45 protein-coding genes and 1 tRNA gene (1 of these 46 running past the window's edge) are annotated in these 57,671 nt (G+C 46.7%); 33 read left to right on the top strand and 13 right to left on the bottom strand.

All coding sequences use genetic code 11. From position 1 onward, the window contains the following. The 5 genes from B4W65_RS02645 to B4W65_RS02625 all read right to left on the bottom strand — a co-directional run. Positions 1-821, bottom strand: the 5' portion of a protein-coding gene (locus B4W65_RS02645; protein ID WP_088653578.1) for a Gfo/Idh/MocA family protein. Its footprint begins 172 nt before the window's first position; 821 of the gene's 993 nt are visible here — the first part of the coding sequence; its start codon is at positions 819-821; its stop codon lies off the left edge, out of view. Between the two features lie 43 nt (positions 822-864). Further along, positions 865-3,573 carry a DUF3352 domain-containing protein gene (locus B4W65_RS02640; RefSeq protein ID WP_088653577.1) on the bottom strand — a complete coding sequence of 903 codons (2,709 nt, stop codon included), beginning with the start codon at positions 3,571-3,573 and terminating at the stop codon, positions 865-867. Positions 3,574-3,593: 20 nt separating this feature from the next. Then, on the bottom strand, positions 3,594-5,975 hold the full coding sequence (porZ, locus tag B4W65_RS02635; RefSeq protein ID WP_088653576.1) for a type IX secretion system anionic LPS delivery protein PorZ: 2,382 nt from the start codon (positions 5,973-5,975) through the stop codon (positions 3,594-3,596). Then, positions 5,959-6,549, bottom strand: coding sequence for an RdgB/HAM1 family non-canonical purine NTP pyrophosphatase (rdgB, locus tag B4W65_RS02630; protein WP_088653575.1), 591 nt, complete (start codon positions 6,547-6,549; stop codon positions 5,959-5,961). The genes porZ and rdgB overlap by 17 nt, the downstream gene beginning before the upstream one ends. Before the next feature lie 141 nt (positions 6,550-6,690). Further along, complete coding sequence (locus tag B4W65_RS02625) at positions 6,691-7,527, bottom strand: universal stress protein (RefSeq protein WP_088653574.1); 837 nt, start codon at positions 7,525-7,527, stop codon at positions 6,691-6,693. A gap of 207 nt (positions 7,528-7,734) precedes the next feature. On the opposite strand from B4W65_RS02625, the gene B4W65_RS02620 reads away from it, so the two are divergent. The 8 genes from B4W65_RS02620 to atpG all read left to right on the top strand — a co-directional run bounded on the left by B4W65_RS02620 (position 7,735) and on the right by atpG (position 14,693). Beyond that, on the top strand, positions 7,735-9,228 hold the full coding sequence (locus B4W65_RS02620; protein WP_240509455.1) for an adenylate/guanylate cyclase domain-containing protein: 1,494 nt from the start codon (positions 7,735-7,737) through the stop codon (positions 9,226-9,228). Between the two features lie 62 nt (positions 9,229-9,290). Beyond that, positions 9,291-9,689, top strand: a complete 399-nt coding sequence (locus B4W65_RS02615; RefSeq protein ID WP_088653573.1) for a bactofilin family protein — start codon at positions 9,291-9,293, stop codon at positions 9,687-9,689. Positions 9,690-9,804: 115 nt separating this feature from the next. Continuing rightward, a complete protein-coding gene (gene atpB, locus B4W65_RS02610; protein WP_088653572.1) occupies positions 9,805-10,884 on the top strand; it encodes a F0F1 ATP synthase subunit A in 1,080 nt (359 codons plus the stop codon). A gap of 18 nt (positions 10,885-10,902) precedes the next feature. Then, the gene (gene atpE / locus B4W65_RS02605) at positions 10,903-11,112 is read left to right on the top strand and encodes an ATP synthase F0 subunit C (protein ID WP_088653571.1); all 210 of its coding nucleotides are present in this window, start codon (positions 10,903-10,905) and stop codon (positions 11,110-11,112) included. Between the two features lie 34 nt (positions 11,113-11,146). Then, a complete protein-coding gene (atpF, locus tag B4W65_RS02600; RefSeq protein ID WP_088653570.1) occupies positions 11,147-11,641 on the top strand; it encodes a F0F1 ATP synthase subunit B in 495 nt (164 codons plus the stop codon). A gap of 9 nt (positions 11,642-11,650) precedes the next feature. Then, complete coding sequence (gene atpH / locus B4W65_RS02595; RefSeq protein ID WP_088653569.1) at positions 11,651-12,196, top strand: ATP synthase F1 subunit delta; 546 nt, start codon at positions 11,651-11,653, stop codon at positions 12,194-12,196. A gap of 7 nt (positions 12,197-12,203) precedes the next feature. After that, positions 12,204-13,793, top strand: a complete 1,590-nt coding sequence (gene atpA / locus B4W65_RS02590; RefSeq protein WP_088653568.1) for a F0F1 ATP synthase subunit alpha — start codon at positions 12,204-12,206, stop codon at positions 13,791-13,793. 15 nt (positions 13,794-13,808) lie between these two features. Next, the gene (atpG, locus tag B4W65_RS02585; RefSeq protein WP_088653567.1) at positions 13,809-14,693 is read left to right on the top strand and encodes an ATP synthase F1 subunit gamma; all 885 of its coding nucleotides are present in this window, start codon (positions 13,809-13,811) and stop codon (positions 14,691-14,693) included. A 24-nt stretch (positions 14,694-14,717) separates the two neighbouring features. On the opposite strand, the gene B4W65_RS02580 is transcribed toward atpG, so the two are convergent. Continuing rightward, on the bottom strand, positions 14,718-16,016 hold the full coding sequence (locus B4W65_RS02580; RefSeq protein WP_088653566.1) for an O-acetylhomoserine aminocarboxypropyltransferase/cysteine synthase family protein: 1,299 nt from the start codon (positions 16,014-16,016) through the stop codon (positions 14,718-14,720). Positions 16,017-16,150: 134 nt separating this feature from the next. Here B4W65_RS02580 and B4W65_RS02575 point away from each other — a divergent pair, with 134 nt between their 5' ends. The 4 genes from B4W65_RS02575 to B4W65_RS02560 are packed head-to-tail and all read left to right on the top strand — an operon-like array spanning position 16,151 to position 18,015. Beyond that, entirely contained in the window at positions 16,151-16,561 is a 411-nt protein-coding gene (locus B4W65_RS02575; RefSeq protein ID WP_088653565.1) for a hypothetical protein, read from the top strand. Between the two features lie 54 nt (positions 16,562-16,615). Next, a complete protein-coding gene (locus B4W65_RS02570) occupies positions 16,616-17,176 on the top strand; it encodes an RNA polymerase sigma factor (protein ID WP_088653564.1) in 561 nt (186 codons plus the stop codon). Further along, entirely contained in the window at positions 17,163-17,495 is a 333-nt protein-coding gene (locus tag B4W65_RS02565) for a hypothetical protein (protein ID WP_088653563.1), read from the top strand. Before B4W65_RS02570 ends, B4W65_RS02565 begins: the two co-directional genes overlap by 14 nt. Beyond that, positions 17,482-18,015 (top strand): periplasmic heavy metal sensor, encoded by a 534-nt coding sequence (locus B4W65_RS02560; protein ID WP_088653562.1) that lies wholly within the window; start codon positions 17,482-17,484, stop codon positions 18,013-18,015. Before B4W65_RS02565 ends, B4W65_RS02560 begins: the two co-directional genes overlap by 14 nt. A 3-nt stretch (positions 18,016-18,018) precedes the next feature. Here B4W65_RS02560 and B4W65_RS02555 read toward each other — a convergent pair whose 3' ends face one another. Both B4W65_RS02555 and B4W65_RS02550 read right to left on the bottom strand, forming a co-directional pair. After that, the gene (locus B4W65_RS02555; RefSeq protein ID WP_088653561.1) at positions 18,019-18,993 is read right to left on the bottom strand and encodes a hypothetical protein; all 975 of its coding nucleotides are present in this window, start codon (positions 18,991-18,993) and stop codon (positions 18,019-18,021) included. Positions 18,994-19,172: 179 nt separating this feature from the next. Further along, positions 19,173-20,894, bottom strand: coding sequence for a Na/Pi cotransporter family protein (locus B4W65_RS02550; protein WP_088653560.1), 1,722 nt, complete (start codon positions 20,892-20,894; stop codon positions 19,173-19,175). A 247-nt stretch (positions 20,895-21,141) separates the two neighbouring features. Here B4W65_RS02550 and B4W65_RS02545 point away from each other — a divergent pair, with 247 nt between their 5' ends. The 8 genes from B4W65_RS02545 (at position 21,142) to B4W65_RS02510 (ending at position 42,460) form a co-directional block, all read left to right on the top strand. Beyond that, entirely contained in the window at positions 21,142-22,788 is a 1,647-nt protein-coding gene (locus B4W65_RS02545; protein WP_088653559.1) for a SulP family inorganic anion transporter, read from the top strand. Positions 22,789-23,077: 289 nt separating this feature from the next. Then, positions 23,078-26,101 (top strand): ligand-binding sensor domain-containing protein, encoded by a 3,024-nt coding sequence (locus tag B4W65_RS02540; RefSeq protein ID WP_088653558.1) that lies wholly within the window; start codon positions 23,078-23,080, stop codon positions 26,099-26,101. 492 nt (positions 26,102-26,593) lie between these two features. Continuing rightward, positions 26,594-28,969: a cellulase family glycosylhydrolase gene (locus B4W65_RS02535; protein ID WP_088653557.1), complete on the top strand. Its 2,376-nt coding sequence runs from the start codon at positions 26,594-26,596 to the stop codon at positions 28,967-28,969. A 75-nt stretch (positions 28,970-29,044) separates the two neighbouring features. Further along, the gene (locus B4W65_RS02530; RefSeq protein WP_088653556.1) at positions 29,045-31,837 is read left to right on the top strand and encodes a glycoside hydrolase family 48 protein; all 2,793 of its coding nucleotides are present in this window, start codon (positions 29,045-29,047) and stop codon (positions 31,835-31,837) included. A gap of 73 nt (positions 31,838-31,910) precedes the next feature. Continuing rightward, positions 31,911-34,853 carry a glycoside hydrolase family 9 protein gene (locus B4W65_RS02525; protein ID WP_088653555.1) on the top strand — a complete coding sequence of 981 codons (2,943 nt, stop codon included), beginning with the start codon at positions 31,911-31,913 and terminating at the stop codon, positions 34,851-34,853. A 154-nt stretch (positions 34,854-35,007) separates the two neighbouring features. Beyond that, the gene (locus tag B4W65_RS02520; protein WP_088653554.1) at positions 35,008-38,265 is read left to right on the top strand and encodes an InlB B-repeat-containing protein; all 3,258 of its coding nucleotides are present in this window, start codon (positions 35,008-35,010) and stop codon (positions 38,263-38,265) included. 22 nt (positions 38,266-38,287) lie between these two features. Continuing rightward, entirely contained in the window at positions 38,288-40,150 is a 1,863-nt protein-coding gene (locus tag B4W65_RS02515) for an InlB B-repeat-containing protein (protein ID WP_146697689.1), read from the top strand. A 147-nt stretch (positions 40,151-40,297) separates the two neighbouring features. Next, positions 40,298-42,460: an amino acid permease gene (locus tag B4W65_RS02510; RefSeq protein WP_088653552.1), complete on the top strand. Its 2,163-nt coding sequence runs from the start codon at positions 40,298-40,300 to the stop codon at positions 42,458-42,460. Positions 42,461-42,478: 18 nt separating this feature from the next. Here the strand turns inward: B4W65_RS02510 and B4W65_RS17270 are convergent. After that, positions 42,479-42,585 (bottom strand) — tRNA-OTHER (locus tag B4W65_RS17270). Between the two features lie 164 nt (positions 42,586-42,749). Here B4W65_RS17270 and B4W65_RS02505 point away from each other — a divergent pair. Further along, positions 42,750-43,991, top strand: a complete 1,242-nt coding sequence (locus B4W65_RS02505; protein ID WP_088653551.1) for a tyrosine-type recombinase/integrase — start codon at positions 42,750-42,752, stop codon at positions 43,989-43,991. A 454-nt stretch (positions 43,992-44,445) separates the two neighbouring features. On the opposite strand, the gene B4W65_RS02500 is transcribed toward B4W65_RS02505, so the two are convergent. From B4W65_RS02500 to B4W65_RS02490, 3 genes are read right to left on the bottom strand one after another with little or no spacing between them, the layout of a single operon-like run. Further along, positions 44,446-44,928 carry a DUF7689 domain-containing protein gene (locus B4W65_RS02500; protein ID WP_088653550.1) on the bottom strand — a complete coding sequence of 161 codons (483 nt, stop codon included), beginning with the start codon at positions 44,926-44,928 and terminating at the stop codon, positions 44,446-44,448. Then, entirely contained in the window at positions 44,904-45,359 is a 456-nt protein-coding gene (locus B4W65_RS02495) for a hypothetical protein (RefSeq protein WP_088653549.1), read from the bottom strand. The genes B4W65_RS02500 and B4W65_RS02495 overlap by 25 nt, the downstream gene beginning before the upstream one ends. Next, on the bottom strand, positions 45,350-46,099 hold the full coding sequence (locus B4W65_RS02490; protein WP_088653548.1) for a TIGR04255 family protein: 750 nt from the start codon (positions 46,097-46,099) through the stop codon (positions 45,350-45,352). Before B4W65_RS02490 ends, B4W65_RS02495 begins: the two co-directional genes overlap by 10 nt. Positions 46,100-46,409: 310 nt before the next feature. Between B4W65_RS02490 and B4W65_RS17710 the strand changes: the two genes are divergently transcribed. The 4 genes from B4W65_RS17710 (at position 46,410) to B4W65_RS02470 (ending at position 49,267) form a co-directional block, all read left to right on the top strand. Further along, complete coding sequence (locus B4W65_RS17710) at positions 46,410-46,646, top strand: metallophosphoesterase (RefSeq protein WP_088653547.1); 237 nt, start codon at positions 46,410-46,412, stop codon at positions 46,644-46,646. Between the two features lie 41 nt (positions 46,647-46,687). Next, positions 46,688-47,170, top strand: coding sequence for a metallophosphoesterase (locus B4W65_RS17630; protein WP_158522756.1), 483 nt, complete (start codon positions 46,688-46,690; stop codon positions 47,168-47,170). 174 nt (positions 47,171-47,344) lie between these two features. After that, positions 47,345-48,109, top strand: a complete 765-nt coding sequence (locus tag B4W65_RS02475; RefSeq protein WP_088653545.1) for a metallophosphoesterase — start codon at positions 47,345-47,347, stop codon at positions 48,107-48,109. Between the two features lie 198 nt (positions 48,110-48,307). After that, a complete protein-coding gene (locus tag B4W65_RS02470; RefSeq protein WP_146697688.1) occupies positions 48,308-49,267 on the top strand; it encodes a hypothetical protein in 960 nt (319 codons plus the stop codon). Positions 49,268-49,355: 88 nt separating this feature from the next. On the opposite strand, the gene B4W65_RS02465 is transcribed toward B4W65_RS02470, so the two are convergent. Next, the gene (locus B4W65_RS02465; protein ID WP_088653543.1) at positions 49,356-49,610 is read right to left on the bottom strand and encodes a hypothetical protein; all 255 of its coding nucleotides are present in this window, start codon (positions 49,608-49,610) and stop codon (positions 49,356-49,358) included. A 65-nt stretch (positions 49,611-49,675) separates the two neighbouring features. Between B4W65_RS02465 and B4W65_RS02460 the strand changes: the two genes are divergently transcribed. The 8 genes from B4W65_RS02460 to B4W65_RS02420 form a co-directional block, all read left to right on the top strand. Continuing rightward, entirely contained in the window at positions 49,676-49,927 is a 252-nt protein-coding gene (locus tag B4W65_RS02460; RefSeq protein WP_088653542.1) for a hypothetical protein, read from the top strand. Positions 49,928-49,952: 25 nt separating this feature from the next. Further along, positions 49,953-50,192, top strand: coding sequence for a hypothetical protein (locus B4W65_RS02455; protein WP_088653541.1), 240 nt, complete (start codon positions 49,953-49,955; stop codon positions 50,190-50,192). A 4-nt stretch (positions 50,193-50,196) separates the two neighbouring features. Continuing rightward, a complete protein-coding gene (locus tag B4W65_RS02450; RefSeq protein WP_088653540.1) occupies positions 50,197-50,898 on the top strand; it encodes a Fic family protein in 702 nt (233 codons plus the stop codon). A gap of 1,151 nt (positions 50,899-52,049) precedes the next feature. Next, positions 52,050-55,223 (top strand): type ISP restriction/modification enzyme, encoded by a 3,174-nt coding sequence (locus B4W65_RS02440; protein ID WP_088653538.1) that lies wholly within the window; start codon positions 52,050-52,052, stop codon positions 55,221-55,223. Positions 55,224-55,346: 123 nt separating this feature from the next. Then, positions 55,347-55,889: a hypothetical protein gene (locus B4W65_RS02435; protein WP_088653537.1), complete on the top strand. Its 543-nt coding sequence runs from the start codon at positions 55,347-55,349 to the stop codon at positions 55,887-55,889. A 437-nt stretch (positions 55,890-56,326) separates the two neighbouring features. Further along, a complete protein-coding gene (locus B4W65_RS02430) occupies positions 56,327-56,629 on the top strand; it encodes a type II toxin-antitoxin system HigB family toxin (RefSeq protein WP_088653536.1) in 303 nt (100 codons plus the stop codon). A 124-nt stretch (positions 56,630-56,753) separates the two neighbouring features. After that, a complete protein-coding gene (locus B4W65_RS02425) occupies positions 56,754-57,122 on the top strand; it encodes a helix-turn-helix domain-containing protein (protein ID WP_088653535.1) in 369 nt (122 codons plus the stop codon). Positions 57,123-57,280: 158 nt separating this feature from the next. Then, on the top strand, positions 57,281-57,671 hold a 391-nt coding region (locus B4W65_RS02420; protein WP_205741202.1), incomplete at its 3' end, for a transposase.

Here is a 57,671-nt window from a genome sequence, read left to right as displayed (position 1 = left end):
ACTTCCCTGCTGCCCTGGGGGGTTGCAATGCTTATCGTTGCGGGGGTATCCACATAGGTGTTAAAGGGAATGTGCACGGTAATGGCTCCACCAGTTCCCACAATGTCGACTTTTTGAAAAGGCTGTGATGAGGTGGATACATGAAAACTTGCCCGGAAGGAGCCAAAATCCATCAGGGCAGACTGGTGTTGGTCGGTATTGAAGTCGGGATGCCGATCGGCCAGGGCCAGTACGCGTTGTGGCTCCTTGTCCGACAAGAATCGGGGTACCGAAATGGCGTAACACCCTATGTCCATTAGCGCGCCTCCGCCGTATTCTTCAATGTTGCGGATGTTAGACGGGTCGGGATTGTTGTACGAAAAAGCCGTATGGATGTAGGTGAGACTACCAATTTGACGGGTGCGGATGAGGTTGTGTACGTGCTGCCACAGGGGGTGAAAGCGGTACATAAAGGCTTCCATCAATGGGGTTCCGGTGGATTGCGCTGTTTCGACCATCAGTTCGGCCTGGGCCGTATTCATCGCCAGCGGTTTTTCGCACAAAACAGGTTTGCCTGCTTTCAGGGCCTTGATGGTCCAGTCGGCATGCATGTGGTTGGGCAGCGGAATGTATATGGCATCCACATCCGGGGCATAAATCAGGGCCTCATAATCGTCGGAAGTCACCGGAATGTCAAAGGCCAGGGCCGCTTCTTCTGCCTTGGGCAGTTCGCGGGAGGCAATGGCATAGGACAAGGCATTGCGACTGGCTTGCAAGGGCAATACAATGCGTTTTAAAAAATGGTTGGAAACACCTAAAATTCCGATTTTGAGCTTTTGCATAATAAGTTCGTTTCTGTTTTGTTTATTTTCTGAGGCCCGATCGCTATTCTACCCGATAATTGTAGAGATAGTTGTAAGGGCCACCGGTAATCAGGTTAAAGCGATAGGCTGAACTTTTCAGGAAGCCTATGCTGAAGCGGCTGGTGCCCTTCAGTGGGAAGCCCTGATAGTGGGAGCCGTCACTGTTGATCAGGTGAATTTTTCCACCTTCCTGTTCCACCACACCAAATTTGGTGTCGCTGGCCGAAAAGCGATACACATCGGCCAGGGGCTGGATCTTATTTTCAAAAGTAACATTAAAAAGGCTTTTATGTTCCTGATCAATGAGTCTGAGTTGATTTTCGGTGGTCAGCAGATAGCGGGGACGGGGCGATGCTGCGTCCACCAGGGCCAGACTGTGCTTGCCCCGAAGGCCTTCGATGTCCTGTAAAACGGTCTGACCAGAAGGCAGTGCAATGGTAGCCAGTTGGCCCAGCTCCGTGGTGCTGACCAATGCCGCCCGATCGCTGTCTTCTCCTTGCAAAAAGAAGGGTGAGTCCGGATTACGCACAAAAGTTCGGTCGGGCCGCACCCGAATATCTCCCCTACGGTCGAGAATATAGGAGCGGTAGGTATCGCTGAAAACCAAATAATCTCTGCCCTGACTCACAAAATGTTGCACCGGGGTAGTCACCGCACCTTCCGTCTGAGGGCGGTTCCAGCCCGTTACGCTGTTGCCCGTCTTGTCGAAAAGATGTACTTGCCGGTCGTCCAGCGCCACAAAGATGCGGTAGTCCTTATTATTGTCGTAATCAAAAACTGCCAGTCCGTTGGTGGCCTTTGCCGACAAATTGAGGGGATAGCGCGCCACATGGTTGCCGTTGCGGTCGAGCAGATAAATGCGATCTGCCGTGTTGAAGAGGTATTGTAGTTTGTTGTTTCGGTAATAATCTATCTGGTAGACTTCACTGAGGATGGGTCCCTCCAGATTTCTTTTCCAAAGAATCCGGCCTTTGTTGTTGAGCAGGTATAAGGTGTTTCCGGCATCCTGCACCAATATTTCCTTCTCGTTGTTGTTGTGGTTGTCGACGAGGGCCGGCTTCATGGTCAGACTGGAATCGAGGCGGCTCTGCCAAATGGTTCTGGGCTCCTTGTCGCGATGTGGCGTATGCTGCGTAAAAAGCGAGGTGTACACCAGGTCTGCGGCCGACGAAAACTGCAGGCCCAGCCCGTAGAAGTTCGATAAGGCTTTGTTTTGTTCGGTGGTGCTGTGGAACACCGCCGGGTTCAGGACCTTTTGGGCCAAGGGCAGAATGTGCCCGGGTTCAGCAAAGAGAAAGAGGTTTTCGCGATAGGAAAAGTTCTCGGCAAAGGAGTTGAAATAGGGATGGGTGGCAAGCGTTCTTTGCAGCAGATTGGCGTAAAAGAAGTGCTCCAAAACGGCCGGGTCATCGGCAAATACCAGGTAATTTCGGTAAAAGGAAAAGTAGCGGACGGGCGTCTCGGGCAGGATGGGCTGCCAGTAGGCGCTGAAACAATCGGCTTCGGGTGTGCGGTACACCGGATAGCGGGTCTGGCTGTCTATTTGTAGCCATTGAACGGGTTCAGCTGCCGGACTGTTGGGGCGGCTCAGTCCCTCCAGTAATTCCAGGCTGCGCGCTTGTCCCACGGTGTTGAATACCAGTAGGGCTTGATATGCAGTTGTTTTATCGCTTTGTACGTAAGCCAGGGTGGCTTCTTCCTGGATGTACGAAAACACATGCGCATCAAACTCTTGCTGATGGCTGCGCTTAAAGGCCTGCAGTTGCTCTTCTCTTTTTTTATCGGCAGGACGAGCAGCCATCAACGCTCTAAAGTTATCGCGAAAGCGGGAGCCGGAGCCCAGACTGTAAGCCATCATAAAGCGGGTCTCGGCAGGCAGAATGGCCGGCAGCTCGGGGCGCTGCGGTTCTATGTGACGAAAGAGATGAAGCAACAAACTGTCGCCCTTCCCACCCGAGAAACCATTCATCATTAAACTGTTGTTGCGCAGGTTCAGATCCAGCTCGGTCCATGTGCCAAAAAAATCAAAGACCGGATGGCGGATGGCGTCCTGACTCAGCTGCGTCAATTGCTCAAAATTGAGCCATAGACTGGCCGATCGGGGCCTTTTGTCGCTGCTTTGCCAATGTGTAAAATTATTGTGCATCAGCAGTCCGTTCTTCCTGTCTAAAGCCTGGAGGCTGAGAAGGAGGAGCGAGCGGGAGGGACTGATCAACACATAGGGCTCCTTCAGTGCCAGGAAGCTCTCCTGCGGCAACAGCTGGCCCGCCTCGGAATGATAAATGCGCTTGTCTTCGCGATCGGGAAGAAAAGGAGGACCCTGTTTAAGCAGGCGCTTAAGCGCAGCTTGTTCGGTTCGGTTATTCAGCTGGGTGGCCAACAACCAGCCGGGTAGCGAATCGTTTACCCAGGCCAAGGCCATTGGTCGCCTGGCCAGGAGACCAGGCACCTCTTTTTGAAAAACGGCGGCAGAATCGAGGTGGCGGACAGCTTTATCAAAGGCCTGATATAAGGCAAAGTTGCTCAGCTCCTGTTGGTAATCGCTGTTTGTTAGTTGGCTGTGAAATTCGGCCGGATGGGCAATGTTTAAAACCAGGGCGGTCTCCATAGGCAGTGCCAGGGCCGGATTGCTGTCGCTGTATTTTTGGTGTCTGTAGAAGTACAAAAAAGCGGCAACAATTATGGCGCAGAGCAGTACTATTACCGAAATGGTCAAGTATTTCCTGGTCATATACTGAGTTTTTCAGGTTATCATCTGACTATAGCAATTTTGGTTGCGGCCGACTGACTGCCGTCTTCTGTGGCAACAAAAATGAGGTAAACGCCCGATTTAACTTGCTGACCCCAAAGGTTGCGACCATCCCAGAAGGCCTGAGCGCCTATCGAATTGGTTTCGAAGACCAGCTTGCCCGAAACGTCTGTTATTTTTACTGTCGTTTTATTCATCAGTCCCGCAATGGTAATGTTCCCCGTAAACCCGGGTCGCACGGGGTTCGGGTAGGCGTACAGCGCATCGAAAGAGGTTTCAGCCTTGGTGGCATTTCCTTTATATACCACAATTCCTTCACCGGTTGCGATGTACAATTCGCCGCTTGCCTCATCGATGCTCAGGTCGTTGATGTAGTTAGAGGGTAAGGGACTGTTTTCGGTATTGAAATGTGCCAACTGGCGCATGCCGTTGGCAGATACCAGGTAGAGTCCATAGCCCTGGGTTCCCAACCACTTGCGGTTTCCCGGGTCTGTCAAAATACTTGAAACAACCTGTCCGTCAAGCAGGTAGTCTCCCGTCCCAGAGCCGTCGTTTCGGGGAATCAGAATGCGTGAAAAAATTGGTCTTTCCTGGGAGAAGATACTGCCGGGCTGATATTGAACAACTACCCCCAGGTCGGTCCCCAGCCAAATATGCCCGTCGGCATCCTCCTCCAGGGCCAAAATATTGTTGGTCAGCTCCTGTCCTTCATCATTCCAAAGTAAAATTTGCCCCATGTTGCGGCGGTCGCTGTCCGCACTTTTGGGAACGGCACTTCGGTAGTAGTCGTCGCTTTGGCTTTCGGGCGTTCCGTTGTCGTTCCAGATAAAAAGACCCTTGGCATCGCCCCGGTAAACCGACAGCCACATGTCGCCATAGGAGGTGGCGAGCATAGGTGCCATCCCCTGATTGTCAGACAGTGCACCATAGGAATAGCGTTGCCAGCGGTCTTCTTCCGGAAAATAGGCCACCAGGGACGAAGCTACCTCTGAGTTGGTCATCCACAGCATCCCCTTATTGTCAAAGGCTGAGGTGGCTACCCGGACATAACGCGAGTTGTTCTCAAATATGTTTACGAGTCCGTTTTCCGGCGTTAGAAAATGACGGCTGACTTCAGCTTCCGAACCGTCCGCCTCTACTTCAAACAAACCGCTGCCCCAGGAGCTGATGTAAACTTGATCAGGGTTTTTCGGATGGGGAGTGATGCTTAATAAATCCTTTGAGTTTTGCAGCAGGGGACTGTTTTGGGTATGGAGTGCCTTCCAGCCATCGGGCATGAGAACCGAAATGCTGGAGGCTGTATTGGCGTTGTTCCAGGCACTGGTCAATCCCCCGGGAACCACCCAGAGCTTGTCTCCGCTGAACCGGAGACTGTGTGCCTTATTGCTGAAAGGGCCGTCGGGCAACAGCTGTATCCAGGCTTCATCTTTATAAACCAGGAGCCCGTTGTTGAAGTCGGCCACCCAAATATTGCCCTCAGAGTCGACATAAGCCGAACGGAAGGCCGGCATAAGCGGGTGATTGGCAGGTAGGCCCAGTTGGCCTGTCCTTTGTCCCTGATCGTTGTAGTAATAGAGGGCCGTACTGGTAACTGCCAAAAAGCTGTCGCCTGCCTTTGTCCACTCACTAAAGGCCGAAGAGCTCCCCAGGTTTGTGTTTTGCGTGTCGTTAAGCAGCCATAAGGTGTTGCTGCTACCCTTTTCTCCTTCGCTTGCGACAACATGGCCCGAGCGTACTTCAAGGGACGAATAGTTGTTGGTGTTGGTCGATATGGTTTCCCAGGCGCTGTAAATCGGAAGGTCCGGAGCCGTTTTTCTGGCTCTTTTGACGCCCTGTCCGGTGGCCGCATAAAGATAATCGGCATCTGCGGTCATTTGGTTTACTTTAAGGTCCGCAGCCTGGTCGCCTATGTAATAAGTGCTTTCTATTTCCCGGCGCTGTAAATTTACAACCAATATCCCAAAATCGGTCGACAGGTAGGCCCGGGTGCCTTCGGGAAGAATGTGGTTGATGGCTTTGGAGCCGCTCAGCTGTTTTATTTTCAGGTCGTTAATGTTGTAGATCTTTTCCTGCGTAAGCAAGTCGATGTTGCCGTTTTCGTAAGCAATGATAAGGGTGTTTTGCTCCTGGCTGTAGGCCAGACTGCTGATGCCGTAATCGGAGAGTCCGTTGATTTTATTGAGGGTGGTCAAAGCCTGGTCGGCCTTGTTGTAAACCACCAAGCCCAGGCGGGTGGCTGCATAAATTGCCGCGGGTGTTTCCGCCAGGGCAAAACTTTGCCTGTTAGAAAAATGGTCTTGCCAGCCATTGGCTTTCAGGTCCGGGCTCAGCCACCCGGTAAAAAGCAGTCCGAAGAGAAGCAGGCTGTTAACGAATTTGCTCATAAGTGCTGTTTAAAAATTCCAGCAGGCGATTTACTGCACGACCGCGGTGACTGATGCGATTTTTTTCTTCGGCACTCATTTGCGCAAAACTCAGCTGCTGTCCTTCAGGAATAAAAACCGGGTCGTAACCGAAGCCTTCTGTGCCGGTGGGCTGCCTGCTGATCTGTCCCGCTACACTGCCTTCAAAAAGGTATTCTTTGTCGTTTAAAATCAGGGCAATTACGGTTCTGAAACGAGCCTCTCTTTGACTCTGGCCTTCGAGTTGCTTTAAGATTTTTTGCACATTCGCACGGGCGTCGCATTCGGGACCAGCCCAGCGGGCCGAATGTACGCCGGGAGCTCCTCCCAGTGCCGCAATTTCAAGTCCGGTATCGTCGGCAAAAACGGGTTGGCCAAAATGTTGGTAGATGGTTCGTGCCTTAATCAGCGCATTGGCTGTCAAGTCCTTCCCGGTTTCGTCAATGGCATCGGTGTAAGACAGGTCGTTGAGACTTTTAAGCACGATGCCCGGGGGCATCAGCTGTTGCAGTTCTTTCAGTTTATTTTGGTTGTGCGTAGCAAAAATCAGCTGCATATAGCTTAACAATTTGAACAGACCAGTGTTGACCTGCGTAGCGAAAATACGAAAAAACTCACAAATTCCTTTGGCTTACAAAAAACCCTCCTGGTTTTGGGCAGGAGGGTTGGCTTAAAACAGTGTTTAAAGGTTTTTTGCTTAGCCAAAATTCCCATAACCGTACTTCATCAAATCGGTTCGCGGGTTGATGACCATAACGGGAATTTTTGCAGAGTTGGCAATCATGTATTGTTCCTGTGCCCCAAGCACGTAGTCGTGGAAGGCAATGTCGCGGGTGGTCATAATGATGATGATGTCCGCTTCTCTTTCTATGGCAAAGTCGATGGTTTCCTGACTGAAGGAGGCGGTGTTTTTAGCCAGAACCAACTCGTAGTCAATCTTCTTATCTTCCAGGAAGGTTTTGCAGAAGACCAGGTTGGCCTTGGTGCGGGGGTCCAATGCACCTTCTTTGGAACTGGCTGAAAAAAGCAGGGTTTTGGAAGGAAAATAGCGCGACATAAATTGTACCCACTTGAGCTTTTCTTTGTTTTCGCCTTTAAAGTCTACCGGAAACACCAGTTTAAGCGGTTCGTCCTTTGATTTGGGCGCATCCTGAACCACTAAAAAGGGGATTTTTGAACCAACAATTACTTTAAGCGCCCAGCTTCCGGTTATTTTTTGCAAACCCTTCATGCCGTGTGTGCCCATTACAATGAGCGTTGCCTCAATTTCATGAGCAACCTGGTTGATGGTTTTAAATATAGAACCTTCCCGAATGAGCCCGTTGGGTCGAATGTTATGGATTTCATGAATCTTTTGAAGTTCTGCCTCCAATTGTTGCTCCATCTCTTTTTGCTCACTGTCTTTTTTAATGATGTGGAGCAGAGTGAGGCCGGTATTCAGGTTCTTGCACAGACTGGCTGCGTGCGCTACGGCGTTCATCGCAACTTCTGTGAAATCATAGGGTACAATAACACTGTGATTCAGGGTTTCCATAATGCATTAGGATTCAGAGATTGTTTCAGCAACTAAATATAATACAAAATGCAAAAGTAACACAGTTTTGTCAAAAAAAAATTAAAATTCGCAAAAATACGTATTGATCTCTTTTTGACGCCCGGTGGTCAAATTTTCATCCTGTAATTGTGGCAATAATCCCACTTTTGTTGTATCTAGTAGTATTGTAAACAAGATGTAAATGGTGTGACAGGCATTTTTACTTTTTCAGGTCAGACTGTGTTGTTGTTCTCAAATCCGGTGCAAGTGGCCGGTTTTTTCTCGGGGACGCTGTTTTTGTATGTTTTATTGCCGGTTTCGGTACTGGTCCTCCTGTACCTATTGCGACGCTGGTTCCTGCTCAGGATTGAGAAGGAGGTACAAAAGCGCCTCGACAAGGCTTTAAGGATTAAAGAAAAGGCCTTGCGCATGCGCCTTGGCTACGATGCTGAGGTGTTGGTTAAGAAGGGCGATCAGGCTAAGGTTCGTTCGCTTAAGTATAAAAGTGTCACCGTTTTGTTCGCCGATATCCAAGGTTTCACACGCATCGTGGAGCAATTGAACCCCGATTTACTCATCGACGAGCTCGACCATTTTTTCTTTCGTTTTGATTCCATTGTGGAGCAACACGGCATTGAAAAGATAAAAACCATTGGCGATGCCTATATGGCCGCCGGAGGGATACCCGATAAAAGTCGGGTACATTCGGTAAGGATGATTTTGGTGGCCATGGAAATCCACGCTTACATGTTTGCGCTTAGGGCGCAAAAAATTGCCCAACACCAGGATTTTTGGGAACTGCGCATTGGTATTCATACCGGTCCCGTTATTGCCGGACGCGTGGGGCGAAATAAAACCGCGCTGGACATTTGGGGCGACACCGTTAACATCGCCAGTCGGATGGAGTCGTCGGGTGTGGCCGGAGAAATCAACATTACCGGGGCCACCTACCAACTGGTGAAAAGCTTCTTTGTATGCGAGTACCGCGGGAGAATGCCCATTAAGTACAAGGGAGAAATAGATATGTATTTTGTGCGAGGTATTCTTCCTGAGCTTTCGGTCGATGGTCTGGGCCAGACTCCCAACGCCTTGTTTCGGATTCGCTTACAGCACATTCGTTTTGCTGACCTGGAGGAGGCGGTACTCGAACGGCTGGAGGAGGAGTTGCCGGCCGATATTTGTTACCATAATGTAAAGCACACCATCGACGTAGTTACGCAAGTGGAAATCATTGGTCAGGGAGAGGGTGTTGGTGAAGAAGATTTGTTGTTGTTGAAAACCGCAGCACTTATGCACGATGCGGGTTTCATTGTGGACTACCGCAATCATGAAGAAAGCAGTATGCATCTGGCCCGTGAGGTCTTGGAGACTTACGATTACTCCGCTGTCCAAATTGAAAAGGTGGTTGCCCTTATTGCTGTTACCCGTCCGGATGCGGAACCCGGAAACTTGTTGGAGTGCATCATGAAGGATGCCGATTTGGATTATTTGGGACGCTCAGATTTTTTGAATGTGTCGGATACACTTTATAAGGAATTACAGCGTTACAAAGGACAGATGACGCCTGATGAGTGGCTGGAAAAGCAGTATGGTTTCCTATCGGCCCATCGTTATTATACCACAACTGCGCGCAATATGCGCCAGGTGAATAAGGAAAAGCAGCTGGCAGAATTGCAACGCCTGATGCAAAACGCGACCTGAAATTTTGTTACATTTGTTTTTTGGCTAAGTAAGGAAAGTTTTAACGTGTAATGAGCAAAAAAATGAAAAACGCTGAAATCGAGAGCAGATTGCCCAATATGATTGGTCCCGGAACCAAAATCGTGGGCAACATTGAAACCAACGGAGACATTCGCATCGATGGCAACATTGAGGGCAATATTAATTCGAAGGGGAAAGTAGTGGTAGGTAACAATGGTTTTGTAAAGGGAGAAATCATTTGCAGTAATGCCGAGATTTCGGGTACGGTCAGCGGAAAAATGGCCATCACCGAGTTACTTTCTCTTAAAGCCAGTTCAAAGGTGAATGGCGACATCAAGTCGGGCAAGTTGTCTATTGAGCCCGGGGCCCTTTTTTCGGGCACCTGCGCCATGGGCAATCAGGCTCCTTCAGGGGCTCAGGTTGCAGCAGGTGCGTCTGCCGAGGCTGCCAAAAAGAATTAAGGGAATACCCGTAGAGGTGTTTGCCTGCCATTTTTTTTTGAACCTTCCAGGCCTTGGCTGCGTATAGTGGCCAAGGCAGGTTCTAATTCCTGTCTGATTTTTAAGCTGTTTGTGCATGAGGGCTTTTTTTCTTTTGACAGGGCTGTTTATGTGGATGGCCGTTGGAACTTTGTCCGCAGCTTCCGAAGGGGAAGCAGCGACAGGTAAGGACTTTGATGTGACCGATATGATCATGCACCACATCGGCGACTCCTATGTATTTCATATCATTTCTTTTCGCAACGGAGAGGGTGAGCTTGTGGATGTATCGCTCCCTCTGCCCGTCATCGTTTGGCATGAAGGTCACCTAAAAGTCTTCCTTTCTTCCCGTTTTTCCGGAGGAAATGAGCTGGTAGCCCTGGGAGATGACCATCTGCGGCTGTATCACGAAAAAATTTACCTGACCGATGCCGCCGGTACCTTGCACTACGGAGCCGATCATGAAGTGCTTAACCCGAGGCCACTGGATTTATCCATTACCAAGAACGTAGCCAGCATGTTGCTGGCCAGTTTACTCCTGTCTCTTTTGATGATAAATATCGGGCAGCGCTATGGGCGGAGAGGTGGCCTGGCGGTTCCTAAAGGCATGCAGCTGGTGGTAGAACCCGTTGTGCTGTATGTGCGTGACGACATTGTTAATGCCCAGATTGATAAGGATAAGGCAGGGCGTTTTATGCCCTTTTTGCTCACCATTTTCTTTTTTATATGGTTCAACAACATGTTGGGCCTAATTCCCTTTTTCCCGGGAGGGGCCAACATGTCGGGCAACATTGCCTTTACGCTTACACTGGCGGTCTTCACTTTTTTTGCCAGCAATCTTTTTGGGTCCCGTCATTATTGGCAGGAGATTCTTTGGCCTCCCGGTATTCCCATCTACCTGAAGTTCCTAATGATTCCCATCGAGTTCATCGGGATGTTTACCAAGCCCTTTGCCCTGATGCTGCGTTTGTTTGCCAACATTACCGCCGGTCACATCATTGTATTGAGTCTGACCTCCATCATATTTGTCCTTCAGTCCATTTATGTGGCCCCTCTGTCGATACTGTTGTCGCTCATGATCTTTGCACTTGAATTATTGGTAGCCCTCTTGCAGGCCTACATATTTACCCTTTTGTCGGCGCTATTTATAGGGCTGGCTGTAAACGAACATCATTAATTGTAAAATTTCTACATTATGGAAGGAATCAGTTTTACCGTGATCGGTTTGGGCATTATTATTTTGGGTGCTGCACTAGGAATTGGCCAAATTGGTAAAGGCGCCATGGAAGCCATGGCACGTCAGCCCGAAATCAGCTCCAAAATTCAAACTGCCATGATCGTAATTGCTGCGCTTATAGAGGGCGCTGCGCTGTTTGCCATCGTAGTTGCCTGGTTGAAAGGCTGAGTCTTATTCAATACACAACTAAAGCTATTTTGCTATGGGGATACTAACACCGGATCCCGGGCTGGTTTTCTGGACCAGTTTGTCGTTTCTTCTCCTTTTATTGCTGCTTCGGCGTTACGCGTGGAAACCCATGTTGCGCGCGTTGAAAGTGCGGGAGGAGTACATCAGCTTTTCCTTGCAGGATGCCCACGATGCCCGTGAAGAACTCAGGGGACTGGAAGAAACCCGTAAGAAAATGATGGAAGCAGCTCGTTTGGAGCGGGAGAAAATCATCCGGGAAGCCCGTGAGCTGCGTAAGGAAATTGTGGCAGAGGCTAAGAAGGTGGCCGAAGCCGAAGCCATTCGTGTATTGGCCGCCGGGCGGGAGCAGCTGGAGCGGGAACGCAGAGAGACGATGGCGGCCCTTCGACAGGAGGTGGGTCTGGTGTCCCTCGAAATTGCCGGAAAGATTTTGCACGACGAATTAAAGAACGATGCACGCCAGCAGGCTGTGATTGCGCAGTACATGAAAGAAATGGATCTAAACTAAGCCAAGCTTATGAATGCCGGATTAATCGCCAGTCGCTATGCAACAGCATTTTTTCAGTCGGGACAAAATGACCCGGCTGTTTTGGAGCGCCTGTATGCCGATTCTGGTTATTTGCTGGACTTGCTGCGCCAGGGGAAGGATTTGGACCAATTCCTGACCAATCCGCTGATTAAGCCAGGTGCACGTAAGAAAGCCTTGCGTCAGATTTTGGGCAGCAGTTTGCATCCTCTTAGTCTGAGTTTGTTAACTGTCCTCATCGACAACCAGAGAGAGAGCCTGCTGAACCTGGTCTTGTTGGATTTCTCGACCTTGTACCGGCAACATAAAGGTCTGCGACAAGTTGTTGTGCAGACCGCCGTTCCCGTAGATAAGGAATTGCGCGCGCAATTGAAGAAGATGGTGGAAGACCAATACGACTGTCGCGTAGAACTTGATTGTAAAGTCGATCCTGAATTAATGGGTGGCTTGGTTTTGCGTATGGACGACCGGCAATTGGACGGAAGCGTAAGGGGGCAATTGCGCGCCATGAAAAAGAAATTGTTAGCACTTAGATGAGTGAGAAATGGAACAATTGAAAGCATCTGAAGTATCTGCCCTGCTGCGGCAACAGATCGAATCCTTTGAGCGTAATTCTGAACTCGAAGAAGTAGGAACCGTTTTGCAGGTGGGCGATGGCATTGCCCGTGTTTACGGTTTGCAGAATGTACAGTCTAACGAATTGGTGGAACTGGACCGCTGCATGGGTGTGGTGCTGAACCTGGAGCAGGACAATGTGGGTATTGTACTCTTTGGTCCTTCCCACTTGGTTAGTGAAGGAGATACCGTTAGGCGTACCGGAAAAATAGCCTCCCTGGGGGTAGGAGAAGGGATGCTTGGACGGGTGGTCGATGCCCTGGGCGAACCTCTCGACGGGAAGGGCCCTATAAGCGGTGCCCGTTACGAGATGCCGCTGGAGCGAAAGGCCCCGGAGGTCATTTTCCGACAGCCCGTTAAGGAGCCCCTGCAAACCGGTCTTAAAGCCGTTGATGCCATGATTCCCATTGGTCGCGGTCAGCGTGAGCTGATTATTGGCGACCGCCAGACAGGAAAAACGGCCATTGCCATTGATACCATTCTGAACCAGCGCTCTTTTTACGACAAGGGAGAGCCGGTTTATTGCATCTACGTGGCCATTGGTCAGAAAGGCAGTACCGTGGCCCAGCTGGTAAAAACCCTGGAGCAACATGGGGCCATGGCCTATACCATTGTGGTGATGGCCACCGCCTCTGATCCGGCCGCCATGCAGTTCTATGCACCTTTTACCGGAACGGCCATTGGGGAATTCTTTCGGGATACCGGACGTCACGCCCTCATCATTTACGACGATTTATCCAAGCAGGCGGTCTCTTACCGTGAGGTGTCGCTGCTCCTGCGGCGTCCCCCCGGTCGAGAAGCCTTTCCCGGAGACATCTTTTACCTGCACTCCCGCTTGTTGGAGCGCGCAGCTAAAATTGTAGAAGATCAGAATATTGCCGAGAAAATGAACGATTTGCCTGAGAGTCTCCGCTCCCTGGTCAAAGGCGGCGGGTCACTTACAGCCTTGCCCATTATCGAAACACAGGCCGGCGACGTATCGGCCTATATTCCCACCAACGTGATTTCGATTACCGACGGTCAGATTTTTCTCGAAGCCGGTCTTTTTAACGCGGGCATCCGGCCCGCCATAAACGTCGGGATTTCTGTGTCGCGGGTGGGCGGAAGTGCACAAATCAAGGCCATGAAGCAGGTGGCCGGAACGCTTAAGCTTGATCAGGCGCAGTACCGTGAGTTGGAAGCCTTCTCCAAGTTTGGTTCCGATTTGGATCCGGCCACCATGGCCGTGCTCGACAAAGGACGTAAAAATGTACAATTGCTGAAGCAGCGACAATACCATCCCATGCCGGTGGCACAGCAAATTGCCCTGGTTTATTGCGGCACCCGCGGACTGTTGCGGGATTTGCCCTTAGATCGGATCGCCGAATTTGAGCACGATTTTCTGGAGAACCTGGAGCTGCGCCACCAGGTTGTACTGGATCAGTTGGCTGCGGGAAAGCTCGATGAGGATGGAGAAGCCTTGTTGCGCGACGTTGCCGAGGACCTCAGTGTGCGTTACCGTCAGCAGGACGAATCTTAAAGTTCAGGAAGAGTTATGGCCAATCTACGCGACATCAAAACCCGTATTCAGTCGGTAAAGACTACCCGACAGGTTACCAGCGCCATGAAAATGGTGTCGGCTGCGCGACTGAAAAAGGCCCAGGACGATATTTCGCATATCCGGCCCTTTACCAGTCGACTGGCAGGCATCATTCAGGACTTGTCGGCGCAGGAAGATGTAGCGGTTTTTAGTCCCTATACCCAGGCTACGGCAACGGGAGATAAGGTTTTGATTTTAGCCTTGGCTTCTAACCGGGGTTTGTGTGGGGCTTTTAATACCAATGTGGTGAAGGAGGTCCAAGTCTTGTTACAGGAAAAATACCGCGACGAGTTTCGTGCCGGGAAAGTCCAGCTGGCCGTGATGGGCAAGCAAGCCGAAAAGCAGTTCCGGTCGCGCGGTTTGCAGGCAGATTTTTGCTACCACGAACTACTGGCACAGGCCGATTACCAACAGTTTTCGCGTCTGGCCGATCAGTTTATGCACAGTTTTGAGCATGGGGAAGTGAAACAGGTGGTTTTGGTTTACAACGAATTTGTAAATGCCGCCGTTCAAAATGTGCAGGTGCATCAGTTCCTTCCTTTTGAGGTGCCGGAGCACAGTCAAAATTTGAATCCCGATGAGTACCTGCTTGAGCCCAATGCTGCCTGCATCATTAATCTTCTGGTGCCTAAAATGCTTCGGAGCATGCTCTTTCAAGTGGTGCTGGAATCTTTGGCCTCAGAACATGGGGCGCGAATGACCTCCATGCATAAGGCCACCGATAATGCCACCGACCTGATTCGTGATCTGGAGCTGAGTTACAACAAGGCCCGGCAGGCCGCCATCACCAACCAAATTGTGGAGATATCGGGCGGTGCCGAGGCCCTGAATAAGAGTTAATCGAAGCGACTCAGTGCTTTCTTGCTAACCGATTTGAGTAAAAGCCTGCTCAAAGTCGGCCTGAATATCACTTAGGTGCTCAATACCTACCGATACACGCAACAAGCCTTTTTCTACACCGGCTGCTTTTTGTTCCTCGTCCGACAATTGCTCATGGGTCGTTGAGGCCGGGTGTATGATGAGGGTCTTGGCGTCGCCCACATTGGCCAGGTGACTCACCAGTTTCAGGGCGTTGATGAAACGGTCGGCCGCCTGGGCATCTCCCTTTATTTTAAAGCTCAACATACCCCCAAAGCCCTTCTTCAGATATTTTTTCGCCATGTCGTGGAAGGGACTGCTCTTCAGGCCCGGATAATTAACGTAAGCTACCCGGGGGTGGTTTTCCAGCCATTGGGCCAGCGCCAGGGCATTGGTGGCATGGCGTTCCATGCGCAGGGAGAGGGTTTCTACCCCCTGAATAAGCATAAAAGCGTTGAAGGGACTCAGGGCGGGACCGTAATCGCGCAGTCCCTCAACCCGGGCGCGGATGCTGAAGGCGATGTTGCCCATGGGACTGCCGGCGCCAAATACTTCCCAAAACTTCATGCCGTGGTAACCCTCTGAGGGTTCGGTGAACATGGGGAATTTGCCGTTGCCCCAATTAAAATTGCCGCCATCGACAATAACTCCGCCTATGCTGGTGCCGTGTCCCCCAATCCACTTGGTAGCCGATTCTACTACAATGTTGGCCCCGTGCTTCAAGGGTTGAAAGAGGTATCCGCCTCCGCCAAAGGTGTTGTCCACTATCAGTGGAATGCCGTTGCGGGCAGCCACTTCGCCCAGGGCCTCAAAATCAGGGATGTTGAAACGGGGATTGCCAATGGTTTCGACGTACAGTGCCTTGGTTTTTTCATCAATGAGCGCCTCAAAGTCGGCCGGATCGTCGCTGGCAACAAACTTTACCTGGATGCCCAGTCGCTTAAACTGCACCTTAAATTGATTGTAGGTGCCGCCATAGAGGTAGGAAGTACTTACAAAGTTGTCGCCCGATTCGAGGATGTTGCTCAGCGCAATAAACTGCGCCGCCTGTCCCGATGCCACCGCTACAGCAGCCACCCCGCCCTCGAGGGCCGCCATGCGTTTTTCAAACACATCTGTGGTCGGGTTCATGATGCGGGTATAAATGTTGCCAAACTCTTTCAGTTGAAACAGGCTCGAGGCGTGCTCTGCATCCTTAAAGAGGTAGGATGAGGTTTGGTAAATGGGTACGGCACGCGAGAGGGTAGTAGGGTCAACTTCTTGTCCAGCATGCAGTTGAAGCGTATCAAAGTGCAGTTCTTTCATGGTAAAAAAATATTTATAAGTACAAATATCGAAAAATTTAAACGTGGAGCGAAGGTTTTTGCGTGGAGCGGTGTCTAAAGAGTAAAGGATGCATCCAAAAAGAAATTAGAAATCTTCATTAAAACCGATGAGTTATGAAAAAGTTTTTTGTTAGTATGGCAGTGCTTACCACCATGGGCTTGCTGACCCTCACCGAAGTGTCGGCACAAAAGGCAGAAGCCCAGGCCCCGGCGAATGATAGCGAAACAGCAGCTCCCGCCAGGGATGCTGCAACAACTGCCCGGCCAGGCTTCATCGACGCCAATAACGACGGCGTTTGCGACAACTACGACGGACAGCGTCCCGGTAAGGGTTTAGGTCCTGGTAACGGACAGGGTGAAGGACGTGCTGCGGGTAAAGGTTTGGGTCGCGGCAAAGGCTTACGTGATGGCAGCGGCCAAGGTCTGCGTGACGGCAGTCGCCGACGCAACGGTCAGGGACGCGGTCTGCGTCAGGGACTTCGTGACGGCAGCGGCCCCAACTGTAATCCTGCACCGACTAAGTAAAAAATGTTTATCTTCCCCTGCGGAGCGTTTTCTGTCTCATGATGAATAAGTAGCATGCAGCACGATCAGGACATCATTGCAAATATCCGCAGGGGAGATAAACAAGCCTATCGGCTGTTGGTTGAACGTTATCAACAGAAGGTTTTTCAAACCTGTATGGGCTTTGTGCATCATGAGGAAGATGCGGCCGACTTGACTCAGGAAGTATTCATTAAAGCTTATGAAAAGCTGGATGCTTTCAGGGGCAAGGCTGCTTTCAGCACCTGGTTGTACCGCATGGCGGTCAACCATTCCCTCAATGCCGTTCGCAAAAACAAGCTAAAAGCTTATTTTAGGGGGAACGATGCGAGCGATGGGCCCGACCAGGTGGATGAGGATCAGGCAGCGGATGGCCAGTTGAGGCAGAAAGAAGATCGTGCCTTGCTGCGCAAGGCACTGGGGGCTTTGCCCGCTTCGCAGCGTAAAGCCTTTGTGCTGAGTTACTATCAGGATCTGAGCAGCCAGGAAGTCGCCGAGGTCCTCCAGCTTAAGCTGAAAGCGGTGGAAAGTCTGCTCTACAGGGCACGGCAAAATATGAAAAGCGCATTAATACGGATGAGTGATGAAAAAGGATAAGAACCGGGAAGAAGCCCTATGGCAAAGGATGGAGGCTGCAGTGGCCCGGGAGAAGGCACAGCAGGTTTCGCCCTATTTGGCTACGCGGGTTATGGCCCGTCTGGACGACAACCCAAGTCCGGGTTTTGTTTGGGCACAGCTGCTGCGCAGTGTCGCCGTACTGCTGGCTTTGGTCTTCGGTTTTTTGAGTGCGCATTGGTCTTCGGTACCACAGGTCTCCGATCATACCGCCCTGGTGGAGACTTATTTTGAGAACAACCAAGCCGGTCTTTCCCTGGAAGACAGCTGGCTCTATTCCGATTTATATGAAGCAGAGTAAATTTCCGTGGTGGCCGCTGATGGTGGTCCTTGCCCTGGCAGGGGGCTGGCTTATTTATCATGCACTGCCGACTGAAGATCCGGTGGATCCAATTCAGGACGATGCTGAATATGCCGCAGATTCGCTGGCCGGCACCGGTTTTTACCGGATGGTCCGCTTGCTCGAATTGGACAGTATGCAGCACGCTGCTTTTCGTCGCGCCGAGGTGAATTATCGGCAGGAGCTGAATGCCTTAAGGACTTCGCTCCAGGAGATGGATCGGGCCATCATTCAGGAATTGGCGCAAGCTGCACCAGACACCCTCGTTTTACAAGGCTACGCACAAGCCTCTGGCCGCATTCAGCAAACACTAAAACAAAAGACCATCGATCATTTTTTGCAGTTGCATCGACTTTGCAGTCCCCAACAACAGCAGCAATTGGCCGAAATTTTCAGCAGCTTTGAGCAGGGCCTCCCAGGTCGCGGCAGGGGCCAGGGACAGGGCCGCCATGGCGGTCGGGGATGGGGACGTCGGCCTTGATTTTCAGAACATAGGTTCCGCAAACAAACCGCTTGGCCGGCGCGCTTTCTTTCCGAAATAGAAATGCAGGTCGATAAAGGGCAAAATCTTTACGCGGGTATTGGCAAAGGCGGCATAGGAGAGGGCGTAACCGGGGGATACACTCAGACGTGGTGCAAAGAAGTACTGCAGCAGGGTACTTTGCTCCCAGGCTGCCCCGGGGTGACCGGATCCGTTTAGGTATTTGAGACTGCCCGATAAGTAGAGGCGGGACCGAATACGGGCATCTGCCCGCAGGGTGATTTCGGTCTGCCAGCCCTTGCCCAGCAGGGCATTGGTCCTGCTGCCCCAAAAATGTAAGGCCCGGGCCTCCAGCGCCGGGTCCTTGCTAAAAGCCAGTCCGTAATCTACCCGCAAGCCGGCGCTCAGCACCAAATAGGGGTCCTGTGTAACACAAGCTGCCCGGTCTATGAAGTATTTACTTACCAGCACTTCGTTGCTGAGGGTAAGCAGACCCGGTACAGCTGCAGTACTGTCCACCAGTCCCCTGAAGCCTCTTTTTTTTGCCCATTCGAGTCCCGGTGTAGTGCTGTAAAGGCCGTGTCGGCTGGCCCAAAGCCAGCTTTCAGCGTGTATCCGTCTTTTTATGAACAGGTTGGGCAGCCAGGGCAGCAGGCCCAGGGTGGACTGGAGTTCTGTCTTCGGGTTCAGCCCCAGGCGCGAGGGCGTGGTCAGACCGATATTGCCCGCTTCTTTGGTGGAGAGGTAGGCCGATTGTGCCGGCCATATAAAGTCGCTACGGGCCTCACTGGCTCTCTGGCCCTCCGCCTGCAGGGGATTAAAGTAATTGCCCTGTCCCGCCCCCCGCTGGCGTTTTTCCAGGTCGCGCTGAGCCTTTTCAATTTTGTTTCCTCCGCCAAAGGGCCACAGTCGGCCCTGCCCCTTCAGCGGCAGGCCAAAGAGCATCAGCAGGGCAAATAGGAAAAGCGACTTCAACATACCCCTTTTTTGTAAAAGGATTTAAGCTGCATTATTCATAAATTATCTAATACGACAACTTATGGATAAAGCAGGTTTGAATTGCTTATACCGTATTGATCAGTAATAAGTTATAGTTTGCGCCGCTTTTTAACAAAAAAGCGGGCACTGAGGCCCGCTTATCTGTAACAGTATTTGGATTACATGTGCGGATTGGGCCGCGTTTTGCGCGAAGCCACCTCCTCCAGCGCCTCTGAAACGTTGATGACGTAGTCGGCCAGCTTTTCACATTCCGAAAACAAATCGTTGAATAAGATGCCCGCTTCGTAGGAATAAACTTCCTTGCCCAGGTTGTCGAGGTGTTCGGCCTTAAGCTGACTGCGGTAGTTGTTCACGCGCTTCTCCAGTTGGATGGCCTTGTTCAGGTTTACCGCTGTTTCATCCATGTTGAGGTTGCTGCGCATCTCCTCCAGGGCTTCTTCCACCAGGTTGAACATCAGCTCCAGTTTGTCCATCGCCTCCTGATTAAAGGTGATTTTCTTTTCGCGCATGCGGTTGACCGTACGCGCCAGGTTGAAATTGCAGTCGCCCACACTCTCCAAATCGCCCACCAGTTTGAGCATCGAACGCATGCGGCGCTGCCCGGTTTCGCTCATTTTGTATTGCGAAACCTGACTCAGATAGTTCGTAATTTCGACCTCCACATTGTCGCAAATGCCTTCGTATTTCTGAATTTTGGTAAACAGCTTGTTGAATTTCTTGTCGCTCTTTTCATCGATCAGCTTGCGGAAGAAGCCAAACATCTTAATGGTGTGCTTGGCAAAGAACTGCACCTCCTTTTTGGCCTGGAGCAGCGACAGTTCCGGCGTGGAAAGCATACCCGTGGTAATGAATTTGAGACGGAATTCTTCCTCGCTGTCCTTGTCGCGTTGTGGAATCATCCGTACCACTATTTTTTCGAGCAAGGGTGTAAACCAAACAAAGAGCAGCACGTTAAGCACGTTGAAAGTCGTATGGAATATGGCCAGTGCGGTGGGGATGGCGGCCGGAGACTCCGAAGGCGATACGCCCTGGTGGTTGGTCACGAAGTGGTCGATGGCGCCCGTAAATTGTCGGAATACCAGCAGCATCCAGACGATGCCCAGTACGTTAAACAGGAGGTGGACCAAAGCCGCTCTTTTGGCGCTGAGATTACCGACCGAGGCAGCCAGGTTGGCGGTAATGGTGGTGCCTATGTTTTCACCCAGCACCATAGCCGCTGCCATTTCAAAGGAAATCCAACCCTGATTCACCATCACAAAGGTCAGGGCCATGGTGGCCGAAGACGATTGAATGACCACGGTAAGCAAAGTACCAATAGCCAGAAAAATCAGCGTAGAGCCAAAGCCCAGGCCCATAAAACTCTGCACAAAACTTAGGATTTCTGGATTTTCGTTGATGTTGGGCACCGAGCCTTTTAAAAAGTCGAGTCCCAAAAACAGCAGGGCAAAGCCCACCAAAAATTCGCCCCAGGAACGGCGGCTGGCCACTTTAGAAAAGATCAGAGGCAGTCCAATGGCAATCATCGGCAGCGAGTAATCGCTGATCGACATTTTAAAGCCAAAGATGGTGATGATCCAGCCGGTAACCGTGGTCCCTATGTTGGCCCCCATAATTACCCCAATGGATTCTTTCAGGGTAATGAGTCCCGCATTTACAAAGCCCACCACCATAACCGTGGTGGCGGAGGACGACTGGACTACAGTGGTAACAAAAAATCCTGTCAAGACGCCAAAAAACCGGTTGGAGGTCATGGCCGACAGGATACTTCTCATTTTTTGTCCGGCTACTTTCTGCAGCGACTCACTCATCATCTTCATTCCGTAGAGGAACATGCCGAGTGAGCCCACCATGGTCAGAAAGTCGTAAAAGGAGTAATTCATTTTCTTTCAGTTGGGTGGACCAATGTCCGTTTTGTGTTCAGCTAATTTCGCATTTTATTTCAGCAATGCGACAAAAATATATTTTTTTTCCGAGTCATTTGAGCAATCCAATACTTTTAAAGTCTGTTAAGCAACAGCCCAATTGTCCCCCTTGGGTTAATTATTATTAATTGCCTGAGGGAGCGGAGGACAACGACAACAAATAAGCCTTATGTTTGTGTGTTTTTTTAGTAAAAATCAATAACAAATGGAACCCATCTTTTCTCCCAAGCTCTTTACCACCTTAAAAGCAGGCTACACCCGCCACCAATTCACCAAAGACGTGATGGCGGGAATTATTGTGGGTATTGTAGCCCTGCCTTTGGCCATCGCCTTTGCCATTGCTTCGGGCGTAGGGCCCGAAAAGGGACTTCTTACCGCCATCGTGGCCGGCTTTCTCATTTCCATGCTGGGCGGCAGTCGCGTTCAGATCGGCGGTCCCACCGGGGCCTTTGTCGTTATTGTGGCCGGCATCATCGCCACCTACGGCATCGAGGGACTTATTATTTCTACCATCATGGCCGGCATCATCATGGTCATTTTTGGTTTGTTTCGTCTGGGCGTGGTCATTCGCTTCATTCCTTATCCGCTGGTCGTTGGCTTCACCTCCGGTATTGCACTGCTCATTTTTGTGACGCAGATAAAGGACTTCTTTGGTTTGCAGACCGGAGAATTGCCGGCCGACTTTATTGGGAAAGTCTCCATGCTGGCACGGAGCTTTCACACCCTCAACTGGGTCAGTCTGGTATTCGGCTTGGGCAGTTTGTTGCTCACTCTGTTTTGGGGTAAGATTTCCTCCCGTATTCCAGGCTCCCTCATTGCCCTTTTGGCCGGCGCCCTCCTGGTGGCCTTCGGCGGGGTGCAGGTCGAGACCATCGGCACTAAGTTCGGTGAAATCCCCTCCACCCTCAGTCTCCCGACCTTCCCCAACCTCAGCTGGGATACAATCTATATGTACATTGGACCTGCTTTTACCATTGCCTTATTGGGGTCTATTGAGTCGCTCCTCTCAGCCGTCGTTTCCGATGGTATGATTGGCGGACGGCACCGCAGCAACACCGAACTCATTGCCCAGGGAATCGCCAACATCGGCAGTGGCCTCTTTGGAGGTATTCCCGCTACAGGTGCCATCGCCCGGACCGCCACCAACGTTAAAAACGGCGGCCGTACCCCCGTAGCAGGTCTGGTCCATGCCCTGGTGCTGCTGCTCATCATGCTTTTTGCAGGGAAGTGGGCGGGACTCATTCCGCTTTCGGTGCTGGCCGGTATTTTAATGGTGGTGGCCTACAATATGAGTGAGTGGCGCTCCTTTGTATCCATACTTAAAGGATCGCGCTACGACGTGTTGGTCCTCGTCACTTCCTTCGTGCTCACCGTGGTGGTCGACCTTACCATAGCCATTCAGGTCGGTATGGTACTGGCAGCCTTGCTGTTTATGAAGCGTATGGCCGACGTCGGAGAGGTAAAACCCCTGGTCGCCTATCCGCAGGATGAGAAGGACGACGCCGCCATGGTCAACCTGGAACTTCCCACAACTTGCGTAGTTTACGAAATTTCCGGTCCCCTCTTTTTCGGTGTTGCCAACAAGTTTAAAGAATTGATGCACAATATTCCCGACCGTTCCACGATAGTGCTTATTCGCATGCGCAATGTGCCCATGATCGATGCCACCGGCGTGCACAACTTTAAAGCCCTGCTGCAACGCTTTGTACATCAACGAAAAACCGTGGTGCTTACCGGGGTGAATGCTGCCGTTGCACGTGATTTGGGTCGCCATGGCATCACCGAGCTGGTGGGTCCCGAAAACATCTACGCCACTTTTGAAGAAGCGGTGCTGCGGGTTAAAAAGATGTAAAACAGGCCAAATGCCAATTGTAACGCCTTTGGGGGACCTTCTTGGAAGAGGGTCCCCTTTTTGTATAGGCGTGCTTTATTTAACCTAATGTAGTGTGCGCATTGAAGATTTTAGATCTGCTGTTTTGAAGATTTTGCTTCCATTTATTTTATTATAACTCAGTTATGATTTATATTCGTAATTGATAAGTGCTAAAAAGGCTTAAATAGGGCAGAGGTGAACAATGAAATGTTTGCTTTTCAGTTATTATAATTCTCGATAATGATAAATAATTAATTCGCTATACCCTATGCAACCCATATCCAACACGAGTGTTTCCCTTGCTTTAATTTTTTTCTACTTTTTATTTCCCCCAGGGGCCTTCGCTTTACAACGTGAATTTAGAAGCATCACGGTAGAGGACGGCCTGCCCCATTACACCATAAACAAGCTGTTGCAAGACAGCGAAGGTTATTTGTGGATGGCTACCGACGATGGTTTGGTTCGTTACGACAGTCACCGTTTTCATGTATATAAAAGTCTCCCCACCTATTCGGACAGCAATGTGTTTGCCCGACAGGCCCTTACTCTCTTCGAGGACAGCCAACATCGCCTGTGGGTCGGAACCAATAATTCCTTATGTCTTTTTCATCGGCGACTGAATCAATTTTCGGCCACCTATTTGGTCAATGTCAATGGGGACATTGTTGAAAAAGTCCCCGTAACCGCCATCTGTGAATACAACGATTCTACTTTTTTGCTGGGCACCGATGGTGGCGGCCTTTATGCCTTTAACCCCCATACAGGTGGCTATAAGCAGTTTCACTTTCAGCAAAACGACCAAAGTGCTGCCAAGGGCTTGCGTATCGCGCAAATCCTGGTCGATGGGCGGGAGCGCATTTGGGTAGCCTCGCTGAGTCATGGTTTCCTTGGATTTGATCTCGAAACGGGGCGCCTGCATAGCCTCAATAAGGGTGCTTTTGCGGCCAGGGAAATTCGGGCATTGTTTGAGCTGAACGACAAAGAGCTTTTGTTGGGGACTTATGGGTGGGGGCTTTGGCGTTATAACCGGGATACCGGTCAATTTTACCCCGACTCCCTCAATGCCGGAAGGTATGGCGGGGACTTGCAGCGCATTTATTCCTTCCATGCTCAGGATTCCTCCTTATTTATTGGGACCGACGGGGGCGGCTGTCTGGTTTATGATTTCGCCCGTCACACGACCACTTCCTACCGGCATTATGGTTACGACCCTTACAGCATTGCCAATAATGTGGTGAAAAGTATCCTGGTCGATAAGGATAAAAATCTATGGCTGGGTCATTTTAAAGGGGGCGTAAGTTTTTCGGGCAGGCGGCAGCCCTTCTTCAATATTCGACACAATCCTGCACTGGCACAGTCCTTGAGCAATAATATGGTCAGTGCGGTTTTGGAAGACGAGGGCGTGGTGTATATTGGCACCGATGGCGGAGGCTTAAATGTGATGAACACCGATGGACGTATTGTGAAGGCCCTGGAGGGGACCCACGAAGTATATGGACAAATTCGAGCAAAGAGTATTTTGGCCTTACTCAAATTGCGCAATGGAGACCTGCTGATAGGTACTTATCTTGATGGGGTATTACGTTACCAACCCCATAGCGGAAGGGTCGATACCTTTTTGAACAGCAGTACTACCAAGCTGCGTTTAAGTAACGACGATGTGCGTTGTTTGTTTGAAGACCGTCAGCAACGCATTTGGATAGGGACCAATGGCGGTGGCGTAAATGTTTATTCTCCTGCAGACAGCAGTCTCACCATCTTGCAGCGTGACCAGAACAATGTAAGCGGTTCACTGAGTCTCGACTGGGTGCGCAGCATTACCGAAGACCGTTATGGGTTTATATGGATCGCCACCGTGTACGGCCTCAATATGTACGATCCGGTGAATCAGCGCTTTCAGAAGTTCTTTCATGACCCCACCGACGATGGAAGTCTCTCCAACGAATTTGTGTACAGTGTTGAAGAGGATTCGCAAGGCAATATTTGGGTAGGTACTTCTCATGGTCTCAATAAGTATCTGCGCCAGGAGCAGCGATTTATTTCCTATACCACAGCCGATGGACTTCCGGACGACATTATTTATGGTATGGCAGAAGATGGATCCGGGAATCTTTGGATAACCACCAATAAAGGACTTTCGGTGCTGCACAAGGACAGTAAACGTTTTGTCAATTATGATGTTTCAGATGGATTGGTGAGCAATTCGTTCATTAATGGGGCACTGTATATGTCCAAAGACACTACGCTGTATATGGGAACCGTTCGGGGCTTAAGTTACTTTAAGCCCGACCAGATACAGCCACGCACCCAGGCGGCCACTTTGGTGTTGACCGATTTTCGTTTAAACAACATCAGTGTGCCGGTTGGTCAAGCCGTTAATAATCGGGTGTTGCTGGACAGGCACATCAGCTGTACGGAGCACTTAAGTTTGTCGCACGAGGAAAATTCTTTTTCTCTGGAATTTGCTTTGCTCGATTTTTCCAGTCTGGGTAAGGTCGGTTACGCCTACAAACTCGAAGGTTTTGAAGAGGATTGGACCTTTGTATCCAGTGAGCAAAGTACTGCGCATTATACCGAATTGCCGCCGGGGACTTACCTCTTTCGGGTAAAGACCACCAACATGCCCAGTAACCTTGAACGCAGTCTGCCCATACGCATACGTCCCTCTTTTTTACAGTCGGTTTGGTTTAAAGTACTGGCCATTTTATTGACCCTTGGGTTGCTGTATTATTGGAATACGATACGTATGTTAAAAACAGAGCGGCAAAAGGCCATGCTGCAGCAGCAGATTCTGGAAGAGAAGCTTGGCCATGAAAAAGCCCAGGCCGATTTGCGTACGCAAAATTTGCGCTACGAAATGGAGAGTAAGAATGCGCAGCTGACCTCCACCACTTTACTGATTTCGCACAAGAACGATTTTATGCGTGAGGTGAAGAAGAAGTTGGAGACAGCCTGTTCGGGTAATGCACAAGGATTGGGGCAGCAAACCCTGCAGCAATTAATTGCCTCCATTGATGAGGAGTTTAAGGTGGAAGAGGATTGGCAACGTTTTGAAGAGCATTTTAATCACATTCATAAAGATTTTTTCAAGAAGCTTAAGGAGTCTGATTATGAGTTGAGTGCCACATACTTGAAGCTTTGTGCTTATTTGAAAATGAATTTGACCTCCAAGGAGATTGCCTCTTTAATGAATATTTCGGTGCGGGGTGTAGAGAAAGCCCGGTCTCGTTTAAAGGGAAAGCTACGGTTGGCCGAAGGAGAAAATCTCATGACTTTTTTATCCAACTTGTAAAGCGGTCCTTTTGCTTTATCTGGCTTGTGTTGTAGCTTCCTCAGTTTTGTCTTCTAGTGTACATAGTTTAGTTTTTGATAAATTGTGTTTTTTGGCAAAGATCGGCTTGTGTCTGGCTGTCGTATCTGGTTGTCCGCAATTTTTCGACATTGGTCAACGCTTTTATGCTTTTTATCCTTCGACTAAATTGTCCGATGCCGCTAAATTTAAACTGTAGTATTTCTTTGAAATTGGCTCTGTTGTCGCACTACCGCCGCTTTACAGTTGTTTGTGAGTGCCTGAAAATGCAAGGTGTTTCTGCCTTCTTGTCGTAGTTTTGTACGGATTGTTTTTTTGGCGCGTCGTAGTTTTGTCGTAGGGTTTTACACCTCTTTTGCGAAATAAAGTGCATAGTTTTGTTGGTGTCGAAAATACACTTATGCGGCTTCTATTAGCATAATTTAAGCCGCATGTTTATCAACTCCAGTATTTGTTGAACCTTAACAATGCCACATGAAAACACTTCTATTCCACGTTCGCTTACGAAGGAGCGTACAAAAAGGCCTTCAAGGCTTACTCCTTCTTTGTTTCTTGTTCTCTTCGATGCTTTACGCCCAGGCACCCGTAGCTGCCAATGGTCGGCTAAGTGTGTCTGATGGCCGTCTGGTTAATTCAGGCGGATCGCCCGTTCAATTACGGGGAATGAGTACGCATGGTCCCCAGTGGTACGGATCCTGTATTAACTTTTCCTCCCTTACGGCCATGGTTAACGATTGGGGAATTGACCTCCTGCGCCTGGCTATGTATGTAGAAGAAGAGGGTTATGTGACCAACCCCGCTTATTGGAAAGGCTGGATCAACGATATGGTGGCGCTTACAGAGCAGCACGGGATTTATTGTCTTATCGACTGGCATGTTCACGATCCCGGTGATCCCTGGGCCAACATGGATGCTGCCCGGGATTTCTGGACCTATATGTCTCAGCAGCATGCAGGAAAAGAACATGTCCTTTACGAGATTTGTAATGAGCCCAATGGGGTGGACTGGTCCCGGGTAAAGTCCTACGCCGAAGAGATCATTCCGCTGATTCGGGCCAACGATCCCGATGCGGTAATTATTGTAGGCACGCCCAATTGGAGTCAGGATGTTGATGTAGCGGCTGCTCAAGCCCTGGACTTTGACAATATTATGTATGCCCTTCATTTTTACGCCGGCAGTCACGGTGCCTCTTTGCGCCAAAAGGCCGAACAGGCCTTGGCGGCCGGCGCGGCTGTTTTTGTCACCGAATGGGGGACCAGTATGGCCAATGGCGATGGGGGCCCTTATATCTCAGCCTCTGAAGAATGGCTCACCTGGATGAAGGATAAAGGGCTGAGCTGGTGCAATTGGAGTTATGCCGATAAAGATGAAGTTTCTGCTGCGCTGGTGGAAGGCAGCTGTCTGGGTGGTGCCTGGAACAGCACTTCAGCATCTGGAGCTTTTGTAAAGGAGGCCCTTTTGGAGCCGGCCGATTCCTGGAGCGGGAGCCAGGGCAATATTCGTCCCGTAGCAGCACTTACAGCGCCTCAGGCCAATGCTGTTTTTGAAACCGGAGAGACCTTTCGTCTGAGCGCTGTAGTCAGCGATGCAGATGGGGAGGTTGTTTTGGCCGAGTTTTTCGCCAACGAAGAGAAAGTTGGTGAGGCAGCAGGGGCAGCTCCTGTTGTGGAGTGGCAGGCTCCGGCAGCCGGGAATTATGGTCTTACCGTTAAAGTTACCGATAACAATGGAGCGGTGGGTGTTTCTTCGGAAGTCCCTGTTCGCATTCTGGATGAGGTGGTTCAATATGCTTACCCAGATGGTCTTCCTCACGCGGTTCCCGGCCAGTTTGAAGGCACTCATTTTGATGTAGGTGGAGAAGGTATTGCTTATCACGATGCCGATGCCGTACACAAAGGTGGAGGGATTCGCCCCGAAGAGGGGGTAGATACTGAAGGCACTTCCGGTGCCGGAAACGTGGGTTATGTTGTTAATGATGAATGGCTGGAGTACACCATAGATGTTGCTTCTTCAGGTATTTATAAGGCAGCACTGAATGTTGCTTCCCAGCCGGGTGGGGGTGCGTTTCGTCTGGAGTTCAACAACGAAGATCTTTCGGGCTTGGTTCGCGTTCCTTCAACCGGCGCCTGGTCGTCTTACCAGACCTTAAACATTGAAAGTCTTTCTTTAGAGGCTGGTATCCAGGTACTGCGATTGTATGTGGTTGTGGGTGATTTCAATTTTTCAGATTTTCAGTTTACGCTGGTTTCAGAGACCGATCCAGAGACCGATCCAGAGACCGATCCAGATCCAGACCCCGATCCAGACCCCGATCCAGATCCCGATCCAGACCCCGAGCTTCCTTGTGCGCATCCCCAAGCCATAAGTCTGCCTTTTGCCTTTGACGGTGCAGGGGAATACTGCTGGGTACTTGAAGAGAATATTGGTTTTATCAATTCCTGGAATTTGGATTTGCTTGAAATCAACGGGACCGATTTTACCAATACCTGGTCGAACACGTTGCCCGCTCCCATCGATGGCAAATACTACATTCGTTATGAAGCTGCTTATGCCTGGTCGCATTTTGAAATTCCTCAAAGCAAAGTGGCTACCAGCGATGTCGTTATTGAGCAGGCCTTCGTCTCAGCCCTTCCCAATCCCTTTGTAAACGACTTTGTATTACGACTTCCGGCGCCCGATCAAATCCGTTTTGTCCGTGTTTACGACCTTACCGGGCGCCTGCTCGAAAGCTATTCCGGCTCCAGTTTAAAAACCGGGTTGCGCTTGGGCAGTAAATGGCCCAGTGGCGTTTATATGTTGCAAATAGAAGGGCTTGATAATAAGCAGGTAATCAAGCTAATTAAAAAATAAAGCACCCCAAAAACCTAAGAAAACTTGAATGCTCCAATTCGTTTTAAGTTTCACCAAACATTTAATGTAAGAAGAATGAAAAAGAGAAAAAGTGCAGGGTTATTATTGGCGGGCGCTCTATTGATGAGCGGCGGCAGTTTTGCCCAAGAGAACAAGTACACCCAAAGGTTTTTGGATTTGTATGAAAAGATTTACGACCCGGCCAACGGTTATTTCAGTGCCGACGGAGTGCCTTACCACTCGGTGGAAACCCTCATGTGTGAGGCGCCCGACCACGGCCATGAAACCACCAGTGAGGCCTATTCTTACTGGATTTGGCTCGATGCCATGTATGGCGGTATAACCGGAGATTGGCAGGCGCTTGAAAACTCGTGGGACAAGATGGAGCGCTTCGCCATTCCCACTGAAGATTTGCAGCCTACCACCGGGGGCTACAACCCTAATGCGCCGGCCACCTTTGCCGGAGAGCATCCGCTGCCAGATTTTTATCCCTCGCCCTTGGAGTCTGGAGTTCCGGTTGGTCAGGATCCCGTTTCTCCGGATTTGACCGCCACCTATGGCAGTAATATTTATGGAATGCACTGGTTGTTCGACCTCGATAACTTTTATGGTTATGGCAATAAAGGCGATGGCGTAAGTACTCCTTCTTACATCAACACCTTTCAGCGTGGCGAACAGGAATCGGTGTGGGAAACCGTGCCGCATCCCTCCTGGGAAGATTTTACCTGGGGCTCGGACGATGGAACCGGTTTCTTAAAGCTGTTTGTCGCCGAAGATGCTGCCCCAGCCAAGCAATGGCGTTATACCAATGCTCCCGACGCCGACGCCCGTGTGGTTCAGGCCATGTATTGGGCCAGTTTGTTTGCTCAGGAGCAAGGTCATAATCCCAGCGAATTGTTGCCTTTGGACAAGGCCAGTAAAATGGGTGATTTTATTCGCCTGGCCATGTTCGACAAGTATTTTAAGCCCATTGGCGTGGAAAATAAAATGGGTCAAGGTGGTTCCGGTTACGAAAGTGCTCACTACCTGTTGTCGTGGTACTATGCCTGGGGAGGTCCTCTGGAGCCTCAAGGCTGGGCTTGGCGCATAGGTTGCAGTCATGCCCACTTTGGCTACCAAAATCCGGTAGCTGCGTATGCCTTGAGTCAGGTCAATGAACTCAAGCCCATTTCGGCCAATGGCGTTCGCGACTGGGGAAGGAGTCTCGATCGTCAGATAGAGTTTTATACCTGGTTGCAGTCGGCCGATGGCGCCATCGCCGGAGGTGCCACCAACAGTTGGAACGGTCAGTACGAAGCTTATCCTGCCGGTACCTCAACTTTTTATGGCATAGCCTATACCGAGCATCCGGTTTATCACGACCCGGGCAGCAACCAATGGTTTGGTATGCAAGCCTGGTCGATGGAGCGTATTGCCGAATTGTATTACATTACTGGTGACGAACGCACCAAAAGATTGATGGATAAGTGGGTGGATTGGGTTAAGCAGGAGGTGCAGTTGCACAGCAACGGAGACTTCGATATCCCTGCCACTCTGGAGTGGAGTGGACAGCCCGATACCTGGAATCCCGAAAGTCCCTCCAATAATCCCAATCTGCGGGTGACTGTTAAGGATTATGGCAAGGATCTGGGTATTGCAGGTTGTCTGGCCAAGGCGCTTGTTTATTATGCTGCAGCCACTGAGAAATATGAAACGCTGGACGAAGAAGCCAAGAACCTGGCTAAGGAAATTCTTGATCGTATGTGGGAAAACTATTACGAAGAGAATGGCAAGGGAGTGGCCGTAACCGAGACGCGTGGCGACTTCAGCCGATTTTTTGATCAGGAAGTGTATATTCCCGAAGGATGGACGGGCAAAATGGCCAATGGCGATGTGATTGAGCCCGGTGTTCGTTTTATCGATATTCGTTCGGAATACCGCAACGATCCAGATTTTCCCGCTTTAGAAGCGGCCTATGCAGCGGGTACTGATTTTGAAAACAAATACCACCGTTTTTGGGCACAGGTGGATATTGCCCTGGCCAACGCCGAATACGGACGTTTCTTTGGCGACGAAGAACCTGGAGAGGTGGTTGCTGTTAGCGGCGTGGAATTAACACCCGATACGCTGGAGCTGCAAGTAGGTGGCAGTGCCTATCTGAATGTTCGTGTACTCCCGGTAAATGCCAGCAACAAAGCGGTAAGCTGGAACAGCAGCGAAAGCAGTGTAGCCAGCGTTAGTAACGGCAGAGTTACAGCTTCAGCTCCCGGAACCACTTTGGTTACTGTGACTACCCTGGATGGCGATTTCAGTGCAGTTTCCGTGGTGTTGGTTAGTGAATCAGGTAATGGTGACGACGACGAGGACAATGGCGATTTCTGTGCCAATCCTCAGGAAATTACCGTGCCCTTTGTTCAGAATGGAGAAGGAGAGTATTGTTGGGTTACTTCATCGGGTATTGGTTACATCAACTCCTGGAACCTGGAAACACTGGAAATCAATGGTGTTGATTTCACCAACACCTGGTCCAACAGTCTGCCCGAGCCCATTGATGGCAAGTATTACATTTACTATAAGGGCAACTATCCCTGGTCGCATTTTGAAATTCCACAAGCCAAAGTGGCTACTATGATGAATGCCGGGGAATTGGAAAAAATGGTGGCTGTTTATCCCAACCCCTTTAATGATTACATCAATTTTAATTTGGCGCAACCCGAAGCGGTTAAGTCCATTCAGGTTGTGAATGAGGAGGGCCAAGTGGTGGCACAGTATGCAGGTTCAGACCTTAGTCCCTATATTAAAATTGGGGCGGATTTGTCGCCAGGACTTTACCTGGTTAGGATCGTTGGCTCAGAAGGGGAAGCCGTGGTTAAAATAAGAAAGCAATAATGGAGAGAAAGGGGCCCTCCTTCAGCTGTCAGCTGCTTTAGGGGAGGTCCCTTTCTTTAAAAAACAGCATCAGATGAAAACCAAGTTGTATACAATCGTAGCATGGGTCTTTTTTCTTGCACCTTTTTTAAGCCAGGCACAAACCTACAATTATGCCGAGGTGCTTCAAAAGTCCATGTTTTTTTATGAGTGTCAGGAGTCTGGTCGTCTGACCCCCGACAACCGGGTCAGTTGGCGCAGCCATTCTGCGCTGGACGATGGTTCCGATGTGGGACACGACCTGACCGGCGGGTGGTACGATGCCGGTGATCACGTTAAGTTCAATTTTCCCATGGCTTTTACAGCCACCACCCTGGCCTGGGGTGCCATTGATTTTGCCGAAGGTTATCAGCAGGCGGGACAAATGGCCTATTTGAAGAGAAATTTACGTTGGGTCAATGATTATTTCATTAAATGCCACACGGCACCTAACGAATTGTACGGGCAGGTTGGCAATGGGGGCACGGATCATGCCTGGTGGGGATCGGCCGAGGTCATGCAAATGGAGCGTCCTGCCTATAAAATTGATGCCGCCCATCCCGGTTCCGATCTGGCAGCGGAAACCGCCGCAGCCATGGCTGCGGCCAGCATTATTTTCCGTGACGACGATCCAGCTTACAGTCAAACCCTCTTGCAACATGCCGAGGAGTTGTATGCCTTTGCCGACAACTATCGGGGGGTTTATTCCAATTCGATTACCGATGCTGCCGGTTACTACCGTTCGTTCAGCGGCTACAACGATGAGCTGGTGTGGGGCGCCATCTGGTTGTACCGGGCCACCAATGAGCCCGCCTATTTGCAAAAGGCGGAGACCTACTACGATAATTTAAGTTCGGAACCCCAGTCGGTGGAGAAATCTTACAAATGGGGCCTGGCCTGGGACGATAAGTCTTACGGGTGTTATGCCTTGTTGGCTAAGCTGACTGGTAAAGACCGCTATAAGACCGATATTGAACGCCATTTGGATTACTGGACCAGCGGTTACAATGGCAATAGGATCAGCTATACGCCGGGGGGACTGGCCTATTTGGATGTTTGGGGCGCCCTGCGTTATTCGGCCAACACCAGTTTTTTGGCGGCCTATTATGCCGATGACGCCACCAGTCCGTCCAAAACTGCTGCTTACCACGATTTTGCTTCTGCACAAATGGCCTATATTTTGGGGGCCAACCCTCAGCAACGCAGCTATGTGTGTGGCTATGGGGTGAATCCACCTGTTAATCCGCACCACCGTACCGCCCATGGTGGCTGGTCCAACAATCAAAACGGTCCCCCAGCCCAGACCCGCCACATTCTTTATGGTGCGCTTGTTGGAGGTCCCAACAACGACGACAGTTATGAAGACGATCGGGCCAACTACATCAATAATGAGGTGGCCTGTGATTACAATGCTTGTTTTAGTGGCTTGTTGGCCAGCTTTGTAGAGAAAGAAGGCGGGAGTGCCCTCAGCGATTTTCCCCAGGCTGAAGTGCCAGAAGACGAGTATTTCGTGGAAGCCAAGTTCAATGCCCAGGGCACGACCTATTCAGAATGGGCTGTTTGGGTCAACAATCATACGGCCTGGCCTGCCCGTTATGGCAGCAGCTATAAGTTTCGGATATTTGTAAACATTTCCGAAGGCGTGGAAGCCGGTTACAGTGCAGCCGATTATGTGGTTTCCTCCAACAATGCTGGTATTGTTGATTTTACCGCTTTGTTGCCCTGGGATGAGGCGGCCCATATTTATTACACCGAGGTGAGTTTTAAGCCGGAGATTAAAATATGGCCGGGGGGACAAGGAGAGTCGCGCAAGGAAGCGCAGATGCGTATCCGCCTGCCCTACGAGGCGCCTGCTTCTGCCTGGGATGCCGGCAACGATTGGAGTTCTCAGGGAGTGGATGGCAGCCTGAAGCAAAATTTGAATATGCCTTTGTATGTCGACGGTGAGCTGGTTTTTGGTCAGACCCCCGGAGAGCTTCCAGAGGTTGAAGTGACGTCTGTTTCGCTCGATGCCACGGAGTTGGCACTCGATATCAACGAATCTGCCCTTTTACAAGCTACAATTTTGCCGGCCAACGCCACCAACAAAACACTCAGCTGGAGCAGTTCCAACGAGGAGGTGGCAGCGGTAGATGCCAACGGCCGGGTGCTGGGCTTGTCTCAAGGAGAGGCTGTGATTACCGTTAATACAGCTTATCCCGCTGTTTCTGCTTCGTGCCAGGTAAGGGTAAGTGAACAGGTTGTTGAAATCCCCAAATACACCCTTACCTTAAGTATCGTTGGAAGCGGCTCGGTAAGTCCCGAGGGCGGCGTGTTTGAAGAAGGAAGCACTGTGGAGCTGGTGGCCCAGCCCGATGCCGGATACGTGTTTGGTGGATGGAGTGGCGATGTAAGTAGTTCCGCGACCACCCTTTCCTTCATCATGGATAGCGATCTTTCTGTGATTGCAACCTTTACCGAAGCGGGTGGCGGAAGCTGTGATAATCCGCAGCCCATTTCGGTTCCCTTTGTACAAAACGGAGAAGGGGAATTTTGTTGGGTCTGCAGCGACGGGATTGGCTACATCAATTCCTGGAACCTGGAGGTTCTGGAAATCAACGGTGTGGATTACACCAATACCTGGTCGAACAGTCTGCCCGAAGCCATTGATGGGAAATATTACATCTACTATAAAGGAAATTATGCCTGGTCGCACTTTGAAATTCCTCAAGCCAAAACTGCCGAAGTAGTTACCGGCCTAAACAGGACCGAACAAGCGACGCAAGGCCAGTTGCTTGTTCAAAGCAATCCTTTTAGCGAACAGGTGGATGTGTTGGTGACCAGGTCTAACCAGGTGAAAGAACTGCTGGTTTTGGATATGGCCGGACGTGTGGTGGAGCGCTTTGAGACTGTTCCCCCCGTGCTGAGCCTGGGCCAGCAGTGGGCGGCAGGTACTTATGTTCTTCAGCTTCGTTACGCCAATGAGCAAGTAACAAAGAAAATAGTAAAAGCACATTAAGCTGCTTAACCCAAGGGAGGGCGCCGGATTTGATCACCCGCGTAATTCGTGATCCAGACGATGTGGTTGATGAACCGGTGCTCTACCCTTTCCTTATGACTTGTATTCCCCTTACCACTTGTTTTGCCCTTTGTTTTATTCAAAATTTCTTACGATGAAAAATTACAGAACAACGGTTGTTGCCTTTATGATGTTTTGGTTGGGGATGCTCGCAGATGCTCAAAATCAAGCTTCCTACCGCTGGGATAATGTGACCATTGGCGGCGGAGGCTTTGTCTCCGGCGTATACTTTTCGCCCATTGAGCCCAATGTTGGCTATGTACGCACCGATGTTGGGGGGGCTTATCGTTGGGATGCCGGTAGCGATAAATGGCTTCCCCTGATGGATTGGGTCAATGCCGATGAGCGCGGATTATTGGGCATTGAATCCCTGGCGATTGACCCCAATCTGCCCGGAACCCTTTATATGATGGCCGGAACCGTATATTGGAATCAGGCCAATGACGGCATTGGCCGTTCTGCCTTTCTGCGTTCCGACGACTATGGCGCCAACTGGGAAAGCATCCCTGTTTGGAACGATGAGGTGAAATACTTTAATGTACATGGAAATGGGATGGGACGTGGCAATGGGGAAAGACTGGCGGTGGATCCGGCCAACTCCAACACCCTTTTTTATGGCTCGCGCAACAAGGGCTTATGGAAATCAGGCAATAAAGGAAGCACCTGGTCTAAAGTCACTTCTTTTCCGGTAGATACCACCTGGAATGGGGCCGGAATTTCATTTGTGGTTTTTGATCCGAGTACTGCAGCAGCTGGTCAAACACAACGCATTTATGTGGGCGTACTGCGTAAAACCGACAACCTCTTTGTCAGCAACGATGGTGGCAACAGTTGGGAGGTCTTGCCCCAGCGTCCTTTGTCGCCCTATGCGCCCGATTTAATGCCGCAGCGCATGGTGGTACATCCCGATGGGGGTTCCCTGTTTATCACCTTTGGCAATGGAGCCGGACCCCACAGCATGCAATGGGATGAAGGTTGGGGCAACATCAACGACTGGTTCAACCGTGGTGCCATTTATAAGTATCTGGTAAGCACTAAGCAATGGCGCGATGTCTCGCCACAAAATTTTATTGATCCCTCAGGAGATGGTGATCCCGCTGATCCTTCCACCTTCTATGGCTGCTACAGTGGGCTGGCCCTTGACCCCAATAATCCCGAGCGTATGGTGGCCTCCTCCATTGCCAGTTACCGCGGGCCGCAATTTTGGCAAGTCGACGGACAATGGGAAGCTTCCTGGGGTGATAATATCTACGTTACCGAAGACGGCGGAGAGAGTTGGATTCCTTCCTTTCAATATTATTGGCTGGATGGGGGACAAACCCCGCCTGTTGCACAAATGGATGAGAACGGAGTGCCCTGGATGGTGGGGAACACCATCCATTGGATTGGCTCCGTAGCCATAGATCCTTTTCGGCCCGAGCGTGTTTTTGTGACCTCCGGCAACGGCGTCTTTTCTACATCAAATATTTACAATTACGAGCGGACCTTTGTCAATGAGTGGGGGGCAGCCGATACTTCCTATGTTCAGCGTACCGTCTGGCAGTTTGCAGGTCAGGGAATCGAGGAAGTCGTTCCTGAAGAAGTTGTGAGTATTCCCGGAGGGCCTTTGGTTTCAGTAATTGGCGATTACGATGGATTTGTGCACGACAACATAAGGGAGTCGCCCGCCTTGGGCAGACACAGCACCCTGGCAGATGGTGGCGTACACCACTTGGGCAGCACCCGTGGCCTGGCCTATGCTCCACTCAGCGGAAAGTTGGCGAAGTGTGCCGATGCCCGTTCTGTAAGTACCGGCTACAACGATATCCCCATTGGTCCGGTGCAGTATTCGACCGATGGCGGCGCAACATGGACGGTAGAAACCTACAGCTCGCAGCCTCCGGCTGCATTAAAAGGCGGAAAAGTCGCCCTATCGGCCGATGGAGAAGTTACCCTATGGATGCCTTCCGAGGGACAAGTCATGTACCGCCACCAGGCCTCATCGTGGACAACAGTTGAAGGCATTCACTTTAATGGTCGGCCCGTAGGTGATGAGGCAGACCCGCTTCGCTTTTATATGTACCATCCGGGGGATGGTTACATGTACGTGAGCAGCGATAAAGGGGTCTCATTTGTCCGTGGCGGCTATGTCGGCACCAGTGCATTTAAACGGGCCGTTTCGGTTCCTGAAATGGCCGGGCACGTTTGGGTGCCCAGGGCCGAAACCAGCGGTGGACGTACAGGAGGTCTGTACCGCTCTGAAGATGGTGGCCTGAGTTTCAGTCGGGTACCCGGGGTGGACTATTGTGAAGCAGTAGGTTTTGGCAAGGCCGCCGAAGGGGCGGACCATCCCACCGTATTTGTATTTGCTGAAATAGAGGGCGTATTGGGCCTTTGGCGCTCGACCAATGCCGGTACAAGTTGGGTGCGCATTAACGACGATGCCCACGAGTATGGCGGTCTGGCCAATGGCGAATTTGTGGTAGGCGACCGCAACGTATTTGGGCGGGTGTATATGAGTACTGCCGGGCGGGGTATTGCCTACGGCGAACCCACAGGAGAGTCCGTTGAAGACCCCGATCCTGACCCCGATCCCGACCCGGTATTTTATTCTTTACACGTCTCTGTGCAGGGCAGCGGGACTGTTAATGTGCAAGACGGTGAGTATGCTGAAGGCAGCCGACTCACCCTTGTCGCCGAGGCCAGCGAAGGATATGTATTTGAAGGATGGAGCGGAAGCCTAAGTAGCACTTCCTCGGTTCTCGAACTGGTTATGAACAGCGACATAACGCTTACCGGCACCTTTGCACCCGAAGGGATCAATGACCCCGATCCCGATCCCGATCCCGATCCCGATCCGATGACTCCCTGTAACAATCCCCAAAGTATAACCCTTCCCTTTGTTCAGAATGGCGAAGGTCAATTCTGTTGGGTGACCAATCAAACCCCCGGCTACATCAATTCCTGGAATTTGGATGAGTTGTTGATCAACGGAGCAGACTACACCAATACCTGGGCGTCTTCTCTGCCTGCACCCATTGATGGGATGTATTACATAAGCTACAAAGGCAGTTTTGCCTGGTCGCACTTCGAAATTCCGCAAATCAAGACCGCCACTATGGCGCAGACCACCGAGGAGGTCTCTGAGCCCGTTTTTTCGAGCAACCCATTTACAGATGAGCTTCGCCTGCAGTTACCCGATTATGAAAAGGTGCGACAGATTACTGTAAGTACCACCTCGGGAAAAGTAATTGACGTGTTGTATCCCGAGGCCAATGTGGTACTTATGGGTGCACAATGGCCGGCAGGGATTTATTTGGTAGCCATCAACTATCCCGAATCGCGACAAGTTTTTAAAGTCGTTAAAGAGTAAACCCTTATCAATTTATTTATTTATGAAAAAGACATTATTCATTTTGATGATCCTGGCAGCTTGTTTGGGCCTGCAAGGGCAAAAGGTAGTCATCAGTGGCAACCAGTTTACCGTTGATGGTAAAACCATTTGGTTCAATGGCATCAATACCCCCTGGCACAAATTTGTCGATTTCGGACGTGTTGATTTTGAGGCAGCCTGGTGGGAAGGTGAATTTGCACGATACGCCGACAATCACATCAATTTGGCCCGGGTGTGGATCCACTGTTCCGGTGAGGTCAGTCCCGATATCGATGCCAATGGTTACGTAAGCGGAGCCAGTGCCTTATTTTGGGAGCACATGGATAAACTGTTTGAAGTTTCGCGTACCCACCAGGTGTATTTGCTGCCGGCCCTGTTTTCCTTTGACATTACCAAGCAAAGCTACTCGACCAGCGCGCAGTGGCGGGCCTTTATCCAAGACCCCGCCAACATACAGAGCTACATCGACAATGTATTGATACCCCTTGTGCAACGCTACGAAGATGAGCCCTATTTATTGGGTTGGGAGATCTGTAACGAACCCGAATGGATGTTTGAGAATTCGGAACATGGGCCCCAGTCCTTTGCTGATGTGCAGCGCTTTCATGCCCTGCTGGCAGCCGCCATTCACAACAACAGCAACAGCTATGTTACCACGGGTTCTGCCGCTCCCAAATGGAACAGTCCCATTTACGACAGTTGGGGTGAAAATGAGGGCAACATGTTTTCGGATGCGGCCTTAAGGGCGAGTGGTGCTGACACTGCTGCCTTTCTCGATTTTTATCAGTACCACTGGTATCCCTGGCAGTCTGAATGGATGGCTTCTCCCTTTACCCAAACCACCGTAGCGTATGAGGTAGACGATCGTCCCGTAATTGTTGGAGAGTCGGAAGGCAACGATGTGTGTGACGCCTTTGTTTGTATGACTGTGAGTGAAATGTACGAAAACGCCTATCTGAACGGCTTTGATGGTGTGTGTGCCTGGAAGACGCCTCAGAACGATGGACACGGGACCTTTGAGAACATTGCTGCTGCCACCAACGCTTTTCATCAAAAGTATCCCGGGTTGGTGTACCCCGATGGCGGAGAGCAGCCTGAAGAACCTGAAGAACCTGAGGACCCCGAAGAAAGCCATTCCTTGTCGGTGTTGGTTGAAGGCAACGGTCGGGTAGAAATAGCGCCCGAACAATCGTCCTACCCCGATGGTACTGAGGTGATACTGAAAGCGTTTGCTCAGGACGGCTTCCGCTTCAGCTACTGGAGCGGCGACTGGAGTGGCGAAGCTGCTGAAGTCCGTTTAATCATGAACAAGGATTTGACTGTAACAGCTCATTTCGAAGTCCTTTCAGGTGAGATTCCCTGCAGCAATCCTCAGACGATCTCCCTGCCCTTTACCTTCGATGGTGTAGGGAGCCATTGCTGGGTAACTGATCAAGCTATGGCTTACATCAATTCCTGGAACCTTGATGTATTGAAGATTAACGGAGTGGATTATACCAATACCTGGTCAAACAGCTTACCGGCTCCCCTAGGCGGGAAGTATTACATTGAATACAGCGGAGCCTTTCCCTGGTCGCACTTTGAGGCGCCTCAGCTTAAGGTCAGCACCATGGTTGACGAGATACAGGAAGAGGCCTTGGTGCTATCGTCCAATCCCTTTGATCAGGAATTTAGCTTAAATCTGCGCAGTTTCAGGCATGTAGAGCGTGTAGTAGTCAGTGATTTACAAGGTCGTGTTTGGGAGGAATTTGTGCATCCCGTTCGAAGTACACTGACTTTAGGTCGTCCTTTGTCTTCAGGCCCTTACATCCTGTTGCTTCAGGCCGATGGACACAAATACAGCTTTAAACTGATAAAGCGTTAAGGCAGTCCGGCGCACGAGCCGGCGGTTTTCTTGGGTGAATTGGGGCCATCGCAATCGTTGGCCCCAATTTTATTTCCCGGGAAACGCATAAAATTGTATCTTGCTACAGAAGATGTTTTGCGGTATTGTTTTATTTAATTAGCGTTTATGGGGAAAGGCACACGCTTGAACAAGGAGTTGGGTTTGTTTGATGTTTTTGCAATCAGTACCGGAGCCATGTTCAGCTCAGGCTTTTTTCTACTGCCTGGTTTGGCCTCGCAATATACCGGTCCCTCCGTTTTTGTCGCTTATCTGGTGGCGGGCATCCTGATAATTCCGGCCATGTTCAGCATTGCCGAAATCTCTACCGCCCTGCCCCGTTCGGGAGGCGCCTACTTTTTTCTGGATCGCAGTCTCGGTCCCCTCATGGGCACCATTGGGGGCCTGGGCACCTACTTCGCCCTGATGTTTAAAACCGCCTTTGCCATCATTGGTATTGGCGCCTATGCTGCCTTTTTTTGGGACGTGCCGGTCAAGACCATTGCCATTGCCGCCACTTTTATGTTTATGGGACTTAATCTGGTAGGGGCAAAGAAGACCTCCGGCCTCCAGAATATTTTCGTGATTTTTTTGTTGGTGGTACTGGGCACCTTTATTGTGGATGGCCTCTACAACATTTTTTTTACCGATCGGGTAGACCTGCCGGCAGCCAACACCCATTTTAGCCCCTTCTTCACCCAGGGCTTCGAGGGCATCATCGTCACCTCCGGTTTTGTGTTTGTGTCCTACCTCGGGCTGACTCAAATTGCCAGTGTGGCTGAAGAAATAAAGAATCCCGAGCGCAACATCCCTTTGGGAATGATGCTCTCTTTGCTGGTAACGGGACTGGTTTATGTATTGGGCGTTTTTGTGATGGTGAGCCTGATAGAGCCCGGCGAGTTTGCGAACGATCTGGCACCTGCTGCCACCGCGGTAAAGCAGCTGTTTCATTGGTTGCCCGAGGGATGGGGCACCTACCTGATGACCGGAGCAGCCATGGCCGCCTTTGCCAGTACCGGCAACGCCGGTCTGCTTTCTACCTCCCGCTATCCCTTTGCCATGAGTCGCGACACCCTCTTTCCCAAGGGCTTCTCCAAAGTAGGAAAAAGCGGGACCCCTTATCCGGCCATTCTTTTGACTGCCGGACTCATTATGCTGTTTATTTTCTTGTTGAGCGAAGAAGGCATTGCCAAGCTGGCCTCTACCTTCCAGCTGTTTATTTTCATGCTCATCAACTTCTCCGTAATTGTCTTTCGCAAAAGTAAAATCCAGTCCTACGACCCCGGCTACAAGTCGCCCCTCTACCCGGGTATGCAGATTGCCGGCATCCTCATCTCCTTTGTCATGATCATTTATATGGGCTGGATGGCCATTTTGTTCAGTCTGGCTATTGTTTTGGTGTCGGTACTCTGGTACCATTACTATGCCCGTATGCGTGTGAAACGCGAAGGCGCCATTTTCCATTGGTTTGCCCTGCTGGGCAAGTACCAGTACGAAGATTTGGAGCATGAATTCATGACCATTTTGAAGGAAAAAGGTCTGCGACAGGGCGACCCCTTTGACCAGACCATCATCAATGCGCGCATTTCACGGGTAGATCAGAGCGTAAAAAAGAAGAATTTCGAAAAAGTAGTGGAAGAAATCTCCGACGTATTTGCCACCGAGATGCATGTGCCTGCCGAAAGTCTGGTTAAAGAGTTTTATGCCACCTCACCCATCGAACCAGCCTTGGAGATTCCCGGAGTATCGATGCTTTATGCCCGGCACGAAGGCGTGGACCACCCCTCTTTGCACATCGTACTGTGTGCTCAGGGTGTACGCAAACCAGTTAGTAAGGGTGCCATATCGCGCAGCGACTACATCAAAGTCTTTTTCTTTCTGGTGAATCCCGCCCACGAAACCCGTCAACAGTTGCGCATGCTCTCCCGTCTGGTCGATATTGTAGAACGGGACGATTTCATGGAAGCCATGTTGAAACTGCAAAGTCACCGGGAGATTAAAGAGTACCTGTTGCACAACGAGCGCTACCTTACCGTTCAGCTATTGCCCGATACCGTTCAGGCCGAGGCCATTGGTAAGGCCCTTAAAGACGTACGCTATCCCAGCGATGTGCTGGTGGCCATGATCGAACGCAACGGCGCCACTTTTCCTCCCCACGGAAGCACCATCTTGCAAGAAAACGATGTGCTTACCATCATCGGGGAACCGCGGTCGATCAGTCAATTGTTCGACCGCTACATCCGTATGAACAAGGAAAATGAAAAAAAGCCACTTAGGAACGGAAATTCCTGAAGTGGCTTAAAATGAAGGTGGGCCCAGCTGGGCTTGAACCAGCGACCCCCTGATTATGAGTCAGGATTTCATGGTTTAAATATATTTTCATATTTTTGTAGACACCTTTCATTTTGGCCATTTATTAAGCAATACAAATAAAGGTAATTCTAATCGATTTTTCAAATTTCATGCATTTTTTTCAATTTCGTGTAGTAAATTGTGTAGTAAAAGTATTTATGATATAAATTTGAGGGGTGAATTCATGATAAAGAAATTTCCAAAAAGCAGAATATAAGATTTACTACTGATGAAAGGAAAACCAACATTTAGCTATTGGCACGACACAAAAAGGGTTAAGAAAGATAACAGGTATCCCGTGAAATCGAGAGTGACTTTCCAAAGAAATCGCAAATATTATGGAACTGGAATAGATGCTAGTGAGGGAGAATGGAAGATTATGCATTCCTCAGAGGCAAAAGGTAAGCTCTTAAAAGCCAGAAGAGAATTAGACCAGATTGTCCAGGAGGCGGAACAAATTGGTTTACAATTGCCTGTTTTTTCTTTTCATCAGTTCGAGGAGTTGTTTTTTAACGCACCGGATGATCATCAAAGTGTTTATGAGGCTTATGACAGAAAAATGGAGAGACTGCATAAAGAAGGACGTGAAGGCACACGTAACAGTTATGCGGATTCTAAGGGCTCTTTAATGAGATTCAAACCCAACTTAGCATTCCCAGACGTAACAGCCGATTTTCTTAACCGGTATGAAAAGTACATGCTTGAAAATGGGCGTAGTTTAACTACCGTGGGGATTTATTTAAGACCCTTAAGAGCCATTTTAAATCAGGCTATTCAGGATAAGATAATAAGTGCTGATTCCTATCCCTTTAGAAAGAACAAGTATAAAATACCAACAGGAAAGAAAGGAAAGGTCGCTTTAAATGAAGATGAATTAGCCATCCTCTTTAATTATCATCCAATTCCGTTTAGTACGGAAGACCGGTCAAAAGATTTCTGGTTTTTTAGTTATTTGTGTAATGGGATGAACTTTAAGGATGTTTTTAATTTGAAGTATCATCAAATCAAAGAGGAAAGCTTCAAGTTTATCAGGGAGAAAACCAGGCTTACCACCAAAGATGCACCTATTATTGTAGATGTGCAGCTTAATGATCATTCCAAAAAGATTATTGAGAAATGGGGGAGTAAAGATAGAAATCCAGATAATTATGTGTTCCCCTTCGTTAATAGTGAGCGGTCTGAGGAAGCCAGGCAAAAAGTTAGGAAGCAGTTTATTAAATTAACCAACCAACATTTGAGTAAGATTTGTGCTAAAGCTGGTATTAATAAAGAAGTAACAACTTATGTAGCGAGGCACACCTTCGCTGCAATCATTATTAATAAGGGTTATTCTATCGAAGTGCTGAGGGAATTATTAGGGCATACCGATATAAAAACCACCCAGAACTATATCAATGACATTATCCCTCCTTCAAAAAAGAAAGAAATTGCCAGTTGTCTTCTTGATTTCAATGGTGAATCTGGCCTTTAGTATTGACTTGAGGCCAGAATAGGATTTTGGACAGCAAAATGGAACAAATTGCAACGGCCTTTCGGTAGGTTGTGGTGATTGTTTTGTTCTGTAAATCTGCGTTTTACTGTGATTCGTTATTCAGGGAGAGGCAAAAGTTGCGTTCCGTTCTATTCGTTCCGTTAGTCCTATTTGTTGCAAAGGTTGCACCTTTTCCATTAGTCTCATTTGTTGCAATGGTTGCAGCATTTCACCAGTTGCAATTGGGAGCGGGTTTTTTACTATGGTAAATTAGTAAGGTTATAGGAGTCAACTATGGTAAATTAGTAAGGTTATCATACAGTTTTTTCCCTTATGCCCACCATAAGGGAAAAGTATATTGAGAGTAAATTACCAAAGAAGAATAGGGTAGATAGGCATTTCCCAAATGGGAAAGGAGAAAGAGCTAAATAGACATTATTTTAGATCAAGAAGATTATTCGAAAAGTCGTTTCATAAAGCAATGTACAACACCGTAATATTCGTTTTCAATCGCTTCTGGAGTTCCATGCTGGATATCATTGGATACTCCCAATTTACTTGTCCAAGTACCATCACTTTTTTGCCTTGAAGCATGGGTACATAAGGTTGTTTCAGGGATCACATACAATGCAATTTTACGATAACCGATTTCAAAATCAGATGTTTCACAACATTCATATCCTTTTAACCTGAATGCATCTATGAAGTTTTTTACATCACAATCTAGGATTTCATCTGATGGCCAAAAGTGTACCCCATCTAAAAATTGATATTCGCCTGTATTAGGCCACATCCAACGGTTATCTTTATTATACGCCCATGCTATACAATTATATGCAGGCGTAGCTTTACTTGTAATCTTGAATTGATTATCTTGGGATAGCTTTGGAAAGGCTTTGACCAGATTTCGTTTTATTTTTTCAATTCCTTCACCCATAGGTTACATGCTTCTGAAATTGTAATGTTGGGTAAATCAGTTATTTTCCGGTTATAAATAAGATTTAATGCCCAAACAAGAGTTGAAGGATTCGTTTCAATACTTTCAAGAATATAAGGAACAGCAGAATTTCCCATCGCAACAATAGATTGAAAATCGTCATTTTCAATAATAGCTTTTGTTGAGGATAGAAACATCGTTCTATTTTGCCAGTTGATTAAATGGTTCTGAAATCTAAATTTTTGAAGAAAAGCAACACTGTCATCTCCGTCAACCGATTGAAGATACTCAGTGGTCCTATTATTGGTCATCATCGTCAGCACTCCACTAAAAGCATCTATATCAGAGTATGCAAATGCTGCATTACTGGACAACATTCCGGCGACAAGAGTAAGAGGTTTAAGTTTATTTGAGAGTCTTGCTAGTTGCATAAATCTATAGTCTTTTGTGTAATATTATTGAAAAAAATCTCATTCTTTACATTACGAAGCTTTTCCAAATTTACAGCAAGGGTTTCTTTCTCGAAAAGAAGTTTCTGTCTATCCAATACATCAATATCGAATGTGTAAATGTATGAATTTGTACGTACATTATCTACATTTTGGTTCACAATAGAAAAAATATCCGTATCAGGTATATCCATTAATAATCTAAAGCCGTATTGTCGTAATGGGAAAGGGAGTTCATTGTCTTCACTGCTTGAAATCAATGTTTTGAAATAGTCGGCAGGATTATCGAATGTTTCGAATGTAAAGCGATTAATAAAACGAATAGAAGTACGAGTAACTTCAAGACTATTTAGGATGTCGGATAAAACTAATAGTGACTTCAACGTCGAATCCTTGAAGTTATCCCAGCCCTCATATGGACGTTCATCAATATATGTGATAGTGTCTTCTAAGATTTCAAACTTAGCTTTCTGGTCTATCGTGAGATAAACATAACTGCCAATTTTCGCATTTGAAGTCCCACTAAATTTAGAAACTCCTAAAGGAATAGAAGACCCAAAATTAAGACCTACTTTAATATTATCTCGCCGAATTGGAAAATTATGTTTTATCTGAGTATCAAACTTCAGGAAGTCACTCAGTTTTATGCCGATTGAGTTAAATTTCAGTTGAAACAATGCTACAACAACTGGTGGTTTTTTTAAAGATGGCCAATTCTTCATTTATTTTTACATTGAATTGCAAAGTTACTTTAAATAATTAATACAGCAAAACTATAATCTATTAAGCGAATGATTAATAGCCAGTACATAAAATTCTTACCGCAACAATTAGAAATTGATATTGTGGTAAGTTAAATTGATATGTTTTTTCATTGCCGAACATAGATGGAATGCAATTGAAATGGTTATATGAAGAAAAGAATCAAATAAGAAAAGAATCTTTTTCTTCACCGTAAACCCAACAAACATAAGCAACTCGTAATTTTTTTTGTATATTTAATACTTTAATCCAACACTGTTTTTACACCTTATGAAGGTTCAATACTGCTCTGATTTACACCTCGAATTTTTTCAAAATGCAAAGTTTTTGAATGAAAACCCCATCAAACCTGTTGGTGACATTCTGGTTCTGGCCGGTGACATCATCTATTGGGAGCAAGAGAATTTTAAGCATTGGTTCTTTGATTACATTTCTGACAATTTTAAGGAAGTTTACTACATTCCGGGAAACCATGAGTTTTATTCAGGAAAGAAGTGCAGATTTTAGACAGTCCAGTATTTGAGCCATTGAGGGAAAATGTCTTTCTAGTGAATAACAAGGTAATCAATATCGAAGGTGTTGATTTCTTTTTCACCCTGTTTTGGTCACATATTCCCGTTAATGAAGAAATAATTATTGAACGAAAGATTAATGACTTTTACAAAATAAGGCATAAGGGAAAGAAGTTAAGAAGTCCTGACTTCAATATGCTACATGAAGAAAGCCTTAACTTCTTAAACCAGGAAAGCAAAAGGTCTACTGCAGACCAAAAGGTTGTAGTCACACATCATATTCCAACACAGCTTTGTAATCTGGATCAATTCAAAGACTCACAAATTAATGCCGCCTTTGTCTCTGAGAATTATGATTTTATTGCAGACAATAATATTAATTACTGGATTTATGGTCACCACCATATCAATATGCCCGAAATTGAATTCAACGGGACAAAATTGGTGACCAATCAATTGGGATATGTACATATGGGGGAGTATTTAAGTTTTAGGGATACCGCTGTGTTTGAGATTTAGGGTTAATTGCGAATTTCCCTAAAGTAGGAAAAGGGAAAAGAATTAAAGAAGAAAAAGATTTTTTAATCATAGAAGAAAAGTGTTTTTTTTCTTCTTCACACCCTAACAAACTCAGGCTATTCGCATAAAAATAAGTATCTTTAATCATGTTATCTTAAACCGTTTTCGCGACTTATGAAAATCCAATATTGTTCCGATTTGCATCTCGAATTTGCTCAAAACGCACTGTTTTTACACAAAAATTCCATAAAGCCGATTGCCGACACCTTAATTCTGGCAGGAGATATTACTCTATGGGGCCAAAAGCATTTTGGGCATTGGTTTTTCGACTATGTTTCCAAGCATTGGGAAAAGGTTTACTATATACCAGGCAACCACGAGTTCTATTCAGGAAAGGATCTCAGGATATTAGATCAACCAGTTAAAGAAGCTATTCGCGACAACGTGTTCCTTGTAAATAACCAAGTGGTCTCCGTTGAAAATTGTGACCTATTCCTAACCGCATTTTGGTCACACATCCCGGACAATAAAAGTTTGCTGATTGAAGCCCATGTCAGCGATTTCCGTCTTATAAAATACCGAGGAAAGCCACTTAAGGCAAAAGACTTCAACAAGCTGCATGCCCAAAGCATAGACTTTTTAAGCACAAGCATTCCGGAATCAAAGGCCATACACAAGATTGTTGTCAGTCATCATGTCCCCAGCCAAATCGTCAATCCGGAGATATACCGAAATTCTGACATCAACCCCGCCTTCGTATCAGAGCAAAGGGATCTCATAATGGAACTTCAACCCGACTACTGGGTTTATGGCCACCACCATGCCAATATGCCCGAAACTGCCATTGAAAGAACCAAATTGGTAACTAATCAACTTGGCTATGTTCAAATGGCCGAACACCACCAGTACCGACACTATGCCTGTATTGATTTGGGTTAAACCTGGACCTTCCCCAGACCTTTGGAAAAACTCATATCAATTAAAAGAAAAAAACTTTTAACTTAGTAAGCTCTTTGGTATTACAACATTTGTATTTTGACATAATACTTCTAAACACAATAGCCGCATTTACAATGTTAGAGCCAATGCTAAAAAACGCATAGTGTGGAGTTTTATTTCAAAAATAAATTTCAAAAAATGGCTGGATTTGATGACCTATTAAATAATATTCGACTAATCCAAAATGCTACAAAACAAATGGGATTGTCTACACAGTTGACTGAGATGTTTAAGGCGCAACAATTGTGGAAAAAGAATCTTACAGATATGTGCATGTATTCTGAGATTCTTAAAGGTCTTAACCAACAAAACCGTATAAATCAGACTCGATTTACAGGAATTGATGCAATGGCTAGATCATTAAATGCATCTTTAGCTAAATTTGCGATTCCTAGTTCCACATTAAATGCAATAAGTTTAATCAATAAACAAAATGATTTAGTTTTTGAAAATTTCAGAAATGCTCTTAGTGCTTATAGATATCATCCCTTATTCTCTCAATTAAGTAGTTTAGAGTTAGCATTAAATGGGATATCTGGTCAATTGGCAGCTATAGCTGCTGTAAATAAAAAATGGAATCTGATTGAAGAGTTTGAAGGGTTTAGTGCTGAAGCGTCAGCCATTGGAATCAATATTTCAAATAACCAGCATGTAACTAAGGAAGATCTTCAGAATCTCTATAATTTAGTCGAGAAAATTGATACAAAGTATGATGATAAGGATAAGACCTTTAAAGCAAAAGCGCTGCTATGGTTAAATATTATCATCATGATAATGACTATCCACATGTACATTGATTTTGTAGTTACAAAATCTAAGACGATAAGCAAAGACGATATTGTAATTTTAAAGAAAGAGATTTTCCAAAAAATTGAGACTAGACTTAAAGAACAAAACGAATATAGGACGACTAATCGAATTTGTAAAGTTTATGCAAAACCCAATGGTAAAAGAGTATTAAAATGTCTTCCTGTAGATTTTGATGTAATAGTAATACAGGTTAACCATAAGTGGGTATATGTTAGTTATATCAATCAAACAGACAATTTACCTGAGACTGGATGGGTATTAAAAAAGTATCTGAGTAAACCGAAGTAATCAAACAGTATGATAAATAATTAAAAAAGTACAGGCAATAATGACATAAAAAGAGATTTTTCAACTATCCGATGTGCGGTGATAAAAATTAACCCATTCTCCTAAATGGTGGAATTTGCCGGACTTTTGTCAACTCTCGAGTGTCAATGTTAATGGCCACAATGAACCGGTCACCGTTGGGATGTTCCTCAATCATCAGGTTGTTATCCTTCATTGTCTCCGGATAATCCTCATCACAATAAACAATCGGAAATCCTGCAGCTAAATCTCTTTTTGCTGCAAATTCGTCGGCTGTTGGGTCGTTTAAAAGATATTCCATTGTCTTATCTTCGTAGTGTTCCATTGCTCATTTATTTTTTTCAAATTGAAAAGCTAAGATAATATTTTCATTTTTGTAAATTCGATACAATGAAACCAATAGAGACTGAAGAACAGTATCTTGTCTGTTTAAGGCGATTAGAGGAGAACTTTCAGGTAAATCCGAATTTCTTACCAGGCGGAGATCCCCTGATTGCTGAAATGGACGAAATTGCTGCTTTGGTGAGAGAATATGAGGAGACCCACTATCCTATAAAATCCAATTGGTGGGTGGCGTTGAATGTCTTTCTCTTTGATGTTAAATACCAGTTCCGAAGACTCTGGAACAAATTTCAACATTAGAAGCCCAACACCTAGAAATAACATTATGAATTTTACCGAACAAGAATATAACATAGCTTGCAAGCGTCTGGAAGAGATTATTGATCTGGTTGATGATGAAGCACCAGAGGATGATCCATTGTGGCAAGAATTGGTATATGTTTCAAGAATTATTGGGGCATACGAAGAAGAACATTATCCTATTGGCTTACCCACTAAGCTTGAATTACTAAAGCTTAGAATGACAGAATTATTGCAAAAGGCTCTCTCAGGATTCAAGCGATAATGTTATGGAGGCAATCTTTACTTCGATTCAAAGGGAAAAGGCAAAATTCATTCTAAATCATGATTGGGCGAAGTTTTCTGAATTAAGTTCAACTGAGATTAAAAAACTAGGCGTTATATGGAGTTACTATTCTGCTAAAATTGAAGGGAATGCATACACCTATTCTGAAACTGAAGCTCTACTGATTGATGGCGTTACCTCCATCAGAAAGTTTGCAGATGCTCAAATGCTTTTTAATCTGCACAATTCTTTTTCGTCATTGATCCCATTCATTCGGAGTAGAGAGCCACTTGATCTGAACGAAACATCAATTAAAGACATACACTCTGAAATAACCAATGGGTTGGTTGAGAACAATGAAAGAGGATGTTTTAGACGAAGATTGGTTGCAATTACTGGTACAGACTATGTGCCACCGGAGGAGGAACATCAAATTAAAGAAGAAATTGCAAGGATTATTAAAGAGCAGAAGGAGTATTCAGATCCATTGGAGAAAGCCGTGTTCTTACATTGCAACCTGGCACGACTCCAACCTTTTATTGATGGGAATAAGCGAACAGCCAGGATGGTTGAAAGCCTGGTTCTAATGAAGAATAATATTGTACCAATTTATTCTACCAAAGATGAAGATTTCGTGCGTTATAGAGATGGTCTTCTTAAATTCCTTATGAGATTGATAGATACAATACAATGTGCAGAGCTCTAAATTTACCTAAATGGCAGCAAGATAGCAGAGATGATAAACATAGGTATAAGGGCAGAAAGATTGCATTTATGAATGAACTAACTCAATTTTGTAAAGTGAATAACAAGTTTCTTGATAATAAAATTAAGGATGATATTTGGATTCAAATACAATATCATCCCAACCCATTTAACTTTGATTTTCAAATTGCGTATGAAAATGCGACAAATCCGAATAGGGTGTAAATGCTTAAATTAAAGACGCATTGCCCACTTTTCACACTTTTTAACACAAATTAACACGCAGGGGTCACTTAAAGGTTTAGTTTTGTATGTGGGTGATACGCCCTATATTAATTAAGAAACCCCACAAAGAAAGTGCGAATTTCTTCATGGGGCATAAGAGGAGCTAAAGTGCTCAAGGACTACCGAGCTTTCGTTTTTAACGACTGCTTTTTACTCTGAAGGGTGAGGGACCCTATAGCAAGACAAATAAAATTATCTTTGCTATCACCTGAAGCAATCTAACTACTTCAGGTGAAATCTCAATAGTGATTTTCATTGATCTAATCTAAGAGATGAAACGCCTCGGAACGTTTCATCTCTTTTTGTTATTCATAAATAGTTCCTTTTTCATTATTATACGGAATATTCTATTTTTCCTGAATGCAAGATACTTAGACTATACTTTTCGGACAAATATAATTTATCAACAATAACAAAAGTTGTCCATTTTGAATGTTTAACGTTCTGTCTATTAACGATTTGAGATAGTATTAACACCCAAAAAGTTTTCCATAAAGAAAACTTTTCTCAAAAAGAAACAGTCTATTTGCTTGGTAATCAACACTTTTATGTTCCCGTTGTGTGGAAACTTATTAACAATTATCCACCATTCCCTCAAATAAGGAATCTCCCGGTGCCGTAAAATGGGTCAAGAATATCCATTACAGATGTGGTTTATTTCAAAGATAATGTAAGCTCTCTGATTCTTCTCAAAATAGAATTCATTTTGAGGCCAAGAAACTACCTGGTCCACCTAATGGATCAATACCTGAAACGTTTATCTGTTGCGGTACCCACATTTCTATTTAAATTGCTACTTTTATTGTCAATGATAGAGCAGTTGGATCTTCCTTCATCTGGTTAGTATTAACTTTCGAATTTGAAATAATGACAATAGAGCAATACATTGATAACATTAACAAACGTTTCAAATTAGGAAATGCGACTGAACACACTTTTAGGGGTGACTTACAACAGCTTTTGGAAAGCTCCATGCCGACTATTAGAGCAACCAATGAACCGAAAAGGCAGAGTTGCGGTGCACCTGATTATATACTCACCAAAAATGACATCCCTGTAGGTTTTATTGAGGCAAAGGACTTGGGTGATGGTGACCTGGCAGGAGCTAAGAAAACAGGAAATAAGGAGCAGTTTGATCGCTATAAGGCAGCTCTTCCCAATATTATCTTTACTGATTACATTGACTTTCATTTTTACCGTAATGGAGAGTTTACTACCAAGGTATCCATTGGTGAATTGACAGGGAAGGGAGTAGTACCACTACCTGGTAATTTCCATCAGTTTGAAGCGCTTCTAAAGGACTTCTCCTTCTATGAGGGCCAGACCATAAAGAGTCCTAAAACACTCGCTATGATGATGGCTGACAAGGCTCGACTTCTAGCTGATATAATAGAAAAAGCCTTAACCAGCGATGAGGAGAACCAGGAGAACAGTAGTCTTCAGGATCAGATGAATGCCTTCAAAAGCATATTAATCCATGATATTACCCCCAAGGGATTTGCCGATGTGTATGCCCAGACCATTGCCTACGGAATGTTCGCTGCAAGGCTTTACGATACTTCCCTTGATACTTTCAGCAGACAGGAAGCTGCTACCCTAATTCCAAAATCGAATCCTTTCCTCCGGAAGCTATTTCAATATATTGCCGGGTATGATCTTGATGAACGAATCAACTGGATAGTAGATTCTCTTGCTGATATGTTTAGATCTGCTGATATTGCTACCATCCTCAAAAACTTTGGAAAGTCCACAAAACAGCACGATCCTATTATTCATTTTTATGAAACCTTCCTTGGTGAATATGATCCTAAGCTCCGGAGGTCAAGAGGAGTTTGGTACACTCCGGAACCGGTCGTTGATTTTATCGTTCGTGCTGTGGATGACATTCTGAAAGATGAATTTGACCTTCCGATGGGATTAGCTGATACGAGTAAAACCAAAATTCAGGTAGATGCTCAAGGAAAGAAGAAGATTGATCAGGAAGTTCACCGGGTTCAGATTTTAGATCCAGCAACTGGAACTGGCACCTTCCTTGCAGCTGTAATAAAGCAAATTCATAAGAGTTTTGAAGGTCAGGGAGGTTTATGGAACAATTACGTCGAAGAGCATTTGATACCAAGGCTGAATGGTTTTGAGATACTTATGGCTTCATATTCCATGGCTCACTTGAAGCTTGACATGCTGCTTTCCGAGACCGGTTTCAAATCATCCAAAGATCAGCGGTTCCGTGTGTTTTTAACAAATAGCCTAGAGGAGCATCACCCTAATACAGGAGAGTTATGGGCAACAGTTCTGGCAAATGAAGCAAATGCAGCTAACTATATAAAAAGGGATACACCAGTAATGTGTGTCATTGGAAATCCTCCCTATAGTGGTATTTCTTCAAATAATGGACCATGGATTAGCAGACTCATTGATGATTATAAATATGTTGATGGTGTTCATTTTAATGAACGTAAACATTGGCTGAACGATGATTATGTGAAATTCTTACGTTACGGTCAACACTTCATTGAGAAAAAACGCAGTGGTGTTTTAGCGTTCATCAATCCTCACGGTTTTTTAGATAATCCAACTTTTAGAGGTATGCGTTGGAATTTGCTGAAAACGTATGATAAAATTTACACGATTGATCTTCACGGAAACACTAAAAAAAATGAAACAGCCCCAGATGGAAGTGCAGATGTAAATGTTTTTGATATACAACAAGGCGTTTCTGTCAATATTTTCATAAAGACTGGGAAAAAGAAGCAAAACCAATTAGCAAAGGTCTTCCACTTCGACTTGTTTGGTAAACGCGAAGCCAAATATGATTTCCTTTATTCTAATTCAATTAAGTCAACGAAATTCAAGGAATTAAACCCTCAAAAGCCAAATCTCTTCTTTGTGCCGAAAAACGATACAGGTGATACCAATTACTACAACGGAATCAATGTTTATCAAATTTTTAAAATGAATAGCACGGGAATACAAACATCTCGTGATAGTCTTGTCATAGATTTTGATAAAAAAGCACTTCTCAAACGAATAAATCTTTTCTGTGATACTTCTAAATCTGATGATGAAATAAGAAATATGTTTTTTCAAAATAAAAAAACTGACAAGTATAAAAAAGGAGATACCCGTGGTTGGAAAATCGAATCAGTAAGAAAGAAATTGATAAGTGAGGATTTAGAAAGTCAAATTGTAAAATTAAGCTATAGGCCATTCGATAAGCGTTATTTATTCTACTCTGATTCAATGGTAGATTGGACGAGGCGAAATGTAATGCAACATATTGAGTCAAGAGATAATGTTTGCTTACTTATTCCCCGTCAATTGGCTGAAGATTCATTTCATCACATTTTAGTCGAGAATACTATTTCAGAAATGTGCGTAATATCAAACAAGACGAAAGAACAAAATGTTGTTTTCCCTTTATATCGTTATCCTGAAACAAACGGACAACACACCAATGAGCTAACAATAGAAAGAACACCAAACCTAAACACAGAAATTGTAAAGCAGATTGCTGAAAAATTGGGATTAACGTTTATAAACGAGAAAGATGATACTGATGGAACCTTTGCTCCAATTGACATCCTTGATTACATCTATGGAGTTCTTCACTCTCCCTCGTACAGGGAAAAGTATAAGGAGTTTCTGAAAATCGATTTCCCTCGTGTGCCATATCCAAAAGATGCTGACCAGTTCTGGAAGTTTGTTCAGCTCGGAGGAGAGTTAAGACAAATCCACCTTCTGGAAAGTCCTATTGTAGAAAAACGTATTACCACCTATCCAAATTCCGGCACTAATGAAGTTGAGAAGCCGGTATACGAAGACGGCAATGTGTGGATTAACAAAGAACAGTATTTTGATGGTGTACCAGAGGTTGCCTGGAGCTTCTATATCGGCGGTTACCAACCGGCTCAAAAATGGCTTAAAGACCGTAAAGGCCGGGTTCTTAATTTCGAGGACATTCTCCACTATCAGAAAATCATTGTTGCCCTTTCGGAAACAGACCGGCTGATGAAAGAGATTGACAAAATTGAGTCTGGTTAGATAATAAGCACGTTTAATAAAATTAGGTTTCAATCTTTGAAGAGGATTAAATGGAATATGGACCGGTTACGGGGGTGTTAGCAACAAGCATAATTGACGATACATTAATATAATCAAGAAAAAATGAAATTGAAAATTGGGATCCTATTTATTATTCTGGGGAGTTTTTGTCTTGCTAACTCGCAGACAGTAATGTCTTACAAAGATTCTGGAAGCACTATTGAATTTTTTGAATCCTTACTTGGGAATTCTAAAGAGTATGTGAAAAAAGCTTTCGAGGCTTCCGATTATATCGAAACAGATTCACCTTCTGATAATATTGTTTTATTCAAGCATAAGATGTTTGTGTTTTCTATTGCATTATCTTTTGATAATAATAGATGCAGTTCAATTATATGGAATAAATTGCTTTTTGATGAAGCTTATAGTGAAGCAATTAATTTTGGAATGTATCAAACGGACAAGTCAGGTATCGCCATAAATGATGAGGGTTTTAAGCGCCAAACATATTACTATCATCCAGAATTAGATTTAGTCTACATAATAAATTTAGAAGGTGCTGGTAAAGCAAATTATACTTTAGGCTTGAATAGGGCTAAGAATGTAAGTAGTTATTTAATGACTAGAGAAAAATACTATAAGCAGAAAATTGAAAGGGAAAAATAATTTGCAAGAAACAGTTCTGATCTTATGAAGGATTAATGTCACATGATAGTGGCCATTGAAATGATTCGTAAATTGAATCAAAAATATCTTTCTATACTTGTTTGGACTTTAGCCAATCCTTTTTGTTTGTAGAAGTGGTGCAGCCCTTATTTCCTTTTTGGGTTTTGAAGCCGGAATAGATGCGTTTACTGGGGTGCATGCGTTGGAACGATTTTTAAAATTTGAAACTCAAGGTGAAAGCCTTGAGTTTTTTATTGAAAATTCTGATTCCTCATAAGGGGAAGAATAAAACTGTTGAACAATTAATGTGCTACATACCAAAAGTTTTTTAAATTTCTAAAGCTTTTTGTTGACACCTTGTCAACTTTTCTTTATCTTTGTGTTGATATATATTAATAGTAACCTAAAATTCGACATCATGAAAAACTTAAAAGAGCATGCATATTTTTAGTAGAACGACGTTGCTCCGGTTTAGTGAGCAACATTCAGATTTAAGTGGCCAGTTTATTGCTTGGTACAAACAAATTGAAAAGACTCAATGGAAGACACTCAATGAAATCAAAGAGAAGTTTCCAAGGTCTAGCATTCTGAAGAATTCCAGAATGGTTTTTAGGATTAAAAGCTACCGATTGGTAGTAGAATTTATGTTTGAGGCCCAACGAGGCTTTATTAAATGGATTGGCACTCATGATGAATATGATAAAATTGATGCCAACACCATAGACAGGTCAAAGCCATAGAGCTTTTTTTTCGATGTAAATTTATCAGCAGAAGCCTTCCCTCCAAGTAGGGAGGGCTGACTCTGCAACACATATATACAATTTGTAAACATTAATTTTTAGAACCACTTTTAGGGGTTTATTTATGCAAATCAAAATTTTAAAAACAGAGGAAGAATATTTTCAAGCCCTAGATCGACTTGAAGAAATTTTTCAAGCAAAGCCAGGAACTCCCGAAGGGGATGAAGCAGAGCTTTTGAGTCTTGTTATACGTAAGTATGACGAAGCAAATTTTCCTTTACCGGAAACAGATCCAATTGAAGCCATCGAATTTATGATGGAACAACAAGACATTAAACCAAAGGATCTGGTTGGAATAATAGGAGATAAGACCCTTGTGTCAAAAGTTTTAAACCGCAAAAGAAAGCTAACCATTGATATGATTAGAAGATTGAATGAAAAGTTGAATCTGCCTTTTGACGTTCTTTTAAAGGATTATTCCCTATTATGTTAGCATAATTCAAAATTCTATTTCATTATAATCAAACCCAAGGTGAAAACTTTGGGTTTTTTTGTACCTTAAAGGATTGTCTTGCCATTTCCTAGAGACTGTAAACTAAACTGTGTCAAATGAAGTAAAAAAAATATTACATTTACACAGAAATTAGCTTTATGGAAAATTTTGATTACAAGGCCATGGAAGCCTTAGCGCTGGAACAATTAAAATCCGGCAAACCGTTATTAGGCAAAGGCGGAGCTTTTGCTCCCCTGTTGGAGAAACTCCTTAATGCCGCTCTGGAAGGAGAAATGGACGCCCATATGGATTCAGAAGAACGCTCATTGGGCAATCGTCGCAACGGTTACACGAGCAAACAGGTTCAAACCGGGATGGGCGAAGTAACCGTACACACGCCTCGCGACCGGGATTCGCGATTCGAGCCCGAGTTCATAAAAAAACGTGAGCGTATTTTGGCGGACAGTGTTTCCGACCGCATCATCGGCTTATACGCCTTGGGCAACAGTACACGGGAGATAAGTGACTGGATGGAGGAGAACCTGGGTA

The sequence above is a fragment of the Geofilum rhodophaeum genome (assembly GCF_002210225.1).
GTDB lineage: Bacteria > Bacteroidota > Bacteroidia > Bacteroidales > Marinilabiliaceae > Geofilum > Geofilum rhodophaeum.
Note: the sequence above shows the minus strand (reverse complement) of the source record. Positions and strands in the feature narration are given on the sequence as shown.

What these genes read in the sequence shown, in the direction of transcription:
- B4W65_RS02575 (WP_088653565.1), top strand. Translation starts at nt 16,151, where the DNA reads ATGAAAAAGTTTTTTGTTAGTATGGCAGTGCTTACCACCATGGGCTTG.
- B4W65_RS02435 (WP_088653537.1), top strand. Translation starts at nt 55,347, where the DNA reads ATGAAATTGAAAATTGGGATCCTATTTATTATTCTGGGGAGTTTTTGT.
- B4W65_RS02525 (WP_088653555.1), top strand. Translation starts at nt 31,911, where the DNA reads ATGAAAACCAAGTTGTATACAATCGTAGCATGGGTCTTTTTTCTTGCA.
- atpH (WP_088653569.1), top strand. Translation starts at nt 11,651, where the DNA reads ATGAATGCCGGATTAATCGCCAGTCGCTATGCAACAGCATTTTTTCAG.
- B4W65_RS02455 (WP_088653541.1), top strand. Translation starts at nt 49,953, where the DNA reads ATGAATTTTACCGAACAAGAATATAACATAGCTTGCAAGCGTCTGGAA.
- B4W65_RS02490 (WP_088653548.1), bottom strand. Translation starts at nt 46,099, where the DNA reads ATGAAGAATTGGCCATCTTTAAAAAAACCACCAGTTGTTGTAGCATTG.
- B4W65_RS02530 (WP_088653556.1), top strand. Translation starts at nt 29,045, where the DNA reads ATGAAAAAGAGAAAAAGTGCAGGGTTATTATTGGCGGGCGCTCTATTG.
- atpF (WP_088653570.1), top strand. Translation starts at nt 11,147, where the DNA reads ATGGGGATACTAACACCGGATCCCGGGCTGGTTTTCTGGACCAGTTTG.
- B4W65_RS02580 (WP_088653566.1), bottom strand. Translation starts at nt 16,016, where the DNA reads ATGAAAGAACTGCACTTTGATACGCTTCAACTGCATGCTGGACAAGAA.
- B4W65_RS02470 (WP_146697688.1), top strand. Translation starts at nt 48,308, where the DNA reads ATGGCTGGATTTGATGACCTATTAAATAATATTCGACTAATCCAAAAT.
- B4W65_RS02550 (WP_088653560.1), bottom strand. Translation starts at nt 20,894, where the DNA reads ATGAATTACTCCTTTTACGACTTTCTGACCATGGTGGGCTCACTCGGC.
- B4W65_RS02625 (WP_088653574.1), bottom strand. Translation starts at nt 7,527, where the DNA reads ATGGAAACCCTGAATCACAGTGTTATTGTACCCTATGATTTCACAGAA.
- B4W65_RS02425 (WP_088653535.1), top strand. Translation starts at nt 56,754, where the DNA reads ATGCAAATCAAAATTTTAAAAACAGAGGAAGAATATTTTCAAGCCCTA.
- B4W65_RS02495 (WP_088653549.1), bottom strand. Translation starts at nt 45,359, where the DNA reads ATGCAACTAGCAAGACTCTCAAATAAACTTAAACCTCTTACTCTTGTC.
- atpB (WP_088653572.1), top strand. Translation starts at nt 9,805, where the DNA reads ATGAGGGCTTTTTTTCTTTTGACAGGGCTGTTTATGTGGATGGCCGTT.
- rdgB (WP_088653575.1), bottom strand. Translation starts at nt 6,549, where the DNA reads ATGCAGCTGATTTTTGCTACGCACAACCAAAATAAACTGAAAGAACTG.
- atpE (WP_088653571.1), top strand. Translation starts at nt 10,903, where the DNA reads ATGGAAGGAATCAGTTTTACCGTGATCGGTTTGGGCATTATTATTTTG.
- B4W65_RS02545 (WP_088653559.1), top strand. Translation starts at nt 21,142, where the DNA reads ATGGAACCCATCTTTTCTCCCAAGCTCTTTACCACCTTAAAAGCAGGC.
- B4W65_RS02640 (WP_088653577.1), bottom strand. Translation starts at nt 3,573, where the DNA reads ATGACCAGGAAATACTTGACCATTTCGGTAATAGTACTGCTCTGCGCC.
- B4W65_RS02535 (WP_088653557.1), top strand. Translation starts at nt 26,594, where the DNA reads ATGAAAACACTTCTATTCCACGTTCGCTTACGAAGGAGCGTACAAAAA.
- B4W65_RS02540 (WP_088653558.1), top strand. Translation starts at nt 23,078, where the DNA reads ATGCAACCCATATCCAACACGAGTGTTTCCCTTGCTTTAATTTTTTTC.
- B4W65_RS02510 (WP_088653552.1), top strand. Translation starts at nt 40,298, where the DNA reads ATGGGGAAAGGCACACGCTTGAACAAGGAGTTGGGTTTGTTTGATGTT.
- B4W65_RS02570 (WP_088653564.1), top strand. Translation starts at nt 16,616, where the DNA reads ATGCAGCACGATCAGGACATCATTGCAAATATCCGCAGGGGAGATAAA.
- B4W65_RS02520 (WP_088653554.1), top strand. Translation starts at nt 35,008, where the DNA reads ATGAAAAATTACAGAACAACGGTTGTTGCCTTTATGATGTTTTGGTTG.
- B4W65_RS02515 (WP_146697689.1), top strand. Translation starts at nt 38,288, where the DNA reads ATGAAAAAGACATTATTCATTTTGATGATCCTGGCAGCTTGTTTGGGC.
- B4W65_RS02565 (WP_088653563.1), top strand. Translation starts at nt 17,163, where the DNA reads ATGAAAAAGGATAAGAACCGGGAAGAAGCCCTATGGCAAAGGATGGAG.
- B4W65_RS02460 (WP_088653542.1), top strand. Translation starts at nt 49,676, where the DNA reads ATGAAACCAATAGAGACTGAAGAACAGTATCTTGTCTGTTTAAGGCGA.
- B4W65_RS02555 (WP_088653561.1), bottom strand. Translation starts at nt 18,993, where the DNA reads ATGTTGAAGTCGCTTTTCCTATTTGCCCTGCTGATGCTCTTTGGCCTG.
- B4W65_RS02440 (WP_088653538.1), top strand. Translation starts at nt 52,050, where the DNA reads ATGACAATAGAGCAATACATTGATAACATTAACAAACGTTTCAAATTA.
- B4W65_RS02475 (WP_088653545.1), top strand. Translation starts at nt 47,345, where the DNA reads ATGAAAATCCAATATTGTTCCGATTTGCATCTCGAATTTGCTCAAAAC.
- B4W65_RS02615 (WP_088653573.1), top strand. Translation starts at nt 9,291, where the DNA reads ATGAAAAACGCTGAAATCGAGAGCAGATTGCCCAATATGATTGGTCCC.
- atpG (WP_088653567.1), top strand. Translation starts at nt 13,809, where the DNA reads ATGGCCAATCTACGCGACATCAAAACCCGTATTCAGTCGGTAAAGACT.
- B4W65_RS02430 (WP_088653536.1), top strand. Translation starts at nt 56,327, where the DNA reads ATGCATATTTTTAGTAGAACGACGTTGCTCCGGTTTAGTGAGCAACAT.
- B4W65_RS02465 (WP_088653543.1), bottom strand. Translation starts at nt 49,610, where the DNA reads ATGGAACACTACGAAGATAAGACAATGGAATATCTTTTAAACGACCCA.
- atpA (WP_088653568.1), top strand. Translation starts at nt 12,204, where the DNA reads ATGGAACAATTGAAAGCATCTGAAGTATCTGCCCTGCTGCGGCAACAG.
- B4W65_RS02450 (WP_088653540.1), top strand. Translation starts at nt 50,197, where the DNA reads ATGGAGGCAATCTTTACTTCGATTCAAAGGGAAAAGGCAAAATTCATT.
- B4W65_RS02560 (WP_088653562.1), top strand. Translation starts at nt 17,482, where the DNA reads ATGAAGCAGAGTAAATTTCCGTGGTGGCCGCTGATGGTGGTCCTTGCC.
- B4W65_RS02500 (WP_088653550.1), bottom strand. Translation starts at nt 44,928, where the DNA reads ATGGGTGAAGGAATTGAAAAAATAAAACGAAATCTGGTCAAAGCCTTT.
- B4W65_RS02505 (WP_088653551.1), top strand. Translation starts at nt 42,750, where the DNA reads ATGAAAGGAAAACCAACATTTAGCTATTGGCACGACACAAAAAGGGTT.
- porZ (WP_088653576.1), bottom strand. Translation starts at nt 5,975, where the DNA reads ATGAGCAAATTCGTTAACAGCCTGCTTCTCTTCGGACTGCTTTTTACC.
- B4W65_RS17710 (WP_088653547.1), top strand. Translation starts at nt 46,410, where the DNA reads ATGAAGGTTCAATACTGCTCTGATTTACACCTCGAATTTTTTCAAAAT.